Below are 53,890 nucleotides of genomic sequence, written 5' to 3' on the forward strand. Positions count from 1 at the left end.
CTGCACCGTCTGTCCCTCCCTGTCGGGGAAAAGGGCACCAAGGGGAAGCCGGGCGGGTACCGGTCGCAGGGCGAGTGGTTCCACAAGTCCCGCCGCCTGAACATCCTCCACGCCGGTCTCGCGGCCGTGGAGGATGACATCGCGACCGGGCCGGTGCACGTCGTGCGCGGCGGGAAGAAGCTCGCCCGCAACCGGCACAACCTCGCCGCCGCCGGGCTCACCGAGGCCGGATGGCGGGACCGTTGGGAGGCGGCTCGCTGGTTCCTGAGCGCGGACGGGGAGTCGGGGAAGCGGTTCGGGAACGAGACGATCCGCGTCACCCCCGACGGCGAGGTCAGCATCAAGCTGCCCAAGCCGCTGGAGCACCTGGCGAACGCGCCACGAGGCCGGTACGTCGCCCTCGGGCACCCGATCCGGCGACGGACGAAACCGCCCCGTCACCACAAGAGCGATGGTGACGGGCATCGGAACGTCCAGGCCGAACCGGGCACCCGGGGGCGTGAGGGACTCCGCCGGACACGGAACGGAACCGGCCCCCCGAGGGCGGCGACCGGCCGTGCGGTCACAGCGGGGAACCAGCGTGTCCAACACCGTTCGGGACACGCGACTGAGCACGGGCCCTGGCAACAGGACTCACCCCCGCTCAGTTTTTAGGAACGGTACGTAATGGCGAACTCGCACTGGGAACCCCATCCCGGTCTTGCTGAAGCACTGACGCTGGGATGCGAATTCGACCAGTGGTTGGGTCAGCGCACGCCGATCGTTTCCTATGCGCGCTCCAGCCGGAGATAGTGGTCCATCCTCTGCCCAAGGGGCGCCCTCGGAACGCACCCTTCGATCCCGCGTTCATCGAAGTGGTACTCCGGGGCGACGACTGATCCCGGCGGGCTGTCCTCCGAGATATTGCGAAGGACAGCCGACCAGATGGTGCGATCAGAAGTCCTCGTCGAAGTCGACCTTGCCCTCGACGGCCACCTGGTACGCCGATGGACGGCGCTCAAAGAAGTTCGTCAACTCCTGGACACCCTGCAACTCCATGAACGAGAAGGGGTTCGACGATCCATAGACCGGAGCGAGACCGAGCCGACGGAGGCGCTCGTCGGCCACGCACTCCAAGTACTGCCGCATGGAGTCGGTATTCATTCCAGGCAGGCCGTCACCGCAGAGGTCGCGGCCGAACTGGAGCTCAGCTGCGACCGCTTCCTCGAGCATCGCGGAGATGTCCTTCTCCAGCTCCTCGTCGAAGAGGTCGGGCTCCTCCTTGCGGACCGTGTCGACCACCTCGAAGGCGAAGCTCATGTGGCAAGTTTCGTCCCGGAAGACCCAATTCGTCCCCGTGGCGAGACCGTGCAGCAGACCGCGCGAGCGGAACCAGTACACGTACGCGAACGCGCCGTAGAAGAACAGCCCCTCGATGCACGCCGCAAAGCAGATCAGGTTCAGCAGGAAGCGGCGGCGGTCGGCCTTCGTCTCCAGCCGTTCGATCTTCTCGACCGAATCCATCCACGTGAAGCAGAACTGTGCTTTCTCGCGGATCGAGGGGATCTCCTCGACCGCGTCGAACGCCGCCGCACGGTCCTCCGGGTTCGGCAGATACGTGTCCAGCAGCGTCAGATAGAACTGGACGTGCACGGCCTCCTCGAAGAGCTGCCGCGACAGATACAGCCGCGCCTCGGGGGAGTTGATGTGCTTGTACAGGGTCAGTACGAGGTTGTTGGAGACGATCGAGTCACCGGTCGCGAAGAACGCGACGAGCCGGCCGATCATGTGCTGCTCGGCCGGTGTCAGCTTGGCGAGATCGGCGACGTCGGAGTGGAGGTCGACCTCCTCGACCGTCCAGGTGTTCTTGATCGCGTCGCGGTAGCGCTCGTAGAAGTCCGGGTAGCGCATGGGCCGCAGGGTCAGTTCGAAGCCCGGGTCGAGCAGATTCTTGTCGGTTGAACTCATCACTGGCAGGCCTCGCAGGACTCGGGGTTTTCGAGGGAGCAGGCGATCGCGTCCGCGTCGGGAGCCGAAGCCTGCTGTACGGGAAGGGCAGCGGCGACCGTGGCCTGGCCGGACGCAGCCCGGGCGATCCGGGTGGCCGGGCGAGAGCGCAGGTAGTACGTCGTCTTCAGCCCCTGCTTCCAGGCGTACGCGTACATCGAGGAAAGTTTGCCGATCGTCGGCGTCTCCAGGAACAGGTTCAGCGACTGACTCTGGTCCAGGAACGGCGTACGCGCTGCCGCCATGTCGATCAGACCGCGCTGGGGGATCTCCCACGCCGTGCGGTACAGCGCCCGTACGTCCTCCGGGATCCAGGCGAAGCCCTGCACCGACCCGCTCGCCTCGCGCAGTGCCTCGCGGGTCCGCGCGTCCCACACACCCAGCTGCTTCAGCTCGTTCACCAGATAGGCGTTGACCTGGAGAAACTCACCACTGAGGGTTTCGCGCTTGAAGAGGTTGGAGACCTGCGGCTCGATGCACTCGTACACCCCGGCGATCGAGGCGATCGTGGCGGTCGGCGCGATGGCGAGCAGCAGCGAGTTGCGCATGCCGGTCTTCGCGATCCGGGCGCGCAGCGCGTCCCAGCGCTCCGGCCAGCTCAGCTCGGTGTCGTAGTGGTCGGGGTGCAGCACACCGCGGGCGGCGCGCGTCTCGGACCAGGCGGGCAGCGGACCGGAGCGCTCGGCGAGGTCGCAGGACGCCTCGTACGCGGCGAGCATGATCCGCTCGGAAATCTTCGTGGAGAGCGCGCGGGCCTCGGGGGAGTCGAACGGCAGCCGCAGCCGGAAGAAGACGTCCTGGAGCCCCATCGCACCCAGACCCACCGGGCGCCAGCGCGCGTTGGACCGCCCGGCCTGCTCGGTCGGGTAGAAGTTGATGTCGACGACCCGGTCGAGGAACGTCACGGCGGTGCGTACGGTGGAGTCCAGCCGCTCCCAGTCGATGTCCCCGTCGGCCACGAACGAACCGAGGTTGACCGAACCGAGGTTGCAGACGGCGGTCTCGCCGTCGTCGGTGACTTCGAGGATCTCGGTGCACAGGTTCGACGAGTGGACGACGCGACCCGGCTCGGCCGTCTGATTGGCCGTCCGGTTGGAGGCGTCCTTGAACGTCATCCAGCCCTGACCGGTCTGCGCGAGCGTCCGCATCATCCGGCCGTACAGCTCACGCGCGGGCATCGACTTGCGGGCCAGGCCCTTGGCCTCGGCGGCCCGGTACGCGGCGTCGAACTCGTCGCCCCAGAGGTCCACCAGTTCCGGCACGTCGGCGGGGGAGAACAGCGACCAGTCGCCGTCCGCGTCGACCCGGCGCATGAACTCGTCCGGGATCCAGTGCGCCAGGTTGAGGTTGTGCGTACGCCGCTGGTCCTCGCCCGTGTTGTCGCGCAGCTCCAGGAATTCCTCGATGTCCGCGTGCCACGTCTCCAGGTACACGGCGGCGGCGCCCTTGCGGCGGCCGCCCTGATTCACTGCGGCGACGGAGGCGTCGAGTGTCTTCAGGAACGGCACGATGCCGTTGGAGTGCCCGTTGGTGCCGCGGATCAGCGAACCGCGGGCGCGGATCCGGGAGTACGACAGGCCGATGCCGCCCGCGTGCTTGGAGAGCCGCGCCACCTGGTGGTAGCGATCGTAGATCGAGTCGAGCTCGTCCCGCGGCGAGTCCAGCAGATAGCAGGAGGACATCTGCGGGTGCCGGGTGCCGGAGTTGAAGAGCGTGGGGGAGGAGGGGAGATAGTCGAGGCGGCTCATCAGGCCGTACAGCGAGGCGACCTCGTCCAGTGCGCGCACCGACTCGTCCTCGGCGAGACCGGCGGCGACGCGCAGCATGAAGTGCTGCGGCGTCTCGATGACCTGGCGGGCGAGCGGGTGGCGCAGCAGATAGCGGCTGTGGAGTGTCCGCAGCCCGAAGTAGCCGAACCGGTCGTCGGCGCCGTCGGCGAGGGACTGCTCGACCAGCGCGTCGAGCCGGGCCGCGTGGAGTGCCACGAACGCGGCCGTGCGGTCCGCGATCAGACCCTCGCGGTGGCCGACGGCGACCGAGGCGGAGAACGACAGCGCGCCCTGACCGGCCGCCTCGTCCGTGATGGTGCGGGTCAGGAGGCGGGCGGCGAGCCGGGAGTACGCGGGGTCCTCGGCGATCAGACCCGCGGCGGCCTCGGTGGCCAGCGCGCGCAACTCCGCCTCGTCCGACGCGGCGTTGCGGCCGCGCAGCGCGGCGGCGGCGACGCGGCCGGGGTCGGTGTCGGGCAGATCGGCAGTGAGGTCGGTCAGGGTCCGCAGCAGTGCGGTCCCGGGTCCGTCGTTCGTGGTTCCCGCGGACTCGGCGACTGAAGCCGGATCGGCTGGCGCGATGGTCACGTGGTGCTCTCCCTCGCTCGGCTCGGGGCCGGCGGGGGAGCGGGGCAGCCGCGTGGAGGCATGCCCGAAGAAGCAGGGCAGCACTGCGTGCGGCGTCCACCGGCCCATCCGCGAGGCCCGGACGTCTGGGCGTCCGGATCGGTCGAGCCGGACGCGCTGTCGGCAGGTCCTCGGACTTTCAGGGTGCACAAAAGGGCACCGAACACACCGTTGCGGGACAGTTCCGGATTCGCACCGGATTTCCCTGCGGCGACAGCGAGCACGAGCATACATGTGGGGGCCGCCCGATGAGGCGGCCCCCACATGTTGTGTCACATTGGTTCAGAGGCTCAGGCTGTAGGTGAGCAGCGAGAGTCCCTCGACGGGATCCCAGTCCCGTTCCGGCGTGCGTACGAAGCCGAGTCGATGGTAGATCCGGTGGGCGACGAGCATGGCCGGCTGGGTGGACAGGACGAGCCGCGCGACGCCCTCCGTGGCCCGTGCCCGGTCGATACAGGCCCGCACGAGTGCCTCGCCCGCCCCGTGGCCACGTGCCTCCCGTGCGACCGCGAGCATCCGGAACTCGGCCTCGTCGGGGCCGGCGATGTCGGCCCACGGGTTGCCGGGTGGTGCGTACGTGACTCCGCCGAGGAGCGTGCCGTCGGCACCGACGGCGACGAGCACGTCGGCCTCGGCGACGCGACGGGGCACGTCCCGGAGTGTTTCGAGATACGGGTTGTCGGCGCTGAAGTCGAGCAGGCCGTCGTCGAGGTAGGCGTGGGCGGTGATCTGCCCGAGGGCGGTGTGTTCCGCCGGGGCGATCGGGCGGATCGAAAGGTCCATGCCGGGAGTGTGCCGTACGGGTGGGGCGGGATGAGGTGGGGTGGTGCCGGACGGGCCCGGTGCAGCCCGTCCGGCGAGGGAACCAGGGCGTGTGTCGGAAGTCCCGCCTGCCCGGCGACGCCTGGCACGCACGCTCGCTGCGTTGTCGGGGTCGTCCACGTACGTCCGGTACGAGGACGACCCTCCGCCGTGCGATCGCACGCACCGGACGCCGCCGGGCCCGCCCTTCGGGCGGACGGCGGGACTTCCGCACACGCCCTAGTTGGCGGACGGGCTCGCGTCGGGTGACGGGCTCGACTCGGGCCTGGCCGAGGGGAGTTCCACCTGGACGCCCGGATCGCCGGCGTCCGCCGTGTAGTCCGCCGGGGACGTCTCGTCGACGCCCGCCGGGGCCTTTATCGCGTTCAGGACGAACGTCAGCACCACGGTCACCACGGCGTTCAGTACGAACGCCGTCAGACCGATGTAGCCGATCTCGCCGATCCCCGGGATCTCCTTCGAGGATCCGCCGAAGTGCGCCTGGGTCGGGCTTGCCACTCCGTACGCGGCGAGCGTCCCGTACACCATGCCGACCGCCCAGCCCGCGAGCAGCGCCCAGCGGTGGAACCACCGGGTGAACAGGCCGCCGACCAGCGCCGGGAACGTCTGCAGGATCCAGATCCCGCCGAGCAGCTGGAAGTTGATCGCGACCGTCTTGTCCATGGTGAGGACGAAGGCGAGCGCGCCGACCTTCACCAGCAGCGACACCAGCTTGGAGACCTTCGTCTCCTGGGCCGGGGTCGCGTCCGGCTTCAGGAAGTCCTTGTAGATGTTCCGGGTGAAGAGGTTCGCCGCGGCGATCGACATGATCGCGGCGGGCACCAGCGCGCCGATGCCGATCGCGGCGAACGCCACCCCGGCGAACCAGTCGGGGAACATGTTCTCGAACAGCTGCGGGATCGCCAACTGTGCGTTCTCCACCTTGACTCCGGCGGCGATCGCCATGAAGCCGAGCAACGCCAGCAGGCCCAGCATCAGCGAGTACAGCGGCAGGATCGTGGTGTTCCGCCGGATCACCTCGCGGCTGCGGCTGGAGAGCGTCGCCGTGATCGAGTGCGGGTACATGAAGAGCGCGAGCGCCGAACCCAATGCCAGGGTGGCGTACGTCCATTGGCGCGATACCCCGGGCGCGAGGCCTGCCACCGGTTTGCCGGCGGCCTTGTTGACGGCTGAGAACTTCTCGTTCGCCCCGGCGAAGATGTCGTCGAAGCCGCCCAGCTTGATCGGGATGTAGATGATCGCCACCGCGATGACCAGGTAGATCAGCCCGTCCTTGACGAACGCGATCAGCGCGGGGGCGCGCAGCCCGGAGGAGTACGTGTACGCGGCGAGCACCGCGAACGCGATCAGCAACGGCAGGTCCTTGACGAACCAGTTGGTGTTCTCGCCGCCGCCGACGCCCATCACGTCCAGCACCGCCTGGATGCCGACGAGCTGGAGCGCGATGTACGGCATCGTGGCGAGGATGCCGGTGACGGCGACCGCCAGCGACAGTCCCTTCGATCCGAAGCGGCCGCGGACGAAGTCCGAGGTGGTGACGTACCCGTGCTTGTGCGAGACCGACCACAGGCGCGGCAGGAAGGTGAAGATCAGCGGGTACACGAGGATGGTGTACGGGACCGCGAAGAAGCCGGCCGCGCCCGCTGCGTAGATCGCGGCGGGTACGGCGACGAAGGTGTACGCGGTGTAAAGGTCGCCGCCGAGCAGGAACCAGGTGACCCAGGTGCCGAACGACCTGCCACCCAGGCCCCATTCGTCGAGACTGGCCTCGTTCTCGGCCTTGCGCCAGCGCGCGGCCATGAAGCCGATGACCGTGACGGCCAGGAAGAAGAAGATGAAGACGCCGAGCGCGACGCCGTTCACGCCGTCCTTCATGCCGACGCACCCCCCTTGCGGGCGCGCTGGTCACGCTGCCAGAGCTTGTACGCGACCATCGTGAGCGCCGTGGAGATCAGCACCCAGACCATCTGGTACCAGTAGAAGAACGGAATACCGATGAAGGTGGGGTCCACCTTCGCGTACGAACCCACCCAGAGCATCGCCACGAACGGCGCGATGAGGCAGAGGGCGATGACCACCCTCATAGGTGTGACCGTCGGTGGTTTCGTATCTGTTTCTTCCGGCATGTGGCGACTCCGTTCCCTCGCTGACCACCTTTTGTCATGCGCAGGAAATCTAGGGGAGGGTTTCGGCCACCGTCACCCCCTGTCCGCATTGCGGTCCGGCAACGGAGTGACGGAGCCGGCGGAGGGATCCTGCCCGGTGGACCGACTCCTGATGCTCTGCCCGGGTCTGGACAGTTGTCCGGTCAGGAGCCGGTCCGCGGCTTCAGTCGGTCGGCCGCTTCAGACGCGCCACGAACTTGTAGCGGTCGCCGCGGTACACCGACCGCACCCACTCGACCGGTTCGCCGTGTCCGTCCAGGGAGTGACGGGACAGCATCAGCATCGGCAGGCCCACGTCCGTGCCGAGCAGACCGGCCTCGCGCGGGGTGGCGAGCGAGGTCTCGATCGTCTCCTCGGCCTCGGCCAGCCGTACGTCGTACACCTCGGCCAGCGCCGTGTAGAGCGAGGTGTACTTCACCAGCGAACGACGCAAGGCGGGGAAGCGTTTGGCCGAAAGGTGGGTGGTCTCGATGGCCATCGGTTCACCGCTGGCCAGGCGGAGCCGCTCGATCCGCAGCACCCGGCCGCCGGTCGTGATGTCCAGCAGTCCGGCGAGGGTGTCGTCGGCCGTGACATATCCGATGTCCAGTAGCTGAGATGTCGGCTCCAGCCCCTGGGCGCGCATGTCCTCGGTGTAGGAGGTGAGCTGCAGGGCCTGCGAGACCTTCGGCTTGGCCACGAACGTGCCCTTGCCCTGGATGCGCTCCAGCCGGCCCTCGACGACCAGTTCCTGGAGCGCCTGGCGCACGGTGGTGCGCGAGGTGTCGAACTCGGCGGCCAGGGTCCGCTCCGGTGGCACCGGGGTGCCGGGCGGCATGGTGTCCGTCATGTCGAGGAGGTGGCGCTTCAGCCGGTAGTACTTCGGGACGCGCGCGGTGCGCGTCCCCGCGCCCGCGCCCGTCTCGTTCTCCGCACTGCCCCCGTCGGCGCCCATGGCCCGCCTTCCCGACTGCTGCGTTGCTGCCGTCACCGGCTCCTCCGTCTGTCGCGGCTCATGGTGGCACGGTCCGGTCACGACTCGTCGCCCTCCCTCAGGTGTCGGTCCTGTAACGGACGCGAGTGCACTTCTTATACACCCTTGACACCCCTAAAGGTCTAGGCCAAGCTCCGAGTACTGGTCTAAACCATTAAAGACCAGGTCCCAGCCCCACGGGCAGTACCCGTCGCGTGTAATTGTGCGACGGACGGCGATCTCGGGTGGTGGGGGGATTCTCTTGCATCCCTGAGGAGGGTGTCGTGAAGCGCGGACTCATCGCGGCCATTGGTGTGGTGGCTCTCTTGGCCGGTGCCACTGCCTGTGGCTCGGACGACAAGACCGACAGCAGCAAGAAGACCGGCCCCGACAGCTACAAGGGCCAGACGCTGACCGTCTGGGCCATGGACGGCTCCACGCCTCCCGGCTGGACGAAGGACCTCACCGCCGCCTTCGAGAAGAAGACCGGCGCCACGCTGAAGTTCCAGACCCAGAAGTGGGACGGCATTCAGCAGAAGATCACGACGGCCCTCTCCGAGTCGACCCCGCCGGACGTCCTCGAGGTCGGCAACACCCAGACTCCGGCGTACGCGGCCACCGGTGGCCTCGCCGACCTGAGCGACCTCAAGCAGGAGATGGGCGGCGACTGGGTCGACGCGCTCAACAAGTCCTCGGTCTTCGACGGCAAGCAGTACGCCGCCCCGTGGTACTTCGCCAACCGCGTCGTCATCTACAACAAGAAGGTCTGGGCCGACGCCGGCATCAAGGACACCCCGAAGACGCGCGACGAGTTCTTCAAGGACCTCGACGCCATCAAGAAGAAGGGCAAGGCCGAGCCGATCTACATGCCCGGCCAGAACTGGTACTTCTTCGACGGCCTGACCATCGGTCAGGGCGCGGACCTTGTGAAGAAGGAAGGCGACACCTACGTCTCCAACCTCTCCGACCCCAAGGTCGCCGCGGCCATGGAGCTCTACAAGAAGTACCAGTCCTACTCCAAGGCCCCCAAGGACAAGGACGAGGCCACCCCGCAGCAGGCCGAGGTCTTCGCCAAGGGCAACGTCGGTGCCTTCGTCGGCATGGGCTGGGAGGCGGGCACGGCCATCGCGGCCAACAAGAAGATCGAGGGCGACATCGGCTACTTCACCATCCCGGGTGAGACCGCCGACAAGCCCGAGGGCGTCTTCCTCGGTGGCTCCAACTTCGCGGTCGCCGCGAGCAGCAAGAAGCAGGACCTCGCCAAGGAGTTCCTGAAGCTCGCCCTGTCCGACCAGTTCGAGGGCCAGCTGGCCAAGGAGAACGGCGTCATCCCGAACAAGGAGTCGCTCAACTCCAACCTGACCGGCAACGGCGCCGCCGAGGCCGCGGCCCCCGCCGCCGCCGCCGGTGGCACCACCCCGCTCATCCCCGAGTGGGCCGCTGTCGAGAACGCGCCGAACCCGATCAAGAGCTACATGACTGCGGTTCTGAACGGTAAGTCCCCGGCCGACGCCGCCAAGGCGGTCGAGGCGGAGATCAACAAGCGTCTCTCGCAGAAGAGCTGACCGCACACGCCGGGGGGCGGGCACCTGCTGCCCTCCGGCGCTCCCGCGTGACTCGACCGTACGGCCCAAGAAGAGATGGCGAGCATGTCAGTGCAGACCGAAAAAGTGGACTCGGTCCCGGCAGCCGGCGTCCGCAAGGATGATGCCCCTCGCGGTGGTCCCGCCGCATCGAGCACGCAGCGGGCCGGTGCATCCGCCCCCTACCTGCTCCTCCTGCCCGCACTGCTCGCCACAGCGGTGCTCCTGGGCTACCCGCTGGTCAAGAACGGCATGCTGTCGTTCCAGAACCTCAACCCGCGCCAGCTGATCCTGCACCTGACCGAGTGGAACGGCGTCGACAACTACGCCGAAGTCCTCGGCAGTTCAGATTTCTGGAAGGTCGTCGAGCGTTCGGTCTTCTTCACCGCCGCCAATGTCGTCCTGATCATGGTGCTCGGGACCCTGGCCGGCCTGCTGCTCGCCCGCCTCGGCAAGAAGATGCGGCTGCTCCTCATGCTGGGCCTGGTGCTCGCCTGGGCCATGCCGATCATCGCCGCGACCACGGTCTACCAGTGGCTGTTCGCCCAGCGCTTCGGTGTCGTCAACTATGTGCTCGACAGCCTCGGCTGGCACTCGATGGCCGACTACAACTGGACGAGCACCCAGTTCTCCACCTTCTCACTGGTCACCCTGGTGATCGTCTGGCAGTCCATCCCGTTCGTGGCGATCAACCTGTACGCCGCGTCGACGACGATCCCCAAGGAGCTGTACGAGGCCGCCTCGCTCGACGGCGCCGGAACCTGGAAGAGCTTCACCTCGGTGACGTTCCCGTTCCTCAAGCCGTTCCTGCTGGCCACCACGTTCCTCGAAGTCATCTGGGTCTTCAAGTCCTTCGCCCAGCTCTTCGCGATCAACGGCGGTGGCCCGGACCGGCTCACCGAGACCCTGCCCGTCTACGCCTTCGTCGAAGGTGTCGGCAACCAGCACTTCGGCATGGGCTCTGCCATCTCGTTCCTGACGGTCATCGTCCTGCTGGCGATGACCGGCTACTACCTGCGCACCGTACTCAAGCAAGAGGAGGACGAGCTGTGAGGCGCTCACTGTTCGGCCGGATCTGGCCCAACGCGACGGCGGTCGTCCTCTTCATAGGCTTCGCCTTCCCCGTCTACTGGATGTTCAGCACGGCCTTCAAGCCGACCGGCGACATCATCACCGACACCCCGGTGTGGTTCCCCACGGACATCACGTTGGAGCACTTCAAGAAGGCCGTCGCGGCGGACCACTTCTGGGCCCTGGTCCGCAACTCGTTGACCGTCACCGTGCTCTCCGTGGCCGCCTCGCTGGTGATCGCGCTGCTGGCGTCCTTCGCGATGGCGCGCATGCGCTTCAAGGGCCGCCGCGGCATCCTGCTGACGTTCATGATCGCGCAGATGGCGCCGTGGGAAGTCATGGTCATCGCGATCTACATGCTGGTCCGCGACGCGGACATGCTGAACAGCCTGGTCCCGCTGACGGTCTTCTACATGATGATGGTCCTGCCCTTCGCCATCCTCACGCTGCGCGGCTATGTCGCCGCGGTGCCCAAGGAACTGGAGGAGTCCGCCATGGTCGACGGCTGCACCCGCCCGCAGGCCTTCATGAAGGTGATCCTGCCGCTGCTCGGCCCCGGTCTGATGGCGACCTCGCTCTTCGGCTTCATCACCGCCTGGAACGAATTCCCGCTCGTCCTCATCCTCAACAAGGACATCGAGTCCCAGACCCTGCCGCTCTGGCTCTCGCAGTTCCAGACCGCGTTCGGTGACGACTGGGGGGCGACCATGGCTGCCTCCTCGCTCTTCGCGATCCCGATCCTGATCCTCTTCATCTACTTGCAGCGCAAGGCCGTCAGCGGTCTTACCGACGGCGCCGTGAAGGGATAACGCCGCGTCATGACCACGCTCACCTCCACTACGGACACCGTCACGCGCGACGCCCTCGCCGTCCTGCAGCCCGGCTTCGCCGGCACCACCGCGCCGGACTGGCTGCTGCGCCGAGTCGGCGAGGGACTCTGCTCCGTCGGGCTGTTCGGCCGCAACATCCAGACGCCGGAGCAGCTCTCCGCCCTCACGGCGCAGCTCCGGGCCGAGCGCGACGACGTACTCGTCGCGATCGACGAGGAGGGCGGTGATGTCACCCGGCTCGAGGTGCGTCATGGCTCGTCCTTCCCCGGCAACCTCGCCCTCGGCGCCGTCGACGACCTGGGGCTGACCCGTGCGGTCGCCCAGGAGCTCGGCCGCCGGCTCGCCGAGTGCGGCGTCAACCTCAACTGGGCGCCGTCCGCCGACGTCAACTCGAACCCGGGCAACCCGGTCATCGGCGTACGGTCCTTCGGAGCCGACCCGCGCCTCGTCGCCCGGCACACCGCCGCGTACGTCGAGGGACTGCAGGCCGCCGGGGTCGCCGCCTGCACCAAGCACTTCCCGGGGCACGGCGACACCGCGGTCGACTCGCACCACGCGCTGCCCCGCATCGATGTGGACCTCGACACCCTGCACGCCCGTGAGCTGGTGCCTTTCCGGGCGGCGATCGCAGCGGGTTCCAAATCGGTGATGAGCGCGCATATTCTGCTTCCCGCGCTCGACCCCGACCGCCCGGCGACGCTGAGCCCGCAGATCCTCACCGGTCTGCTGCGCGAGGAACTGGGTTATGACGGACTGATCGTCACCGACGGCATGGAGATGCAGGCCATCTCCTCGACGTACGGGATCGAGCGCGGTTCCGTCCTCGCGATCGCCGCGGGCGCCGACGCGATCTGCGTCGGCGGCGGGCTGGACGACGAGGACACCGTGCTGCGGCTGCGCGACGCGCTGGTCGCGGCGGTACGGACCGGCGAACTGCCCGAGGAGCGGCTGGCCGACGCGGCGGCACGGGTACGCGCCCTCGCGTCCTGGACGCAGCGGGGGGCTGTCCCGGAGCCGGACGCGGCAACGAAGGAGGGGACCGCGCCCGGCACCGGTATCGCTTCCGACATCGGCCTGATGGCCGCCCGTCGTGCGGTGCAGGTGACCGGCACGGCCGGACCGCTGACCGAGCCGGCGTACGTCGCCGCGTTCACCCCGGTCGCGAACATAGCGGTCGGCGACGAGACCCCGTGGGGCGTCGCGGCCGAACTGACGCGGATCCTGCCGGGCACCGGCACCGACACGTACAACAGCGAGACCGAGGCGCCCGTGACAGCGGTCCTGGACGCCGCGGGGGACCGCCGCATCGTCGCGGTCGTCCGCGACGCCCACCGCCATCCGTGGATGACGGACGCCGTCGACGCCCTGATCGCCGGGCGCCCCGACACGGTGGTCGTCGAAATGGGCGTCCCCCAGGAGTCGCCGAGAGGCGCCCTGTACGTAGCCACCCATGGCGCGGCCCGGGTCTGCGGCCAGGCGGCGGCAGAGGCCATCACGGGAACGCCCGGACCGTACGGAGCCGGAGACGGGAAGGGTCGCACGCAGTTCCGCGGTGATTCCGGCCCGGAGAATCAAGCCCGTCCGGCTTGAGGACGAGGCGCCCAGCCGTCGCGACGGCAACACGGAAGGGCCGGGGCACCGACACGGTGCCCCGGCCCTTCCGTGTGCCCGGCGACCTGGTGCCGCGACCGGCAAGGTTTGCCCCGTCGCGGCGACTGGCACGCGCGCTCGCGGCCTTGGCCAAAAGCCCAGTCAGCTTCGCTACAAGGGCGCCCGGCCACGTTGCGATCACACGCACCGGCCGCCGCTCCTTGACGGGCAACCTTGCCGGTCGCGGCGCTAGTGCCCCTCCCGGCAAGCTATGCCCCGTCGCGCCGCCCAGCACGCACGCTCGCCGCGTTGGCCAAAAGCCCTGGTAGCTCCTTCCCCAAGCTCTCAACTCCGTTCGAGCAGGGGAGACCCCATCCAAGGACTTCCGGCCGCCTTGCGATCGCACGCACCGGACGACGCTCCTTCCGGGCAAACATTGCCGGTCACGGCACTAGATCCCCTGCCACCGCGGCTTCGCCGCATACGTGGCCCGGAAGTAGTCCGCCAGCTTCAGCTTCGACGCCGCGGCCTCGTCCACGACCACCGTCGCATGCGGATGCAGCTGCAGGGCCGACGCCGGTACGAACGACGCCACCGGCCCCTCGACGGTCAGCGCCACCGCCTCGGCCTTGCCCTCGCCCGTCGCCAGCAGGACCGGGTGGCGGGACTCCAGGATCGTGCCGATGCCCTGGGTGATGACGTGGTGCGGCACCTGGCTGATGTCGTTGCCGAAGAAGCGCGCGTTGTCGACCCGGGTCTGCTCGGTCAGCGTCTTGATCCGGGTACGGGACGCCAGCGAGGAGCACGGCTCGTTGAAGCCGATGTGCCCGTCCGTGCCGATCCCGAGCAGCTGCAGGTCCACGCCGCCCGCCGCGGCGAGCGCCTGGTCGTACGCCTCGCAGGCGGCCTGGACGTCCTCGGCGGAACCGTCCGGGCCCATGAAGGAATCCTCGGACAGTCCGAGCGGTTCGACGACCTCGCGCAGCACCACCGAACGGTACGACTCGGGATGGCCGGCCGGCAGTCCGACGTACTCGTCGAGCTGGCAGATGCGCGCACGCGAAGCGTCCACCTCGCCGGAGCGCACCTTGGCCGCCAGCGCCTGGTAGATGGGCAGCGGGGTCGAGCCGGTGGCAACGCCGAGGAGGGCGTCGGGCTTGCGGCTCAGCAGGGCGCCGATGGCCCCCGCGATGAGTTCGCCGCCTGCCTTGGCGTCCGGGACGATGACAACTTCCACGCGGGGCCTGCCGATCTGAAGAGTCGCGACATGTGGTATAGACCAATATAAGGCCAATCTAGCAGAGCCTGGCAACCCGCCGGTGACGTCCGGGTATCCCTCGTGCACTGTCCGGCCGCCGCCCGCCGGCGGCGCTCCCGTGCCCCGTGGTCGACCGGGACGAACGGCGGCGAGGCCCTCCAGCCGGTCCTGGACCGGCTGTGCGGCGGCGGCGCGGACCTTTTTTATGGCCGGCCCGAAGGCCCGGGTGGAGGCGGCGTCCGCGGGCTTCGTGCTGCCGGCGGCCGGGGTCGCCGAGGAGGTCCAGCCGATTCTGGAGATCCTGCCGCTGCAGATGCTGGCGTACGCGGTGACGATCGCCCGCGGCCAGGACGCCGACGCGCCCCGTGCGCCGGCCAAGGTCACCGAGACCCGTTGGCCGTGCCGGTCTCCGGCGGCGGGCCCGCAGAAACACCCGCGGGCCGCGGCGCCAGGACGGGACCCTCAGCCCGTCCGGCACCGCAGCCCGGAGTTGCTCGGCCGGCGGTGTGCGGTGCCCCCGGCCGGGGGAGGTACCGGCGCAGTCAGGGCAGAGAGCGCGGGTACCTCGATCCACTCTCCTGTGCGGGAGAGTGGAAGCTCTGTCTTGAGCATTGTGGACTAGACCATTCTCGTCTGTCCATCCGTCGGAGCAAGCCAATTTCCGGCCCTTCTCCCCTTGCACGTACGGACAGCTCGTTCGGTTCGGAACCCGTGCGTATCCACAGGTACGCTCGCACACGTGCCCTCCATGAACGACCTCGTCCGCCAGCACACAGCCCTCAGCGACACCGACCTCGAGTGGCTGCATCTACTGGTCTCGGAGTGGCAGCTGCTCTCCGACCTGTCCTTCGCCGACCTCGTCCTGTGGGTGCCCACCCGCGACGGGACCCGCTATGTGTCCGTCGCCCAGATGCGGCCCAACACGGGACCCACCTCGTACCAGGACGACATGGTCGGCCATCTGGTGCCGCGCGGCCGCCGCCCGCTGCTGGACGCGGCGCTCGACGAGGGCCGGATCGTGCGCGAGGGCGACCCGGAGTGGCGCGAGGAGGTGCCGGTACGGGTCGAGTCGATCCCTGTGCGCCGTGAGGGGCGGGTCCTGGGCGTCATCGCCCGCAACACGAACCTCCTGACCGTCCGTACCCCGTCCCGGTTGGAGCTCACCTATCTGCAGTCGGCCTCCGACCTGGCCCAGATGATCGCCGCGGGGGCCTTCCCGTTCCCGGGCCAGCAGGTCGACATGGACGCCTCGCCCCGCGTCGGTGACGGCCTGATCAGGCTCGATGCCGACGGTGTCGTCCAGTACGCCAGCCCCAACGGCCTCTCCGCGTACCACCGCCTCGGTCTCGCCTCCGACCTCGTCGGACACCACCTCGGCCGGACCACCGCCGAACTCGCCCCCTCCCGCGGCCCGGTGGACGAGGCCCTGGTCAAACTGGCGAGCGGTTACGCGCCCCGCGAGTTCGAGGTCGAGTGCGCGGGCGGCGTGATTCAGCTCCGGGCGATCCCGCTCAAGCCCAAGGGGGTCCGGATCGGCTCCCTGGTCCTTCTCCGTGACGTCACCGAACTACGTCGCCGCGAGCGCGAGTTGATCACCAAGGACGCCACCATCCGGGAGATCCATCACCGGGTGAAGAACAACCTCCAGACAGTGGCTGCCCTGTTGCGTCTGCAGGCTCGCCGGATGGACTCCGAGCAGGGTCGCGAAGCTCTCAACGAGGCGGTGCGGCGCGTCGGTTCGATCGCCATCGTCCATGAGACGCTGTCCCAGAATCTGGACGAGCGGGTCGAGTTCGACGAGATCGCCGACCGGGTCATCGCGATGGTCGCCGAGATCTCCCCGGGCCGGGTCACCTGCCGGCGTACGGGACGCTTCGGCATCCTCGATGCGGAAGTGGCCACTCCGCTCGCCATGGTGCTCACCGAGGTGCTGCAGAACGCCCTGGAACACGCATTCACCGTCGGCCAGACCGGCACGGTCGAGGTCTCGGCGGTGCGCGGCGGCTCACCGGCCGGGGCGCGATTGCTGATCACCGTCCAGGACGACGGGTGCGGGCTGCCCGAGGGGTTCGACCCCCAGCGGGCCGGCAACCTGGGGCTGCAGATCGTACGGACGCTGGTGGAGGGCGAGTTGAGCGGATCGTTCGGCATGGTCCCGGCCCCCGAACACGGCACCCAGGTGGTCCTCGACATCCCGGTCCGCCCGGAGAAGTGATCGGCCACCGCCGGGGCGCATCCGCCGGACGGCATGAACGGGAACGCACAAAGCAGTGGGCCCGGACCGTTGATCACGGTCCGGGCCCACTGCTTCATGCATGCGCTTTTGGGGTGCTGCGCGCTGCGACTCGGGGGGCGGGTTCGTGCGTACGCTCTGTACGCGCCGCCTGACTGAGGCTCGTAGCGGTGGCGTCGAATCAGGCGCTGGCGTTACGCGCCCGGTTGCGAGCGGCACGGCGCTTCATTGCGCGGCGCTCGTCCTCGCTGAGGCCACCCCAGACGCCGGAGTCCTGGCCGGACTCGAGCGCCCACTGCAGGCACTGCTCCATGACGGGGCAGCGACGGCAGACGGCCTTGGCTTCCTCGATCTGCAGCAGCGCAGGACCGGTGTTGCCGATGGGGAAGAACAGCTCGGGGTCTTCCTCACGACAAACGGCGTTGTGACGCCAGTCCATGGCTGCTACCTCTCCTTGGTATTACATACACGTTGCTTGTGAATGTGAACGCTTTCACGAATCCCTCCACAGCTGATGGGCCGACGCCCAGATGAACTGGTTGTGGTCCTGTGCAAGTGAGGAGGGGTTCTGGCTCTCAGTGGAGGCCGTTGTTGTGGGCCGTCCCGATCGCCATGTAGAGATTCGCAAACCTCGGCGGCGGATACAACCCCTTCTGGAAACTTTTTTTTGATTCCTCGGTGTCGGCTAGGTCACAGCCGTACTTCCATGGGGTGGAGGCCAGTCCAAACGTTCGAGTTAAAGGACTTTAGCCCCTTCCGCTCACACAATCACACGCAGTGCACGGCGTACGCCTGTGAACGTCACACTCGTGCGCAGGCCCAGGTGGTCACCGTCCATCTGGAAGGGCAGCGGCGCCTTTGAATGCAAGGTGAAGTCTGTGAGGTCATGCAGTGAAACCGCGTGCTTGCCGTGCGGGCCCTTCTCGGGGCTCGAGGTGAGCAGCTGGGTGCCGTACCGGGCGACCGCCGGAGTGGAGAGACGCTTCAGCCCGAGGACATCCAGGGCGGTGTCGAACGATGCCTTCGGGGATGCGTACATCGGGCGATTCCCCAGGTAGGTCCAGGGGGCGGTGTTCGAAATTATGGAGAGCGCGAGCCCGGTGACCGGGGCCTGGCCGGGGACGTCCAGCGTGATCACCCCGTGCCGCCGGTGCGGCTCCTCCAGGAACTGCCGGACCACCTGGCGCACGTACAGCGCATGTGTGGACCGCTTCCCGCGTTCGCGTTTCTGTTCGACGCGCCCGACCACGCCCGCGTCGAACCCGAGACCGGCACAGAATGTGAACCAGCGTTCGGGGACGGACTCGTCCTCGGTGCCCGGCGTGCCGGCCGCGAGTCCCAGGCCGACCGTGCGTTCGGTCCGGTGGGCGAGCGCGTCCAGGATGGCGCCGGTCGCCTCCACCGCGTCGTTCGGCAGACCGAGGGCGCGCGCGAAGACATTGGTGGAACCGCCGGGGACCACGGCCAGCCTCGGCTGGTTGTCGAGGTCGGGGCCGCGGTGCAGCAGACCGTTCACGACCTCGTTGACCGTGCCGTCGCCGCCGAGGGCGACGACGAGATCGATGTCGTCCGAGTCCGCGGCCCGTCGTCCCAGGTCCCGGGCGTGCCCCCGGTACTCCGTGGTCACCGCCTCCAGCTTCATCTCGCTGGCGAGCGCGTGGATGAGCACGTCACGGGTACGCGCACTGGTGGTGGTAGCAGCAGGATTGACCACGAGGAGTGCGCGCATGACCGTCAGACTACCTACCGTGCAGTACCGGCCTGAAGCCCTGCCCCCTGCCCTTCACGTTCGGTGACGGCCCGGCTGCGAGGGGTTCGGACGGGGCGCCCCGGTCAGGACCCCGGCCTCGCTTTCACCGGGCCGGGATGTCAACCTGCAAGGGTGAGTACTCAGCAGAACTCGGCGCCTTCGTCGCCCATGGCCGAGCCGACGAAGCCGGCCAGGATCGCCCTCGTGGCCGGACTCAACGCCCTCGAAGGCGCGGCGCTCGCCCTCGGCGGGATCTACATGCTGGTCATGGGCTTGCTCGGTCGGCCCGACAGCCCGCAGCAGGCGGAGATGGGCGGGGTCACTCTGATCGCACTGGGTCTGATCCCGCTGATCGCGTCACGCGGACTGATGCGGCGGCGCAGCTGGAGCCGCGGCCCGGCGCTCATCACACAGATCATCGCGCTGCCGGTGGCCTGGACGCTGCTGCGGTCGCACGGCGCGCTGATCCCGGCCGGGATCGTCCTTGCCGCGGTCTCGCTGACGGCGCTCTTCCAGCTGGCCAGGCCGACGACCAGGGAAGCGCTCGGCATCCGGGGGCCGGGCGCGACGCCGGAGGCGTGACCAGGCGGGCCGGCGCGTCCGTACCTGGGCGCGGAAGCGCACGGTACGGCCGCCGAACCGCCCGCGGCCCGTCCGGCTACTCCTCGACGAGCAGCCGCTCGCGCAGCTGCGCCAGTGTGCGCGCCAGCAGACGCGAGACATGCATCTGCGAGATGCCGACCTCCTGTGCGATCTGCGACTGGGTCATGTTGCCGAAGAACCGGAGCAGCAGGATGCGCTTCTCCCGCGGTGGCAGGTCCTCCAGCAGCGGCTTCAGCGACTCCCGGTACTCGACGCCCTCCAGCGCCTCGTCCTCCGAGCCCAGTGTGTCCGCCACCGCGGGGGACTCGTCGTCCGTGTCCGGCACGTCCAGCGACAGCGTGCTGTACGCATTGGCCGATTCCAGGCCCTCCAGGACCTCTTCCTCGGAGATCCCCAGCCGCTCCGCCAGCTCATGCACCGTGGGCGACCGGCCGTGCTGCTGGGAGAGCTCGGCGGTGGCCGTGGTGAGCGAGAGGCGCAGCTCCTGCAGCCGACGCGGCACCCGGACCGCCCAGCCCTTGTCGCGGAAGTGGCGCTTGATCTCGCCGACGACGGTCGGCGTGGCGTACGTCGAGAACTCGACGCCGCGGTCCGGGTCGAACCGGTCCACCGACTTGATCAGGCCGATCGTGGCGACCTGGGTCAGATCGTCGAGCGGCTCGCCGCGGTTGCGGAACCGGCGGGCCAGATGCTCCACGAGCGGCAGATGCATCCGCACCAACCGGTTGCGCAGCTCGGCCTTCTCCGGCGAGCCGTCGGGGAGTTCCCGCAGCTCGTAGAAGAGCGCCCGCGCCCCGCTTCGGTCATGTGGATCGTGGTGCCCGTGCTCGCTCATCTGGCCTGCCCGCTCCGCCTGCGACTGCTCCACCGCGACCGTACGGACCACCGGCCCGTCCGCCCCGTCCACCGGATGGGGCAGGGCCTGCTGCTCCGGGATGCCTGCTGGTCGCACCACCCCTGGTCGGATCGTCTCGTCCCGCACAGGACCGTCCCCGTTCCCGTTGCTCACGCCGGCCCGGGTCCCGCGCCGCGCTGTTTGTACAGGCTGATGCTGACCGTACGGTCGTCGGCGACCGTGGAGTCGACCTTGCCGGCCAGTGCGGAGAGCACCGTCCAGGCGAAGGTGTCGCGCTCCGGGGCCCGGCCGTCCGTCGTCGGGGCGGCCACCGTCACCTCAAGGGAATCGTCGACGAGCCGGAACACGCAACTGAGGACGGAGCCCGGCACGGCCTGCTGAAGCAGGATCGCGCAGGCCTCGTCGACCGCGATGCGAAGATCCTCGATCTCGTCGAGAGTGAAGTCCAAGCGCGCTGCGAGACCGGCCGTGGCCGTACGCAGCACCGACAGGTAGGCACCCGCAGCGGGCAGTCGGACTTCCACGAAGTCCTGATTCCCGGGCTCGCCTGCGATCTGGGACACCCTCACCTCCAAGGTGGCACAAACTCATTCGAGGTTCCGGGAGGGTGCCCCGGAGCCATGCGGTACGTCTTCGGTTCTAGGTCCGGCGACGCTATCGCGATCCATGATGCCGTGTCGTCGGACCCCATCCCAGGACTGTCACTCATGGTAAACCCATGAGCACACACAGTGGCTAGGGGTCTGCGGCGGGCAATAACGAAGAACCGGCGCCGGTTTGACGTACCCAGACGTCAGACGATCGAACCGTCCTCGAAGCACCAGCGCCAGCTCTCGCCCACTTCGAAGCTCCGCATGACCGGATGGCCGGTCTCCTTGAAGTGTCCCGTCGCGTGCTGCAGGGGCGACGAGTCGCAGCAGCCGACATGGCCGCAGACCAGGCAGAGCCGCAGTTGTACGGGGTGGGTGCCCGCGGCACGACATTCGGGGCATGTGGCGCTGAGCGGGGCGGGCTCGGGGCGGGGCAGTTCGAGAACGTGCGGGCACTCACTCATGATTGTCAGGTTACGACGGATGTGAGGACCGTGAGATGGACGCATTGCCGCTGGTGGCACTGGTCGCGGCCAGTGCCGCGATCGCGGGCGCGGCGAGGCGCACCCCGGTACCGGCCCCGCTGCTGCTGGTCACCGCGGGGCTGCTCGCCTCCTACCTGCCCGGGGTGCCGACCTACACCCTGGACGCGCACATCGTGCTGCCCCTGCTGCTGCCGCCGTTGCTCTACACGGCCGCGGTCGACAGCTCGTACCTCGATCTTCGGGCCAATGTCCGGCCGATCGCCCTGCTCTCGGTCGGCTACGTCCTCTTCGCCACCTTCGCCGTCGGCTGGCTGGCCTACTGGCTGGTGCCCGGCCTGCCGCTGACGGCCGCGCTGGTGCTGGGCGCCGTCATCGCGCCGCCGGACGCCGTCACGGCGGCCGCCATCGCCCGCCGGGTCGGGCTGCCCAGCCGGGTCACGACGATCCTGCAGGGCGAGTCCCTGGTGAACGACGCGACGGCGATCACCGCCTACAAGGTGGTGCTGGCCGCCGCTGTCGGCGAGGGCGTCAGCTGGGGCGCAGGGATCGGCGAGTTCCTCCTCGCGGCGGTCGGCGGTGTCGGAGTCGGTCTGGTGCTGATGGTGCCGCTGCACTGGCTCCGCACGCACCTCAAGGAAGCCCTGCTGCAGAACACCCTGTCGCTGCTGATCCCCTTCGTGGCGTACGCGGCGGCGGAACGCGTGCATGCCTCCGGAGTGCTTGCCGTGGTCGTCGTGGCGCTCTATGTCGGACACCGCTCCTGGCAGGTCAACTTCGCGACCCGGCTCCAGGAGGCGGCCGTGTGGAAGATGGTCGCGTTCATCCTGGAGTCGGCGGTCTTCGCGCTGATCGGACTGCAGCTGCCCTTCGTGCTGAAGGGGCTCGGTACCTATGCCGTCGTGGACGCCCTCTGGTACGCGGTGGCCGTGTTCCTCGCCGTCGTCGTGGTCCGCTTCATCTGGGTCTACCCGGCCACATATCTGCCGCGGTGGCTGTCGAAGCGGATCAGGGAGCGCGAGCCCGGGACCAACTGGACCGCGCCCCTGATCGTCGGCTGGGCCGGGATGCGCGGCGTCGTCTCGCTCGCCATCGCCTTCTCCATCCCGGTGGTGACAACCGCCGGGGACGCCTTCCCGGCCCGCAACCTGGTGCTCTTCCTGACCTTCACGACGGTCATCGGCACGCTGGTCATCCAGGGACTCACCCTGCCGCTCCTGGTGCGGGTCCTGAAGCTCCCGGGGCGCGACCAACAGTCGCAGACCCTCGCCGAGGCGCAGGCGCAGAGCGAGGCGTCCGCCGCTGCCGAGGCGCGCCTGGAGGAACTTCTCCAGGACCCGCGCAACTGTCTGCCCGGACCGCTCGCCGACCGGCTCCGCACCGTCCTGGAGCGCCGCCGCAACGCCGTGTGGGAGAGGCTCGGCGCCTCCAATCCGTTGACCGGGGAGTCGGCGGACGACACCTACCGGCGGCTGGCCGGAGAAATGATCGAGGCCGAGCGCACCGTTTTCGTCCGGCTGCGGGACGAGCGTCGGATCGACGACGAGATGCTGCGGAACCTGCTGCGGCGGCTGGACCTGGAGGAGGCGGCGGCCTACCGGGAGGAGTCCGACGCCCCCCAGGGCTGACCCGTGACGACAGCGGCGACCGTGGTGCCCGGAGCGAACGCACCCTCCTGGGCGAGTGTCGTCAGTCCATGGAGCAATTTGGCGACATAGAGCCGCTCGACGGACAGCCCGTGGCGGTTCTCGAAGTCGTCGGCGAAGGCGTGCAGCTCCGGCGTCGTACGGGCGTAGCCGCCGAAGGCGAAGCGCTCGTCCAGAGACCATGCCCCGGCCGGGCCGCCGAACGCCTCCCGCTGCAGTTCCCGTACCGCGGCCCCCAGGAAGCCGCCGCGCAGCACCGGGATGCCGAGTGCCCGCTGACCGGGTGCGAGGCCCGCGGCGAGACCGGCGAGGGTGCCACCGGTGCCGCACGCCACCGCGACCACGTCGGCCCGGCCGTGCAGCTCCCGCCCCAGCGCTGTGCAGCCCTGTGCGGCCAGGGCGTTGCTGCCGCCCTCGGGGACGACGACGCAGTCCCCGTAGTCGCTCAGCAGCCCCGCCAGGACCGCTGGATCGGCCTTCGCGCGGTACGTCGCACGGTCCACGAAGCGCAGACGCATGCCGTCCGCCGCGCACTGCGCCAGCGACGGGTTGAGCGGGCGGCCGGCCAGCTCGTCGCCGCGCACGACGCCGATGGTCGGGAAGCCGAGCAGCCGGCCGGCGGCGGCGGTGGCGCGCAGATGGTTGGAGTACGCACCGCCGAAGGTCAGCACGGTGCGCCCGGCGGCGGCCGCCAGGTTGGGGGAGAGTTTGCGCCACTTGTTGCCCGGCAGATCGGGGTGGATCAGATCGTCGCGCTTGAGCAGCAGCCGTACGCCGTGCCGGGCGAAGCGCTCGTCCTCGGCCGGTTGCAGGGGCGAGGGGAGCGCCGGCCGCAGGCGGGAGAGGGCGGGCGGGTCACAGGGCATGCGCCCATTGTCGCCCGGTGCTCCGGTGACCTCGGGCGGGGCGTGCGGGCTACTTCAGCCGGTCGCGGATTCCGGGCGCGCACGGAGTCCATCGTGAAGCCCGCGCGGATCGACCTTGCCGGACTGCCACTCCTTGTTCCCGATGGCGGACCGGGAGGTTCCGTCGTGGTGGCGGCAGATCGCGGCGGCGGCCTTCTCGACGGCGTCCAGCTGGACATCGGGCCAGGGGTCCTCGCCGTCGCCGAGGTTCACGCACTTGAAGCCGTGGAAGCGCCTGTTCCCGTCGGTGTCGGCCTCGTTGGCGGACGGCAGGCGCTTCTCGGCGACGACGGCGCGCAGGACGTCGTCGCCGGGAAGCCCGGTGTGGTTGGTGCGGCCGTGGCCGACCAGATGGATCCGGCCGTCCTTGGCGATCACGCCGTGGCAGAGCGAGCCGGGCAGCTCCGGGTGGCCGTCACGGCCGATGCGGACGGTGGCCTCGGTGCCCCTGGTGGCGGTGTGATGGATCATCACGCCGTTGACGGGTCCCCAGGGGCCCTTGTGGTTGCGGTTGTGCGTACGCCAGTCGCCGACCTGGACGACGGTGAGCCCTTCGTTCGCCAGGGCTCCGAGGAAGGTGCTCGCGGACATGGGTGAGGACATGGCCGACTCCTTGACGCGCGTGGGGGAGCGAGTCCTGCAGCGCTTGTACCGGAGTGCCGGGCTCCGGGCCATTCCCGAGCCCTCTGTTCGACCGGCGTGCGAGCCGATCCGGTCAATTCCGCGAGCACCCGGAGCGGCTCAGCCCTCGGCGAGCCACAGGTCGGGGCCGAACACCTCGTAGTGGATGTCGGCCGCCGGGACGCCCTTGGCCAGCAGCTGGGTGCGTACGGCTCGCATGAAGGGCAGCGGACCGCAGAGGTACGCGTGCGTGCCGGGCAGGACCGGGACGCTGCCCAGGTCGACCAGACCGGTGCGGTCGACCGGGTGGCCGGGCTCCGGGTTCTCGTACCAGAAGTGGGCTGCGGCGTCCGGGAGCTTGGCGGTGAACTGTGCGTGGTCGGCGCGCAGGGCGTGGTCGGCGGGGGAGCGGTCGCCGTGCACCACCGTGACCGGGGCCCGGTGGCCGGTCGACGCGAGGTGCTCCAGCATCGACAGCATCGGGGTGCAGCCGATGCCCGCGGAGGCGAGCAGCAGCGGGGCGTCGACGGCGTCGAGGACCAGATCGCCGTACGGCGCGGAGACGCGCAGCCGGTCACCGGCCCGGGTGACGCTGTGCAGATACGCCGAGACCTCGCCGTCGGGCGAACCGCCGCCGTGCACCCGCTTGACGGTGATCGAGTGCAGCTGGGAACCGGGACCACCGGAAAGGCTGTACTGCCGTATCTGCCGGGCCCCGTCGGGCAGTTCCACCTGCACGGAGACGTACTGGCCGGGCCGGAAGGCGGGCGCGGGCGCGTCGTCGGCCGGGCGCAGCTGGAAGGTGGCGACCTCGTCGTTCTCCTCGATCCTCGCGACCACCTCCCACTCGCGCCAGACGTCGCCGGCGACGAGGCCCCGCTGGGCGTAGAGCCGGTCCTCGATGGCGATCAGGGCGTTGGCCATCAGCCAGTAGACCTCGTCCCAGGCGGCCGCGACCTCGGGCGTGACCGCGTCGCCGAGCACCTCGGCGATGGCGGCGAAGAGGTGGGTGTGCACCACCTCGTACTGTGCGGCGGTCACGCCGAGCGAGGCGTGCTTGTGGGCGATCCGGCTGAGCATCACGTCGGGACGGGTGTCCGGGTGCTCGACCAGCTGGGTCGCGAAGGCGGCGATGGACCCCGCGAGGGCCTGGCGCTGGGCGCCGGAGGCCTGGTTGCCGCGGTTGAAGAGGTCGCGCAGCAGCTCGGGGTGGGCGTCGAAGAGCTTCCGGTAGAAGAGATCGGCGATGTCCCCGATAGCTGCGCCGACGGCGGGGAGGGTGGCACGGACAGTGGCGGTCGACGACTCGGAGAGCATCGGTGGACTCCTCAGGATGTTAATTGGTATGTGAGATTCTTATTTTCGGCAGGGGTGAGGCCGGGCTGTGCCGGGCGGGGGATTCAGTCGGCGGGACGGCTGCTGCTGATGCCGATCAGCAGGGGGCCGGTGGGGGAGGTGACGAGTTCGGCGACGGTGATCGGGTCGAGCGAGGCGTAGAAGGCCTCCTCCGCCAGGCGCAGGGCGCCGCGCAGCCGGCAGGCCGAGCGCAGCGGGCATGGGGTGCTGCCCTCGCACTCGACGACATCGCCGGGCCCTTCGAGCTCGCGGACGAGTCCGCCGATCGATGCGGACCGGCCGGCTCCGGTGAGGGTGAGCCCGCCGCCGCGGCCGCGTCGCGCCTCGACCAGGCCGAGGTGCTGGAGCCGGGCGACCACCTTCGCGGTGTGGGTGTACGGCACCTGCATGGTCACCGCCACCTCCCGGGTGGTCGGCGGATCCTCGTTCTCCACGACGGCGAGGCGCATCAGTACACGCAGCGCCACGTCGGTGAATTTCGTCAGCCGCATGACCGCCACGCTAGATAACTTGCATCTGAGATGCAAGTTAACCGAGCTCGTGGACATCGCGGAGCGTCGTGCCCATCCCAAAGGCCGATTAGTCACACCCTTTTGTGTAATGGCGTACCGAGTCCCCATGCTGAAAGGCTTTTCACGCAGGTCAGCCGATGATCGAGAGGACGTCAGATGTCCGTTGGTGAAGAGGTTCAGGACGCGCAGGTACCGCCGCAGCAGAGTCTGGGCACGGCGGCCGCGCGGAACCTCGCGACGACCACCAAGTCCGCTCCGCAGATGCAGGAGATCACCTCGCGGTGGCTGCTGCGCATGCTCCCCTGGGTGCAGGTGCAGGGCGGCACATACCGGGTGAACCGCCGGCTGAGCTACTCGGTCGGGGACGGCCGGGTGACCTTCGTGCAGACCGGTGACCGGGTCACGGTGATCCCCGCGGAACTCGGCGAGCTGCCCGCCCTGCGGGACTTCGGCGACGAGGAGGTGCTCGCCGAGCTGGCCCGCCGGTGCGAACAGCGCGAGATCGCCGCGGGACAGGTGATCGCCGCCTCCGGGGAGTCGGCGGACCGGGTCTTCCTGCTGGCGCACGGCAAGGTCGAGAAGGTCGGCGCCGGCCCGTACGGCGACGAGGCCGTGCTCGGTGTGCACGCCGACGGGGCGTACTTCGGTGACCACTCGCTGATCGAGGGCGACGCCGTCTGGGAGTACACCGCACGTGCCGTCACCGCGTGCACGGTGCTCACGCTGAGGCGGGCGGACGTGCTCAACCTCGCCGAGCGGGCGGACTCGCTGCGCGCGCATCTCACCGGGCTGCTCAACATCCCCCACCAGCGCACCAACAAGTACGGGGAGGCGGAGATCGACCTTTCCGCGGGCCATGTCGGCGAGGCCGTCGTCCCGCACACGTTCGTGGACTACGAATCGGCTCCTCGTGAGTACGAGTTGAGCGTCGCCCAGACTGTGCTGAAGGTCCACAGCCGGGTCGCCGACCTCTACAACCAGCCGATGAACCAGACCGAGCAGCAGCTGCGGCTCACGGTCGAGGCGCTCCGCGAGCGCCAGGAGCACGAGCTGATCAACAACCGCGAGTTCGGACTGCTCAACAACTGCGACTACGGGCAGCGCCTCCAGCCGCACGACGGGGTGCCAAGCCCCGACGACATGGACGAACTGCTCTCGCGCCGCCGGGGATCGAAGCTCTTCCTCGCGCACCCGCGGGCCATCGCCGCCTTCGGCCGCGAGTGCAGCAAGCGCGGACTGGTGCCGGAGAGTGTGGAGATCGGCGGACACCATGTGCCCGCCTGGCGTGGGGTGCCGATCTTCCCGTCCAACAAGATCCCGGTCACCGACGCCCGCACCACGTCGATCATCTGCATGCGAACGGGCGAGGCCGAGCAGGGGGTCGTCGGACTGCAGCAGACCGGCATCCCGGACGAGATCGAGCCGAGCCTCTCGGTCCGGTTCATGGGCATCGACGAGCAGGCGATCATCTCGTATCTGGTGACGGCCTACTACTCGGCGGCCGTCCTGGTGCCGGACGCCCTGGGCGTCCTGGAGAACGTCGAGGTCAGCCGCTGGCGCTGACGGTCAGGGGACCCGTGCCGCCAGGGTCCGGGTCCCCGCCCGTGACGGCCTCGGCCGGGGTCGCGCATGACCGCGATGCCCCGTGGAAACCACCCACTCGCCGAATCCACCCACGCCCCGGCCCGGGTTGCTCCGGACCCGGGCGCTCACCGAATCCACCCACGCTCCCGGGCCGGCGCACCCCGGTCCGGGGGCGCCCCAGGGGAGCCTGTGACCATGATCAGTACGGACGCCGCCACCGAGGGTAACGAGGCCGCGGCGCTCCTGGAACGCACCCGGAATCTTGTGGACCCACAACTGCGGTCCGCAGTCGAATCGTTGCCCGGATCCATCCGACGCGTCGCGATGTACCACTTCGGCTGGGAGCACGCCGACGGCGCCACGGCCACCGGGCAGGCCGGCAAGGCGATCAGGCCCGCGCTCGTCCTCGCCGCGACCAGGGCGGTGGGCGGGGAACCCGAGCGGGCGGTGCGGGCAGCCGTGGCCGTGGAGCTGGTCCACAACTTCAGCCTCCTGCACGACGATGTCATCGACGAGGACCGGACCCGCAGGCACCGGCCCACGGCCTGGACGGTCTTCGGCATCCCGGCCGCCGTCATCGCGGGCGACGCCATGCTCGCCCTTGCCCACCGGCTGCTCGCCGAGGACGCCCGCCCGGCGTCGGCGCGCGCCTCGGCCCGCCTCGCCGGCTGTGTCATCGAGCTGTGTGCGGGCCAGCAGGCGGACTGCTCCTTCGAGGAACGCGACCCCGACGAGGTCTCACTGGACGAGTGCCTCGCCATGGCCACCGCCAAGACCGGCGCACTCCTCGGCTGCGCCTGCGCGCTCGGCGCGCTGTACGCGGGTGTGGAGGAGCGGGCGGTCCGCGCGATGGACGGCTTCGGCCGGGAGGCGGGCCTCGCCTTCCAGCTCATCGACGACCTGATCGGCATCTGGGGGGACCCGTTGCAGACCGGGAAGCCGGTCGGGGCGGATCTCGCGGCCCACAAGAAGTCCCTGCCGGTGGTCGCCGCCCTGACCTCCCACACCCCGGCCGCGGCCGAACTCGCCGGGCTCTACCGGGGTGCCCTGAACACGTCCGGCAAGGTGAGCCGCGCCGCCGCTGCCGTCGACCGGGCCGGCGGCCGGGACTGGGCACAGGCGTGCGCGGCGGACCGGATGGCCCGCGCCGTCCACCATCTGTCCCGGGCGGTGCCCGACCTGACCGCCGCGGGCGACCTGCTGGCCCTGGCGGAGTTCGTCACCCGCCGGACGCACTGACCGGAGAGAGGAGGCGGCGGGCGCCCACCGGGCCTGCACAGCTTCAACTCTAAGATTCCGTACGTAGGTTGAGGTCGCGAGTTCATTGACGAGTGAGGGCGGGAGCCGGGCATGGGCGTACGGATACGGCAGGCGGACACGGCGGACCGGGAGCAGGTCGTGCGGCTCCTGGACGAGTCGTTCCACGACGACCCGGTCAGCAGCTGGGTCTTCCCGGACGTGACGCACCGCCGGGCCGTCCATGGAAAGTTCCTCGGAGTCTTCGTCGATGTCGCGCTCGACGAAGGCCGTATCGATCTGCTGGAGGACGGCACAGCCGTGGCGCTCTGGCTGCCGGTGCCCGCCGGTGCACCCACGGAGGAGGACCCCACCCCTGCGCTGATGCGGGCGACAGCGGACCCCGACAACGAGCGGGCCGAGCTGGTCGGGAAGCTGACGGGTGCGATCCATCCGCACGACCGGGCCCATGAGTATCTGCTCTTGATAGCGGTGTCCCCGGAACGTCAGGGGGAGGGGATCGGAGCAGCCCTGATGGCCGATGTTCTGGAGCGCTGCGACCGCGACGGTGTTCCTGCCTATCTGGAGGCGAGCAGCGCGCGCAGCCGTCGGCTCTACGAACGGCTCGGGTTCACCTTCATGGGCACGACCGTGGATCTTCCGGACGGCCCGGCGATGTGGCCCATGTGGCGCGAACCGCAGGCGGGCTGAGTCCGACCGGCACGCAAGTGGAGGGCGGCAGGGGAACGCCGACGGGCACGGGCTACAGTCCGTGCCCATGACAGACGAGTCATGGGCAGGCTGGTACCGGGACCGCCAGGGTTCCGACGCCATCCTCCTCACCACCGACGGACAGCTACTCCGCATCCGGATCCGGGGCGTCGATTTCGAGGGCGAGAGCTTCGACGACCTCGGTCCGGTCTCGGGCATGCCGCCGGAGAGCGGCATGTTCGCCCTGGCGGACGGCGCGCTCACCGACTGCGTGCTGGAGTGGGACCTGCCCCTGCCGGTGATCTCGGACGGCGCGGTCCATCAGGCCACTCTCAGTTGTCTGCTGTCGCTGCGTCGCCCGGACGCCGATCTCCATCTGGAGCTGCACTTCGGCGGCGCCGTCTACGGTTCGCGCCGGGCCGAGTGCGACTTCGCCACCGCGCTCGCCACGATCCAGCGCATCCTGCCACCCGGGGTCCGTCTGCAGACCTGCATCGCCTGCGCGTTCTCGGACTACTTCCCGGCGCCCGGCCGGGGACTGTCCGGTGGCCTCGCCTGCTTCCGGGGCGCGAAGGACGCCTACCGGGGGGCGGCGGGCGAGGACGACGTCATCGGTCTGTGGGACCGGCGGACCGGATTCGTCCAGGAGATCTGGAGCTGCCGTGAGTTCGAGGCCCGCCCGGCGGAGGGCGCGGGCACCGGACACCGCGGGGCGTTCCCCCTCGAACACGCCTGACCACTGCCTCGACCGACGACGCGCTCGGCCCCGCACCGGTTGAACCTTCCCGGTGCGGGGCCGAGCGCTTTACTGCCGCCTCATTGTTCTACTAACATGCGAACAAGGAGGTTTTAATGAACCGTAAGAATGTCGGCCGCGCGAGTCTTGTCGCCCTGCCGTTCCTGCTCGCGCTCGTCGTCGACCTGGTCCTGCTGGCCGCGTTCCGGGACCGGCTGCCCGGACAGCTGGCCAGTCACTTCGAGGCCGGCGGGCAGGCGAACGGCCATGCGGGCCGGACGTCGTACGCCCTCGTCGACGTCGTCCTGCTCGTGGTGACCGGTGCCGTGTGGGCCGCCATGGTGGTGAAGGGCAACTTCTCCGGCCGGGCCTACCGCCTGCTGGTCGCCGGCGGATACGCCTTCGCCGGATTCTTCGGCTATCTGATGACCGCCGTGCTGGTCGTGAACCTGGACGCCGGCGAAGGCGCGCCGGACGTGTCGTTCCCGATGTGGCAGCCGGCCGCCGCCCTCGGTGTCGCCGCGCTCGCCGGCGGCCTCGGATTCGTGCTGGCCGCTCTCGGCCCCGTACCGCAGCAGCCGGGCCGCTCCGCGGAGGCCGTGGACGGAGAGCGCATCGTGCTCGCCGACGGGGAGGTCGCCGCATGGGCGCACAGCGCCGACAGTTGGTGGCTGCCGCTTGTCGCACTCGGACTCCTCGTCCTCGGAGTCGTCCTGTTCTTCGTCGGCAGCTGGTCCGCAGCTGTTCCGCTGCTGATCGTCGGCGTGCTGCCGGCGAGCTTCGCCCGGCCGTACGTGAGCGTGGACCGGCGGGGCATCACCGTCTCCGGGATGCTGCCCTGGCCCCGCATCCGGGTGCCGCTCGACCGGATCGAGTCGGCGACCAGCAGGGACATCAACGCCCTCGCGGAGTACGGCGGCTGGGGCTACCGCATCAGGCCCGGACGGACCGGGGTCGTGATCCGCTCCGGCGAGGGGATCGTGGCGAGGCTCGCGGATGGGCGGGACTTCGCGGTGACCGTCGACGACTCCGCGACCGGTGCCGCGCTCCTCAACACCCTGATCGACCGGCACAGGGCGGGGCACTGACCATGCTCTTCCGGGTCGATCCCACCTCCACCGTGCCACTCGGCGACCAGATCGCGGCCTGCGTCCGCCGGGCCGTCGCGGACGGTGCGGTGGTCCCGGGCGAGCGGCTTCCCGCCGCCCGGGTCCTTGCCGAGTCCCTCGGCGTCAACGTCCATACGGTGCTCCGCGGCTACCAGCAGCTCCGCGAGGAAGGGCTGATCGAACTGCGCCGGGGCCGGGGCGCGGTCGTCACCGGTGGCGCCTCGCCGCACCGCGCCCGGCTGATGGAGCACGTACGCGACGTGGTCGCGGACGCACGCGGGCTGGGAATGACGGAGGACGAACTGCTGGCCCTGATCCGTGCCGAACTCGACCACACATGAAGGCCGTTGAAGGGGCTGGGGTCAGCGTAGGCCGTCCCATCCCCAGCGCGGTGTCGGCCCGGGGTCGCCGAGGTCCTCACCGGCCGGGGACGCCGAGACATCGCGTGCGATCTTCGTACCCCGGTCGAAGTACTCCACGACGCGGCGGCGCAGCAGTTCGTCGTCCGGCAGCTCCCTGTCGACCGCCGCCGTCATCAGCTCCATCCAGCGCAGCCGCCGCGGCTCGGTGATCGACAGTCCGAGATGGGTGCGCAAGTGCCTGTGCCTGCCGAGCCTCGCGGTGGAGTCGGCGGGACCGTCGAAGATCTCGGCCAGCCACACGGCCCCGGCCCCGAAGCCGGACCCCGCCACGCCGGGCAGCTTCCTGCCCAACGGGGCCGCCGCCAAGACCGGGCTGCACCCGGCCGGTTCACTGGCCACGCCGATGGCCCGGAGGATGCGCCGGCGCGGTTAGTTTGGCCCCATGGCCGAACTCCTGCTGCACCTCACCGAAGGCCCTCTGTGGGAGGCGGCCCGCGGGATCGGGACGTACGAGACGTCCACCCGCGGCCGCACCCTGCACGAAGAGGGCTTCATCCATTGCTCGTTGCCCCACCAGCTTCCCGGCGTGGCCGAGACGCTGTACGGCGCCGAGACCCCGGCCGACCTGGTGGTGCTCGTCATCGACCCCGCGCGGCTCTCCGTGCCCGTGCGGTACGAGGCGCTTGTGCCCGGCGGCGAAGAGTTTCCGCACATCTACGGCCCCGTCCCGGTGGACGCCGTCGTGGAGGTACGTTCCTGGCCGCGCAAGGAAGGCAGCCCCGCATGAACACCACACCGCCCACCGATGCCCCGATCATCGCGGTCACCGGAGCGAGCGGCGCAGTCGGCGGCCGCGTCGCCCAGCGGCTCGTGCGCGCCGGCGTCCCCGTGCGGCTGCTGGGCCGTGACCCGTCCCGGCTGCCGGACCTGCCCGGCGCGGTCGCCGCTCCACCCGCCTCCTACGGTGACGGGGTGGCCATGCGCCGGGCGCTCGCCGGGGCGCACACCTTGTTCCTCGTCTCCGCGCACGAGAGCCCCGACCGGGTACGCGAACACACCACCGCCGTGGACGCGGCGGTCGCCGCCGGTGTCGAACGCGTCGTGTACGTGTCCTTCCTCGGCGCCGCACCTGACGCCACGTTCACCTTCGCCCGCGACCACTGGCACACCGAAGCGCACATCCGGGTCTCCGAGGTGCGCTCCACCTTCCTCCGCGACAGCTGGTACCTCGCCGGGATCCCGGCGATGACCGGGTCCGACGGGGTGCTGCGCGGCCCGGGCGGCGACGGCCGGGCCGCCGCGGTGGCGCACGAGGACATCGCGGACGCGGCGACGGCCGTCCTGCTGGCCGGCACCGAGAGCGCGGACACCCGCCACGACGGGGTGACGTACGACCTCACCGGACCGGAGGCATTCACCCTCGCCGAAGCAGCCGAGGAACTGAGCCGAGCCACCGGACGGACCATCACCTACCACCCGGAGACCCGGGAGGAGGCATACGCGTCACGGGCGCAGTACGGCGCGGCGGACTGGGAGGTGGCCGGCTGGGTGACGTCCTACGAGGCGATCGCGACCGGCGAGATGGCCACCGTCTCGGACGCCGTACCGCGTCTGACCGGCCGTCCGGCGCAGAACCTGGCCACGTACCTCCGGGAGCATCCGGACAGCTACCGGCACCTGCTCAGGACCGGCTGAACTTCCGGCAGTCCGGCCGGGACGCCGGCCGGACCGGACCGGACCGATCCGATGGGACGGAACGACGGCACATGCGCACAGAAACCGCCTGGGGCCCGTGGGAACCCGCCCCGCTCGCTGAAGTCGCCCGCCGCTTCTCCGCGCTGCACACCCCCTGGTGGATCGCGGGCGGATACGCGGTCGAACTGGCCGTCGGGCACGCCTTCCGGGACCATGCCGACATCGACGTCCTGCTGCTCCGCCGCGACCAGCTGACCGCCCAGCAGGTGCTCGCCGGCTGGGAGTGGTGGGCCGCCGACCCGCCCGGCACCCTGCGCCCGTGGCTGCCCGGCGAGACGCTGCCGCCCCACGTCCACGACATCTGGTGCCGTCCCGGCCCCGGTGAGCCCTGGCGCGTCCAGCTCATGTTCGACGAGGCGGACGACAACGGCCATTGGGTCTTCCGCCGCGACCCCCGCATCCGCCTTCCGCTCGACCGGCTGGGCCGGGTCTCGGGGGACGGCATCCCGTACCTGGTCCTGCAGGTGCAGCTGCTGTACAAGGCGAAGTCCCGGCGTCCCAAGGACGACCAGGACTTCGCGACGGCTCTGCCGGTCCTGAGCGCCGACCAACGCGCCTGGCTGACCGAGACCATCACCCTGGCGCACGGCGCCGACCACCCGTGGGCGGTGAGGCTGCGCAGTCAGTGGTGAGGAACCGCGGTGCAGCCCCCGCCCGGCGCGTACCGCGTCACCTCACGTACTCGCCCGCCCGCGCGGCGGCCGCCGCGGACCCGGCGGCGAGGTCGGCGGCTGCCGCGTCGAGGGGATCGCCCGTGACCAGCAACCGGTAGTAGAGCGGGGCCGAGACCGCGCGGATCACCTCGTCGGGGTCCGTGCCCGCGGGCAGCTCGCCGCGTTCCAGGGCCGCGGTGACGCAGCCCGCCCACTCCTTGATGCGGATCGCGTAGAAGCGGTGCAGGGACTCGGCCGTGCGCGGGTCGCAGGTCGCCGCGGCGATCACCGACCTGAAGAGCGGGCCCTGGCGCGGGTCGGTGAGGGTCTTCACCACGAGCTGCGCATTGGCCCTGAGGTCCTCGAGCAGTGAACCCGTGTCCGTGCGGGGAGAGGACTGCTCGGCCATGTCGTCGAGCAGATCGGCGATGAGACCGGTGGGGGTGGACCAGCGACGGTAGACGGTGGTCTTGCCGACCTCCGCACGGCGGGCGACATCGGCGAGGTCGAGGCCGTCGAAGCCGTGCTCGGCCAGGGCGTCGCCCGCCGCCCGCAGGACGGATTCCCGGACCCGGGCGGTGCGCCCACCGGGCCGGACGGTGCCGGGCTCCACACCCTCGGAAGTCATAACGGGTCTCCAGTTCCATTAGATGGGCTTCCCCTGCTACGGTGACTCCACCTTAACGGAACCATGGAACCGTTAAAACTCCTGCCTGAGGAAGACACCCATGTCCGCACCCAGCACAACCCCGTCATCGACGGCTGAAGCAGACGCCACCATCACCGCCTCCGCACAGCCCGGGATCCGCATGACCCGGCGGCAGAAGCTCGTCCTCACCCTTCTTCTCGGCGCACAGTTCATGATCGCCGTGGATTTCTCGATCCTGAACGTCGCACTGCCGGTCGTCGGCAAGGGGCTCGGCTTCTCCCTCGCCAACCTCCAGTGGATCGCGACCGCCTTCGCGCTCGCCGCCGCCGGCTTCACCCTCCTCCTCGGGCGTGTCGCCGACATCGTCGGGCGCAAGCGGATGTTCCTCGGCGGGATGGCCGTCCTCGGCGCCTCCTCCCTCCTCGGCGGACTCGCCACCTCGCCCGAAGTCCTGCTCTCCGCGCGTGTGCTGCAGGGTCTGGCCACCGCGGCCGTCACCCCGGCCGGGCTCGCCCTGCTGACGACGGCCTTCAAGGAGGGGCCGCTGCGGGAACGCGCCCTCGGTCTCAACGGCGCCCTGATGTCGGCCGGGTTCACCGCAGGGGCCATCCTCGGCGGACTCCTCACCGACCTGCTCTCCTGGCGCTGGGCATTCTTCATCAACGCACCCGTCGCCCTGCTCGTCCTCGTTCTCGCCCCGTCCGTCATCACCGACTCGCGCCCCACCGAGCGGCCCAGGCTCGACATCCCCGGCGCCGTGACCGTCACCGGCGGACTCCTCGCCCTCGTCCACGGACTCACCCAGGCCGGTGAGACCGGCTGGACCGCCCCCACCACCCTGGCGGCGCTCCTCGCGGGCGTCGCCCTTCTCGTCACCTTCTGGTTCGTCGAGAAGCGGGCCGCGACCCCCCTGGTGCCCGTACGGATCCTGAAGCGACGCAGCGTCATCTGGGGCAACGCCGCAGGGCTGATCGCCTTCGTCACCGAGACCTCCCTCGTCTTCCTCCTCACCCTCTACCTGCAAGAAGTCCTCGGCTACTCGCCCCTCGCCACCGGACTCGCCTTCGGGGTCCTGGGCCTGGGCACGGTCATCGGCGGCACCCTCGGCGGCCGCGCCGCAGGCCGATACGGGACCCGGGCCACCATCGTCACCGGCGGTATCGTCCAGGCCGCCGCCACGCTCGCCCTGGTCGCCCTCGGCACATCCGGCGCCTGGATCTGGCTGCTCCTCGCCGCCACCTTCATCGGCGGCATCGGCAACATGCTGATGATCGTCGGCTTCATGGTCACCGCCACCTCCGGTCTCCCCGACACCGAACAGGGCCTGGCCACCGGCCTCGCCACGATGACCCAGCAGGTCGGCATCACCATGGGCATCCCGGTCATGAGCGCCATCGCCGCCGCCCGGATGACCTCGCTCGGCGACACCGGCCCCACCGGCGTCCTGTCCGGAGTCACGGTCGCGATCCTGGTCAACTCCGCACTGGTTCTGACGGGTTCGCTGCTGGCCGGCATGTTCCTGGGAACCCGGGGGCGCGGGGGAGGCGCCGGCCGGTGACCGCCGGGCGGTCCCGCCGAACCGAGGAGCTGCCGGGCCGTCACCCGGCAGCTCCCTGTCCTTCCACAGCGCTGCGGAGGCCGAGGAAATCGGCTCGCGAGGGGCTTCCCGGCCGCTCGTCGATGCCCTGGCATCCAGCGGGAACCGCATCGTGGACCCGAAGATCCGCAACGCGATGAAGACGGACGGCTCGGAGATTCCGGCCGACGTCATCCCCGAGCTGTTCGAACCGTTCAGCGACACCGTGGGCGCTGCCCGCCTCGTGGGGGACTCACTGGAGGACTGTGATCCACAACAAGTTCCGTAAGAATCCGAGCGGGGGTGCCCTCACTGGCGCCCGGTCGTTCGCTTGGCAGGGATAGGGAAGATGTCCGAAGTTGAAGTAACGTCCGCAGGGCTGGCCGAGGTCAGTCCAGCGGGGCGGGCGGTCATCGCTTCGCTCGCTCTGCACAGGGTCTCGCTGTTCCCGATGGAGGGCGGATTCTCCGAGCTTTTTCCCGGTTCGGAGGCATTCTTCCAGCGGGTTGTGGCCGTCTCCAAGGCTCTGGCCTCGGGAGAGCCGGCCACGGACGAACTCGCGGAAGTTCTGGAGGTGTACAACGAGCTCGTCCAGCCCGATGGCGAGCACATCGAGGAACCGGACGGCCCGGGTGCCTGGGGAATGGACGTCCTGGACATCGCAGGTTTCGTCCTCGAAGCGTGGGACGATCCGGATTCCAGCGCCGAAACGGTCGCGGACGCCCTGGATGCGATGCACTCCTTCGCGGACGCCCTGGAGGAGATGATCCCCGTGGTGAGGGACGGCGACGATCCGGCGGACCTCCGCGAACTGGAGATCCAGCGCCAGGTCGACGATGTCGCCGATGTCCGTGCGGTCACTGCCCGGGGCGGCATCGACGCAGCGGCCGTCGACCGCCTCTACACGGCATCGCTGCCGCTCGCGTATGCCTATCGGGAGCGGATCGGCCTGCTTCCGTAGCGTGAGCGGTGAACTGAGGTGGGCCGTGGCGTCATTACGCTCCGGGATGTCCACACAGGACGAGTGGCGCATGACCACTCACTGCCCGCCGGGGCCTGGCCCGAGGGAAAGCCGGAAGACCGGAAAGTCCCGGCGTACGGTCCCCGTCGTCGAGGTCGTCATCGACGCGCTCCTCGCGCATCTCGCCGCACGGCCCTCCAAGGAGTGGCTGTTCACGATGGAGGAGGGCGAGCCCCTCAACTACCGCCGTTGGAAGACCGGATGGAACTGTGTCCGCAAGGTGCTCCAGGCGGCGGAGAACAGGGCGGCCGGGCGCGAGGGCCGCAAGCCCGTCGGGCTGCCGCAGTGACCCACGATCCGCGGCACTTCTACGCCTCCGCGCTCATCGCCGGCGGCGCGAGCGTCAAACAGGTCCAGCTCGTCCTCGGCCACGCGTCCGCCGTCATCACGCTGCGGCGGATCTACGCGCACCTGTGGCCGGGCGAAGAAGACCGCACCCGGTCCGTCATGGACGCCGTGCTCGGCGGCCTGTGGACCGGGTGCGGACAAGATGACCAGGCGACCAAGGAATCGCAGGTCAAACGGCATGATCCAAGATCAGGCCTTCTTGGTCTCCCAGAAGATCTTGTCGATCTCGGCGATGTAGTCCAGCGCCTTCTGGCCCGTCGCCGGGTCCGTGGAGGCCTTCGCGGCCGACAGCGCCTTGAGGGCGTCGTTGACCAGCTGGTGCAGCTCCGGGTACTTCTCGAAGTGCGGGGGCTTGAAGTAGTCGCTCCACAGCACCGAGATGTGGTGCTTCGCGAGCTCGGCGCGCTGCTCCTTGATGACCACCGCGCGGGCCCGGAAGTGCGGGTCCTCGTTGGCCTGGTACTTCTCCTGGACGGCCTTGACGGACTCCGCCTCGATGCGGGCCTGGGCCGGGTCGTACACGCCGCAGGGCAGGTCGCAGTGGGCGCTGACCTTCACCTTGGGGGCAAACAGGCGGGAAAGCATTGAGCTGTCCTTCCTCGTGATCGTCTTCTCAGGTGGGACATTACTCCGTGAGAGACGTCTTTTCGTGGGTGCCCCCATGGGCTTAGGCCAAAAGTCCGGGGTGAGTATGGGGCCAGTGGGCGAATGTACGGAACGGTGTACGGAACGGACCGGGGAGGTGCCGGATTTGCCGGAGGTACCGGAGTTGGCGCAGGAGCCCGTGCGGGGCATGGCGGGGCGGGTGCGGTTCCAGGTGGTGGAGGTGACGGGGCCGTCGATGGTGCCCACGCTCCATCACGGGGACTGGCTGCTCGTGCAGTACGGGGCGCCGGTGCGCCCCGGTGACGTGATCGTTCTGCGCCATCCCTTCCAGCAGGACCTGTTGGTCGTCAAGCGCGCCACCGAGCGCCGGGCGGGCGGCTGGTGGGTGCTGGCCGACAACACGTTCGCGGGCGGGGACAGCACGGACTACGGAACGGTCCCCGAAGAGCTGGTGCTGGCCCGGGTCCGGGCCCGCTTCCGGCCGCTGAGGAAGGATCAGCGTTCGGCCCGCGCGGTGCTGGGCTGGGCGGTCTCCGCACTGCGGCCGGTGTCGGCGGCGCGCTCCGTCTCCAGGCGCTTGCGGGCCCGGTAGGCGGCCACATTGGCGCGGGTGGCGCAGCGGTCCGAGCAGTAGCGGCGGGACCGGTTGGTCGAGGTGTCCAGGTACGCGTTGCGGCAGGGCGCGGCCTCACACAGCCCGAGCCGGTCCACCCCGTACGACGTGAGGTGGAAGGCGAGACCCATCGCCGCGATGGCGGCGTAGCCGGCCGTCGCGTTCGAGGGATGGTCGGCCAGGTGCATGTGCCAGTCCGGTTTTCCGTCCGCGTCACGGGTGTCGTGGCCGGAGATCTGCGGGCTGACCGGGAACTCCAGCAGCAGCGAGTTCAACAGGTCGACGGCGAGCGTCTCGTCGCCGGTGTCGGCCGCCTCGAAAACGGCGCGCAGCCGTGCCCGTACCGACCGGAAGCGGGTCACGTCCGCGTCGGTGGCGCGCCTTGCCGCCTGTCTGTTGGCGCCGAACAGATCGCGGACCGCCTCTACGGAGGTGAGGACGTCCTTGTTGCGGGCCGGCTCCTCCGTGTTGACCAGGCGCACCGCATAGTCCGAGTAATAGGCCAGTTCCACTTGTAGTCCTTATCGTATTGATGCCGTAATGGCCGTGACCCTATCGAGGGTATTACCTAGCGAGAGGTTTCTGTACTCGAAAGGGCGACTGTCCCGACTTGCACCCCTGGCGGGACACTGGGAAAGGCATCGTTGCCGAGTGTTGTCATCGCTTGATTTGTTAGGGGGGCGTAAGGCGTGCGGCCAGCGGAGAAGGTCATCCTCTATGCCAGGGTGAGTCACATCAAACAGGGGCCGTCCGCCATGGTGCTGGACACTCGCTCCACTGATCAGCAGCTCAAGTCCCTGAGAACAGTGTCCAACACCCAACGGTGGTTCGTCATAGCCGAGTTGAAGGATGCCGGCTGCTCAGCCAGCCGGTTCGCAGTCAAGGACCGTCAAGAGTTCATGATGCTCAAGCGCCTCGTCATAGAGGGGCAGGCGACTTTGATCGCCGCCTGGGAGGTGAGCCGATTCGAGCGAGTCACGAGTGACTGGCTCGAACTCATCGACGCCTGCGCCGAGGTCGGCGTGCGCCTCTGGTATTCCGGCAGGATCATCGATCCCCGCGACTCCGACGACCGCTGGACGGCCACTGTCGACGGGGTTGGGGCGGAGATGGAGGCCGGGCTCGTCTCCGACCGGGCGCAGCGGGGTATCAGCGGTGCGGCGGAAGAGGGCCGCCCCCATGGCCGACCGCCGTACGGGCTCAAGAAGGGGGCTCCGGACGGAGGTAACCGGCCTACCTGGATCATTGACGACACGGCTGTGACCGACGCAGGCGATACCCCTGTGATGATTGTCCGCGAGGTAATCACCCGCATGTCTCTGGGCGAGTCCATCAAGCGAATCAAGGACGACCTGGATGGGCGGAAGGTGCCTACGCCCGGCGGCCGGCAGAAGGCCACCGGCGAGTGGAGCAGGCAAACCATCCGTGACATGGCTTTCAACGTCGGGTACATCGGACGTGTCGAGCGGAAGATCAGCTACGAGCTTCCGCGCGGAGAAACACAGACAGTCACGGCGAGGGCTCGTTGGCCCCGTCTCATCGACGACGAGACGTTCTACGCGGCGCGCGCACGCCTGCTCTCTCGGCAGACGGGGCGCGTGGCGGCGGTCAAGTATGTGCTCGCTCGATTCGCCAGGTGTGGCGTGTGCGGTGAGCCTGTGAGGGGGGCGCGAAACGTACACAGGAAGCGCGGAGACTACGCGCAAGAGGTCTATGTCTGCCACAGCCACCACGTGTCCCGTTCGGTGTGGCAACTCGAAAAGTACGTCACCATGTTGTTGTTCCTCCGGCTGGCCCGGCCGGACCTTGCCGAACTCCTGGCTCGTGGTGGCACTGACATACGGGAGGCCATTGCCGAACGGGATCGGGCGGAGTCCAAGATTGAGGAGTGGCGGCGCGCGGCGGAGGACGGGCAGATCGGACCTGGGGAGTACAACCGCTTCACGAGGAAGTGGAGCGACCAGAGGGTGCAAGCAGAGCGTGTGATCGCGAATGCCACACCGTCGACCGAGTACGCGGTGCTGCTAGATCCGGAGCTCACCCGCACATGGCCTGAGCTCGGAATTGAACGCCGACGCGCCATCTTGAGGACCGTCTTCTCAAGCATTGTCATTGAGCCGCAGACGAAGAACCGGTTTGACCCACGCCATGTTTCGGTGCAGTGGCAGGGCTCGGACAAGCTGCTGCGCGGCGATGAGGTCGACACGAGTGCTTGTGTCTGGACGCCGGAACTCCGGGACATCTGCAACGTGCAGTGGACGAGGGAACAACGGGAGAAGGTCGGCTGGTTGGAGCCGCGCTATGCCTGGGCAGCGGGCTGGCTGGATATCGCGCTCATCACTGCCTGGGACGGCTTGCGATGAAGTAAGGGGTTGTGCTCGCCATCGCTTCGGATGCGGTGGTACTCGCTGCGAAACAGGTGCGGGGGATGAGGATGGGCGGTACGGACTCCGGTCCGTACCGCCCCGAGCTTTTTCCGCCCCTGCTGCAACCCGCCGCGCACCCCGGCGCACTGGAAGGGTGAGACGGTCCGCACCCGCGGACCCGGGAGGGGGCGCCGACGATGCGGAGCGATGACGATGCCGCGCTGCACGCCTTCGTCGAGGGCAGACGTACGGCACTGTTCCGCAGCGCCTATCTGCTCTGCGGCGACCGGCACGAGGCCGAGGACCTGGTCCAGTCGACCCTCGTGAAGGTCGTGCTCGGCGGGCGGCGGCACGGGCGGCTGGACAACATCGAGGCGTACGCGCGCAAGACGCTGGTCAACACCTTCATCGCCGCCCGCCGCCGGTTCTGGCGGCGCGAGCAGGCGTACGGCGAACTGCCCGACCGCGCGGGCCGGTCGCCCGACACGGACACCGGCCTTGCGGTACGGGCGGCACTCGCCCGGCTCACGGCCAAGCAGCGGACTGTCCTGGTGCTGCGGTACTGGGAGGACCTGAGCGTCGAGGCCACGGCCGACATGCTCGGGATGCGGGAGAACACGGTCAAGAGCCACGCGGCTCGGGGGTTGGCGGCGCTGCGCGCCGAGATGGCGGAGGAATACGTATGAGCGACGTCAGGGAGCTGCTGGGGCGGGCCGCCGAGCACGCGGGGCAGCCGGTCATCAGCACCGAAGGGGTGTACGCGAAGGCCGCCCGGGTACGGTGGCGGCGCCGGGCCACGGTCGCGGCGGCCGCGTTCGCCGTGGTCACGGCCGGAGCGGTCGCGGTCCCGGGACTGACGGCGCAGCCGAAGGAGGAGCAGGCCTCGGTGGCGGCGCCCGCCGAACCGGCCGGTAACAGCGGCCGGGCGAAGAAGCTCGTCGAGCTGCTGCCCAAGGGCGTGGGCTCGGTCGAGCAGGTCTCGCTCGCCGTGATCATCAAGCACGCGACCCCGCAGCAGGCCAAGGAGCACCCGGTGGGGCCGCTGGACGGGCAGTACGCCGTCCGCAGGGACGGAGGCGTCGGCTACCTCGTCATCGGTGCCATGAACGGCAAGCAGGTCGGCCAGAAGTTCGGCGGACTCGATCCCGCTGCGAACCTCTGCAAGCCGACCAACGGGGAGCGGCGCCCGGCCGACTGCGTACGCGAGGAACTGCCGGACGGCCGGGTGCTGACCATCTGGAGCGACTCGATGGACTACGGCGACGGTACGCCGAAGTGGGGCTTCGAACTCGTCGGCCGGCTCACCATGAAGGACGGCGGGATGCTGGCCGTCCGGGACAGCACCGGCTTCAGGGCCGACACCTCGCAGGGGCCGCTGCTCAAGAACACCCCGCTCACGCGCGCCCAGCTGCGCACGCTGATGCTGAGCCCGGAGCTGCTGCCGAAGAAGTAGCCCGGCGGGGGATACGGGGATACGGGAGAGGGCGGTACGGACCGGAGTCCGCACCGCCCTCGTGTCACTCCCGTACCGCTACAGCACCTTCGACAGGAACGACTTCGTCCGGTCGTGCTGCGGGTTCGTCAGTACGTCGCGCGGGTGGCCCGACTCGACCACCACCCCGTCGTCCATGAAGACCAGCGCATCGCCGACCTCCCGGGCGAATCCCATCTCGTGGGTCACGACGACCATCGTCATGCCGTCCTCCGCGAGCCCGCGCATGACGTCCAGGACGTCGCCCACCAGCTCCGGGTCGAGCGCCGAGGTCGGCTCGTCGAAGAGCATCAGCTTCGGCTCCATGGCCAGTGCGCGGGCGATCGCCACCCGCTGCTGCTGGCCGCCGGAGAGCTGCGACGGATAGTTCTTCGCCTTGTCGGCCAGGCCGACCCGGTCCAGCAACCGCTCCGCCCGGGCCCGGGCGACGGCCTTCGCCTCGCCCTTGACCTGAATCGGCGCCTCCATGACGTTCTCGATGGCCGTCATGTGCGGGAAGAGATTGAAGCGCTGGAAGACCATGCCGATGTCCCGGCGCTTCAGGGCGACCTCGCTGTCCTTGAGCTCGTAGAGCTTGTCGCCCTTCTGGCGGTAACCCACCAGCTCGCCGTCGACATAGAGCCGGCCGGCGTTGATCTGCTCCAGGTGGTTGATGCACCGCAGGAACGTCGACTTGCCGGAACCGGACGGGCCGATCAGACAGAAGACCTCACGCGGGGCGACCTCCAGGTCGATGCCCTTGAGGATGTGCGCGGCGCCGAAGGACTTGTGGACGCCCTCGGCTTTCACCATGGCGGTCATGCCATGCCTCCTTTCGGGCGGCCCAGGGACAGCAGGTTGACCCTGATCTTCTGCAGCGGGGTGGGCGGCAGGCTGCGGCTCGACCCGCGTGCGTAGTACCGCTCCAGGTAGAACTGGCCGACGCTCAGCACCGAGGTCATGATCAAGTACCAGGCCGCGGCCAGGAAGTACATTTCGACCGGGGCTCCGGACGACTGCCCGATGTCCTGGGCGTACTTGAACAGCTCGTAGAACTGCACGGCCGCCACCAGCGAGGTCGTCTTGAGCATGTTGATGACCTCGTTGCCCGTCGGCGGCACGATCACCCGCATCGCCTGCGGGATCACGACGCGCCACAGGGTCTTGCCGTGGCTCATGCCGAGCGCGTGCGACGCCTCCGTCTGGCCCTCGTCGACCGAGAGCAGACCCGCACGGCAGATCTCCGCCATGTAGGCGGCCTCGTTGAGGCCCAGGCCGAGCAGCGCCGTCAGCAGCGGCGTCATGAAGCTCGACCAGTAGTCCTTGTAGATCGGTCCGAGGTTGATGTACTCGAAGACCAGACCCAGGTTGAACCAGACGAACAGCTGGACCAGGACCGGGGTGCCGCGGAAGAACCAGATGTAGAACCAGGCGATAGACGAGGTCACCGGGTTCTTCGACAGCCGCATGACGGCCAGCAGAACGCCGCCGACGATGCCGATCACCATCGACAGGGCGGTCAGCAGCAGGGTCTTGCCGACGCCCGTGATGATGCGGTCGTCGAAGAAGTAATCGGGGACCGCCCCCCAGTTGATCTTGCCCTGGCTGAAGGCGTAGATGATCGCGACGAGTGCGGCGATGGCGATGACGGCCGAGACGTACCGGCCGTAGTGCCGGACCGGAATGGCCCTGATCGCCTCAGGTCCGGCCGACGGGGTGGGGGGTATGGGCGGCTGGTCGGCCGGGCCCCTCTTCTCGATGTCAGTCACAGGAAAAGCCTTTCAGCGCCGGAGCCGGTTCAGGATCCGCCGTTCAGCTTGGCCTCGGTGACCGCGCCCGCCTCGACGCCCCACTTGGCGATGATCTTCCCGTACTCGCCGCTCTTGATGATTGCGTCCAGGGCCGCCTGAATGGCCTTGGTCAGCTGATCGTTGCCCTTGGCGACGGCGATGCCGTACGGGGCGGCCTCGACCTGCTCGCCGACGATCTGGAAGTCCTTGCCGCCACCCGAGGTCTTCACCGCGTACGCGGCCACCGGGAAGTCGGAGGAGCCGGCGTCGGCGCCACCGCTGCGCAGCCGGGTCTGGGCCTCCAGGTCGTTGTCGAACGTCTCGATGGCGATCTTCTTGCCGCCCGTACACTTCTTCGACTCCGCCTTGGCGAGGTCGTGCGAGACGGTGCCGCGCTGGACGGCGATCTTCTTGCCGCAGAGGTCCGCCCAGGTCTTGATGCCCTGGTCGTCGCCCTTCCTGGTGTAGACCGAGACACCGGCGGTGAAGTAGTCGACGAAGTCGACGCCCTCGCCGACCTTCTTCTTCGTCTCGGAGTCGACGCCCTCCTGGCGGTCCTTCGTATCGGTCATCGCCGACATCGCCAGGTCGTAGCGCTTGGAGCGCAGGCCCGTGATCAGCGTGTCGAACGTGCCGTTCTCGAACTGGAACGTCACGCCGAGCTCCTTGCCGAGCGCGGCGCCGAGGTCGGGGTCGATGCCGACCGTCTTGCCGGACTTGTCCTTGAACTCGACCGGCGGGTACGCGATGTCCGAGCCGACGTTGATGACACCCTTGGCCTTGATGTCCTGCGGCAGGAGGTCGGCGGGGGAGGACGCCCCGGAGGAGCTCTTCGTCGATTCGGACGCCGCCGTTCCGCCCTTGGTCTGGTCGCCGCAGGCGGTCAGCAGCATGGTGCCGGCGACCGCGATGGCGCAGACCGCTGCAATCCGGGACTTTGCGGTCGTACGACGGGTGGTGCGTGCGGTCATGGTCGGGTTCCTCCGGCAGGTGAAGGTGGAATTGCCAGGCGGTATGGCACACATCGTCGGATGTCGCCGCCTCATGTGGTTACGGCATCTTGCCATTCGGACTAGCCCAAACAGGGGGCCAGGCATGTCAAAATCGGGTAACGGGCGATCCCCGAACCTCAACGGGCCGGTACATCAAGGCCGGACCTTCTATGGGGTTTTCTTCTTCCGGCCGGAGAATGTTCGGTGCGTCTCGACTGGTGGACCCATATTTGATTGATCAGCCGACTTGTCCAGATATTCGACTATGAGGCACGTCACCGCGTCGGTATGGACTCGTCCGGGATGCGGTCTGTCCGGTAAGAAAGACCTTTACACCCCTCATCCGGGGCTCAGGGCGCGTGTGCGGCGCGCCCGCGCGTATGTACCTCCCCCTGTCGGAGCGGGCCAACCGCCCAGTGCAGGGAACGTACGCGGTGCCCGCCCACCCCTCCTCAACCAGGAGTGGCCACCCTCAGACACAGAAGACTTAAGGGGTCAACACCATGGCAGCGGAGATCGTCAATCCTCGCAGCGACAGTACGACTGACAGCAGTACCGGCAGCGCCACCGATGAGCCGTTCGACGCGGCTTTCGCGCTCCACCGCGGCGGGAAGATGGCCGTGCAGGCCACCGTTCCGCTGCGTGACAAGGACGACCTGTCCCTCGCATACACACCGGGCGTTGCCAAGGTGTGCAGCGCCATCGCGGAGAATCCCGAACTGGTCCACGACTACACCTGGAAGTCGCAGGTCGTCGCCGTCGTGACGGACGGCACCGCGGTGCTCGGGCTGGGAGACATCGGACCGGAGGCGTCCTTGCCCGTGATGGAGGGCAAGGCGATCCTCTTCAAGCAGTTCGGCGGGGTCGACGCGGTTCCGATCGCGCTCGCGACGACCGATGCGGACGAGATCGTGGAGACGGTCGTCCGGCTCGCACCCTCCTTCGGAGGGGTGAATCTGGAGGACATCTCGGCGCCCCGCTGCTTCGAGATCGAGCGCAAGCTGCAGGAGCGGCTCGACATTCCGGTCTTCCACGACGACCAGCACGGTACGGCCGTGGTCACCCTGGCCGCGCTGCGCAACGCCGCGAAGCTGTCCGGGCGGACCCTCGGTGACCTGCGGGGCGTCATCTCCGGCGCGGGGGCGGCCGGTGTGGCCATCGCCAAGTTCCTCCTGGAGGCGGGGCTCGGTGACGTCGCCGTGGCCGACCGCAAGGGGATCGTCAGCCGGGACCGCGAGGACCTGACGGACGTCAAGCGTGAGCTCGCGGAGATCACCAACAAGGCCGGCATCTCCGGTCCTCTGGAGACCGCACTGGTCGGCGCGGACGTCTTCATCGGCGTCTCCGGCGGTACGGTTCCGGAGGCGGCGGTCGCGTCGATGGCGCCCGGTGCGTTCGTCTTCGCCATGGCCAACCCGAACCCGGAGGTCCACCCCGACATCGCGCACAAGTACGCGGCGGTCGTGGCGACGGGCCGCTCGGACTACCCGAACCAGATCAACAACGTGCTGGCCTTCCCCGGCATCTTCGCCGGTGCGCTGCAGGTGCGGGCGTCCCGGATCACCGAGGGCATGAAGATCGCCGCGGCGAACGCGCTGGCGGATGTCGTGGGGGACGAACTGGCGGCTGACTACGTGATCCCCTCGCCGTTCGACGAGCGGGTTGCTCCCGCGGTGACGGCCGCGGTCGCCGCGGCCGCGCGCGCGGAGGGCGTGGCGCGGCGCTGAGGTGGAACGGGGGCGGGGCGGGGTGCGGGACGCGTGCGGCGGTCCTTCTCCCCGCCCCGCCCCTTCCCGAACCGGGGCTCCGCCCCGGCCCCACGCCTCGAACGCCGACGAGGCCGAAAGATCCCCCCGCCCGGGTGCAACCACGCGGGCCACGTCACACCCCCGGCCGGTTCCGCCGTACCCGCCCCGCGCCTAGTGTCAGGGCCATGTTCGCCGCCTACGCAGCCCGCATCGACCGCGACCAGCCCCTCACCGGCCTTGAGCTGGGCGAGCGCCCCGCCCCCGAGGCGCGCCCCGGCTGGACCACTGTCAAGGTCCGGGCCGCCTCCCTCAACCATCACGACCTCTGGTCGCTCCGTGGCGTCGGCCTCGCCGAGGACAAGCTGCCGATGATCCTCGGCTGCGACGCGGCCGGGATCGACGAGGACGGCAGCGAGGTCGTCCTGCACTCCGTCATCGGCCAGACCGGGCACGGCGTCGGCCCGGACGAACCCCGGTCCATCCTCACCGAGCGCTACCAGGGCACCTTCGCCGAGCAGGTCACCGTCCCCAGCTGGAACGTGCTGCCCAAGCCGAAGGAGCTCACCTTCGAGCAGGCCGCCTGTCTGCCGACCGCCTGGCTCACCGCGTACCGGATGCTCTTCACCAATGCCGGCGTACGGCCCGGTGACTCCGTCCTCGTCCAGGGCGCGGGCGGTGGTGTCGCGACCGCCGCGATCGTCCTCGGCAAGGCTGCCGGGCTGCGGATCTACGCCACCAGCCGGGACGAGGCCAAGCGCAGGAGAGCCGTCGAGCTCGGTGCGATCGAGGCGTACGAGCCCGGCGCGCGGCTGCCACAGCGCGTCGATGCCGTCATCGAGACGGTCGGCGCGGCCACCTGGTCCCACTCGGTGAAGTCGCTGCGCCCTGGCGGCACCCTGGTCATCTCCGGCGCGACCAGTGGAGACCGGCCCTCGCACGCCGAGCTGACCCGGATCTTCTTCCTGGAGCTGAAGGTCGTCGGTTCGACGATGGGGTCCAAGGACGAGCTGGAGGACCTGCTGGCGTTCTGTGCCACGACCGGAGTGCGGCCCGTCATCGACGAGGTGCTGCCGCTGGACCGCGCCCGCGAGGGGTTCGAGCGGCTCGCCGCGGGCGACCAGTTCGGAAAGATCGTACTCACCACATCCTGAAGTGTGTTCCGCTGACGCCTGTGTGATGGTGCGTCGGTTTCGCGATCGAGATCTGCGTCCTGTGCAGGGTCGGAGCGCTCGTGGCGGCAGTTGTCACGTCGTCCGCGGCGGCGGCGGAGGCGAGAATGAAGTCCCGGCCCGCAGCACACGGACTGGGGGTCGCCCTGCCGCCGCCGGATCGAAGCCGAGCACGGGTTGTCACCGGGGCGGGCGCCGTGCGAATCATGTCAACCATGGTTGACGGGACTGGCGTGTCAATGTAAGTTGACATCATGACCGAAGCAACGGATCTCGCCGCACGCGCCGGCGACCGCGACCCGCGCGTCGGGTTGCGCGCCGTCGCCGCCCTGCGGCGGCTGCTGGAGCAGCTCGAAGCCGTACAAGTCGGAAGCGCCCGCGTCCAGGGCTGGTCGTGGCAGGAGATCGCGGCCGAACTGGGCGTCAGTCGACAGGCCGTGCACAAGAAGTACGGGAGGCGTTGATGTTCGAACGATTCACCGGCGGTGCCCGCGCCGTCGTGACCGGCGCCGTGGACCAGGCCAGGAAGACCGGTTCCGACTCCGTCACCGAGGATCACATGCTGCTCGCCCTGCTGGACCAGCAGGGCAACCGGGCCGCCTTCGCCGTCGCCGCCCTGGGGCTCATCGACCACCGCGCCTCGGTGGAGGCGGCGCTCACCGAGGCCCGTCGGCGGGGCGGGCTGACCAAGGCCGACGCGGACGCACTCGCCGGTATCGGCATCGATGTGACGGAGATCGTCGCCCGGATCGAGGACGCCCATGGCGAGGGTGTGCTGGCCGCGGACCGGAAGGACCGCCGAGGGCGGTCCGGGCGGCCTGCCTTCGCCCGGAGCGCAAAGATCATTCTGGAGAAGTCCCTGCGGGTCGCGGTGGGGCGCGGTGACCGGTTCATCGGCGAGGAACACATCCTGCTGGCGTTCACCGTCACACCCGGTGTGGTCGCCGATGTGCTGACGGAGCACGGGGCGACGCACGAGGCGGTCACGCGTGCGCTGTACGGGGCCGGGGGAGCCGAGGGGCAGGCGAAGGCGGGGTAGGGATGCGGCGGCGCGCCGGGGCGTGCCGTCCGGCACGCCCCGGCCCCGCTCACTCCTTGGCGTCGGTGTCCTTTCGCAGGAGCGCGCCGATGTGGGCCGCCGCCGTCGACAGATGGCGGCGGGCCTCCGTCAGCTGGTCCTCCGTGACGCCCCGGTCCCGGGCCGCGTCGCGGATGTCGTCCCGGAAGCGGTCGAGCAGCCGGTCCAGGTCGCGGGCCGGGTCGCCCGTCGTGCCCGCCTCCTTGCCCCAGTCGGGGTCGGCGGTCGCTTCGGGCTTGGTGTACGGGGGCCGGCCGGTCGTCCCGGTGTAGCCGGCCAGGCGGCCGGTGATCTCGGCCAGCCCCTCCCGTACGCCGGTGGGCCAGTCACCCCGGGCGAAGTGCTCCTGGACCTGCCGGGCCGCGTTCTGCATCTGCTCGCGCGCCTTCTCCTGGGCCTCCTTGGCCTGGCGGCGCGCCTGCTGGGCGTCCTCGCGGGCGCGGCGGGACTCGTCCTTCGCCCGGCGGGCCTGCTCCTTCCACTCCTGCTTGGCCTTGCGCAGCTCCTCCTTGGCGGTGTGCCAGGCCTCGCTGTCGCCGAAGTCCGTGAAGTCGCCGAAATCGCCGAACGGGGAGCCCCGGTCGCCCTTCGCGCCGGTCCCGGTGGCGGAGGTGTGCCGGGTCTCGCCGGCTGCCGCGCGCATCTCGCTGCGCAGCTTGCCCGCCGCACCGCGCACGTCGTCCCGCATCTCGGCGGCCAGCTCGGAGACCGATTCGCGGATCTCCAGCTCCAGATCGGCCAGTTCGCCGCCGCGGTCCGCCAGTTCGGCGCGGCCCGCCTCGGTGATCGAGTAGACCTTGCGGCCGCCCTCGGTGGCATGGGTGACGAGACCCTCGGCCTCCAGCTTGGCCAGGCGTGGATAGACGGTGCCCGCCGACGGTGCGTACAGGCCCTGGAAGCGTTCCTCCAGGATCCGGATCACCTCGTAGCCGTGACGGGGCGCCTCGTCCAGGAGTTTCAGCAGGTAGAGGCGGAGCCGCCCATGGGCGAATACGGGGGGCATGTCAGAGCACCTTTCCGGTCGGCTCGGCGTCGTACGGATCGTCCTCGGCCGGGGGGCGGCGCAGCAGGGCTATCGACCCCGAGACGGTCGTGGCCCTCAGCGTCCCGGTGCCCGCGCCGAGCGTCCCGGTGATCCGCTTCGCACCCCACTGGCCACCGACCCGCAGATCCTCGAAGCCGTTGGAGACGGCGCCGCTGGCCGTGTTCGCCTCGACCGTCGCGTCCGTCGGGTGCGGCAGCCGGATGGCGACCTCGCCGGAGACCGTGGTCAGCCGGATGTCCGTGGGTTTCCCGGTCGGGTCCAGGTCGAGCACCATGTTGCCGCTGACCGATTCGGCCCGTACCACCGCCCCGGCGCCCTCGACGACCGTCAGATCGCCGGAGACCGACTTGAAGCGGAGCTCCCCGGTGACCGACTGGGCCTCCACATTGCCGGAGACCGTGTCCGCGCGGACCGTGCCGGCGAGACCGACGAGCGTGGTGTCGCCGGTGATCCCACGTACGTCCGTGCGTCCCCGGATGCCGGAGACGAGCGCTCCGGCGCCGACCGTGCCGAGCTCCACCGCCGCCCCGGCCGGCACGGCGAGCGAGACGACCGCGCTGCGGTGCCGCCCCTTGCGGTCGAACCACTTCAGGAAGCCGTGCCAGGGCAGATCCTCGTAGGCGACCGTGAGGATGCCGTCCTTCTGCGTCACGCTCAGCGGCGGGCCCTCGATCGCGGAGACCTCCAGCCGCGCGGTCGGCTCCTCGGTACCGACGACGTTGACGGTGCCGTTGACGATGCGCACGCTGAGCGCCGTCACCGGGTCGTCGAAGGTGAGCTTCCGAGGCTCGGCGATGGCCCACGTCGACACAGGCATGGATCTGACCTCCCAGGAGCGCGCCGTGACGCAACATATCGCGTCCCTTGAAGAACACGATATATCGCGGATGGGGGAAGTCAAGGGAGGGGAGGTGGCCTGGAATGGTCAAATGGGGCCAAATATGGGCACATTGCCCTACGGTGTGGGGCATGAACGCGACATCACCCGTGGGTGCGCTGCTGCTCTGCCGGGCCGAGCCCGACTCCGTACGGCCGGTGGCCCATCTGCTGCGCGAGCGGATGCTGCTCGCACCCGCCGGTGACGGGTGGAGCGTCCTCGTGCCGGAGGGAAAGCCCTGGCAGGACGGGGAAGAAGGGGAGCAGCCGGTGGACAGTGTGGTGGGGGGCTGGGCCACCGCGCTCGCGGTCGGCTCCACCTGGCAGGTCCTCGCACTGTGGTGGGACGGCGACCGGGCCGGCTACACGCTCGCGTCGGGCTTCCGGCGGCCCGTCGGATACGTCTGGCTGGCGGACGGGACTCCGGCCGGTGAGGACGAGGCGATGCGCACGTTCGCCGCGCGGCTCGGCCTCGACCCCGTCCTGGACATCCAGCGGCTCGAAACGCTCACCCGCCCGGATCCCGGCGCGGACGCCCGCACCCGGCTGCGCGGTCTTCTCGCGGTCCTCACCCGCATCGGACTGACCCTCCCGGCCGGTCTCGATCCCGGCGAACCCGCCGATCGGCTGCACGCCTCGGCCGACAGCAGGCCCGGAACGGAACGGATCGCCTGGGCGGGCTGGCGCGACGCCGTGAGGATCGAACTCGACGCGGTCGAGAACAGCAGGCTCGGCCCGTGGCTGCGCGGCCCCAAGGCACGGGCGATCGCCACCGCCCAGCTCGCCGCGGGGGTCCCGCTCGTCGCCTGGGGGATCGGGCGCCGCGGCGGAGGGTGGGCGTTCGCGGGGACGCTGCTGATCGTGCACGGGGCACTCGGTCTTGCGTACGACCGGATCCGGGCCGACGGGCGCTGAATCCGGGCCGACGGGCGCCGGCGGGCGTGGCCCGGAGGCGTCGCCCTACTCCTCGTCGTCCTCGTCGTCCAGCCGGGCCAGCCAGGTGGCGAGGCGCTCGACGGGCACCTCGAAATCGGGATTGAGGTCGACGAACGTACGCAGCTGCTCGGCGAGCCACTCGAAAGTGACCTCCTCCTCGCCGCGCCGCTTCTCCAGCTCCTCGATGCCACGGTCGGTGAAGTACATGGCGCAAGTTTAGACCGCCCCCCAATTGCCGGTCGGTCTTCATGCCTGGTGACAGCCCCCAGAGGGCCGGGAGGGCGGGCGCAGGCACCCTCGGCGGAGGCGACGGAATCCGACCGCGGACGACCGAGAACCGGCACACCCGGCCCCGGCGTCCTGACGAATGTGCATCGCATCGATCGCGTACTGCCGTTAACCTGCGGGGAGTTCGGGGAACGGGGGGTGTCATGAGTGACAGTGGGGCCCGTATCACGCGCATTGAGATGCCGGACGGTACACCGGTCTGGGCACGCGTCTCCGGGGCCGAGGAACTTGAGCGGAGGCCTGCCGGGGACGGCCTGTCCTATACGGACACCGGCTTCTCCGACGTCGCCGACCAGGTGCAGGCCCGGGTGGAGAGCCTGCGGGGGGTGGTGACCAGCGTCGCGCGGTCGCTCGCCGAGCCGCTGCGGGCCGTGCGGCCGGACGAGGTCAGCGTCGAATTCGGCATCGAACTCACGGCCAAGGCGGGCAAGGTGGTCGGACTCCTCGCGGACGGGGAGGCGAAGGGCGCCATCAAGGTCACGCTCACCTGGAGCGGTGGCGGCCCGGCCGTCGATCCGCCGATCACGCCGCAGGTGCCCGCGCAGGCCGCCGCGCCACCCATCCCGGCCGCCCCGCCCGCACCCGCCGCCCCACCTGCACCACCGGCGTCGCCGGGACCGGCATCCGCGGGGTTCGTACAACCGGGGTCCGCGCAGCCCGACCCCGCGTCCCCGCCGTCGCACGCCCCCGCATCCGCGGCCGATGCGTCCGCCGGAGCATCCACCGGCGCACCGGCGCACCCCGACGGTGCCGCGACCGCCGGCGGCGGTGGGTCATGACGCAGGAGACCGCCGGGGGCGCAGAAGGGGGTCCGGGGCCGGAGGAGGCTGCGCTCATGGACCTCGTGCGGGACGCCACCGTACGCATCCATCGCCGGGGGGACGGGTATGCCACTGACGGACCCGGCCCGGGCTTCCTGGGGAGTGGCTTCTTCATCGCCCCGAGCTGGGTCCTCACGTGCGCAC

At 69.6% G+C, this 53,890-nt stretch carries 57 protein-coding genes, 2 pseudogenes and 1 riboswitch (2 of these 60 cut by a window edge); of the genes and pseudogenes, 33 read left to right on the forward strand and 26 right to left on the reverse strand.

Going from position 1 to position 53,890, the window contains the following annotated elements; translation table 11 throughout:
• Positions 1 to 396 (forward strand): annotated as a pseudogene (locus AB0I23_RS41570) (IS200/IS605 family accessory protein TnpB-related protein) (its annotated part extends 216 nt beyond the left edge of the window); the annotation flags it as partial.
• A 537-nt stretch (positions 397 to 933) separates the two neighbouring features.
• On the opposite strand, the gene AB0I23_RS00545 reads toward AB0I23_RS41570, so the two are convergent.
• From AB0I23_RS00545 to AB0I23_RS00570, 6 genes are all read right to left on the reverse strand, one after another.
• On the reverse strand, positions 934 to 1,947 hold the full coding sequence (locus tag AB0I23_RS00545) for a ribonucleotide-diphosphate reductase subunit beta (protein WP_359105390.1): 1,014 nt from the start codon (positions 1,945 to 1,947) through the stop codon (positions 934 to 936).
• Entirely contained in the window at positions 1,947 to 4,343 is a 2,397-nt protein-coding gene (locus AB0I23_RS00550; protein WP_359105393.1) for a ribonucleoside-diphosphate reductase subunit alpha, read from the reverse strand. Before AB0I23_RS00550 ends, AB0I23_RS00545 begins: the two co-directional genes overlap by 1 nt.
• 156 nt (positions 4,344 to 4,499) lie before the next feature.
• Positions 4,500 to 4,599, reverse strand: a riboswitch (adenosylcobalamin-variant (AdoCbl-variant) riboswitch).
• A gap of 65 nt (positions 4,600 to 4,664) precedes the next feature.
• Positions 4,665 to 5,165, reverse strand: coding sequence for a GNAT family N-acetyltransferase (locus AB0I23_RS00555; protein WP_359105396.1), 501 nt, complete (start codon positions 5,163 to 5,165; stop codon positions 4,665 to 4,667).
• Positions 5,166 to 5,423: 258 nt separating this feature from the next.
• Positions 5,424 to 7,079, reverse strand: coding sequence for a monocarboxylate uptake permease MctP (mctP, locus tag AB0I23_RS00560; RefSeq protein ID WP_359105399.1), 1,656 nt, complete (start codon positions 7,077 to 7,079; stop codon positions 5,424 to 5,426).
• Positions 7,076 to 7,330, reverse strand: a complete 255-nt coding sequence (locus AB0I23_RS00565; RefSeq protein WP_436846851.1) for a DUF3311 domain-containing protein — start codon at positions 7,328 to 7,330, stop codon at positions 7,076 to 7,078. The genes mctP and AB0I23_RS00565 overlap by 4 nt, the downstream gene beginning before the upstream one ends.
• A gap of 202 nt (positions 7,331 to 7,532) precedes the next feature.
• Positions 7,533 to 8,303, reverse strand: a complete 771-nt coding sequence (locus AB0I23_RS00570; RefSeq protein WP_359106216.1) for a GntR family transcriptional regulator — start codon at positions 8,301 to 8,303, stop codon at positions 7,533 to 7,535.
• A gap of 302 nt (positions 8,304 to 8,605) precedes the next feature.
• Here AB0I23_RS00570 and AB0I23_RS00575 point away from each other — a divergent pair, with 302 nt between their 5' ends.
• From AB0I23_RS00575 to AB0I23_RS00590, 4 genes are all read left to right on the forward strand, one after another.
• On the forward strand, positions 8,606 to 9,886 hold the full coding sequence (locus AB0I23_RS00575; RefSeq protein WP_359105403.1) for an extracellular solute-binding protein: 1,281 nt from the start codon (positions 8,606 to 8,608) through the stop codon (positions 9,884 to 9,886).
• Positions 9,887 to 9,970: 84 nt separating this feature from the next.
• Positions 9,971 to 10,957, forward strand: coding sequence for a carbohydrate ABC transporter permease (locus AB0I23_RS00580; RefSeq protein ID WP_359105406.1), 987 nt, complete (start codon positions 9,971 to 9,973; stop codon positions 10,955 to 10,957).
• Positions 10,954 to 11,784, forward strand: a complete 831-nt coding sequence (locus AB0I23_RS00585) for a carbohydrate ABC transporter permease (RefSeq protein WP_359105409.1) — start codon at positions 10,954 to 10,956, stop codon at positions 11,782 to 11,784. Before AB0I23_RS00580 ends, AB0I23_RS00585 begins: the two co-directional genes overlap by 4 nt.
• 9 nt (positions 11,785 to 11,793) lie before the next feature.
• Positions 11,794 to 13,395 (forward strand): glycoside hydrolase family 3 protein, encoded by a 1,602-nt coding sequence (locus AB0I23_RS00590; RefSeq protein WP_359105412.1) that lies wholly within the window; start codon positions 11,794 to 11,796, stop codon positions 13,393 to 13,395.
• Positions 13,396 to 13,846: 451 nt separating this feature from the next.
• Here AB0I23_RS00590 and nagB read toward each other — a convergent pair whose 3' ends face one another.
• Positions 13,847 to 14,632: a glucosamine-6-phosphate deaminase gene (gene nagB / locus AB0I23_RS00595; RefSeq protein ID WP_359105415.1), complete on the reverse strand. Its 786-nt coding sequence runs from the start codon at positions 14,630 to 14,632 to the stop codon at positions 13,847 to 13,849.
• A 153-nt stretch (positions 14,633 to 14,785) separates the two neighbouring features.
• On the opposite strand from nagB, the pseudogene AB0I23_RS00600 reads away from it, so the two are divergent.
• Positions 14,786 to 15,047: pseudogene (locus AB0I23_RS00600) on the forward strand (SIS domain-containing protein); the annotation flags it as partial.
• Positions 15,048 to 15,401: 354 nt separating this feature from the next.
• A complete protein-coding gene (locus AB0I23_RS00605) occupies positions 15,402 to 16,868 on the forward strand; it encodes a sensor histidine kinase (protein ID WP_359106218.1) in 1,467 nt (488 codons plus the stop codon).
• Between the two features lie 199 nt (positions 16,869 to 17,067).
• On the opposite strand, the gene AB0I23_RS00610 is transcribed toward AB0I23_RS00605, so the two are convergent.
• Together AB0I23_RS00610 and AB0I23_RS00615 are read right to left on the reverse strand one after the other, a co-directional pair.
• A complete protein-coding gene (locus tag AB0I23_RS00610; protein ID WP_003953983.1) occupies positions 17,068 to 17,325 on the reverse strand; it encodes a WhiB family transcriptional regulator in 258 nt (85 codons plus the stop codon).
• A gap of 321 nt (positions 17,326 to 17,646) precedes the next feature.
• Entirely contained in the window at positions 17,647 to 18,615 is a 969-nt protein-coding gene (locus AB0I23_RS00615; protein WP_359105417.1) for a diacylglycerol/lipid kinase family protein, read from the reverse strand.
• 225 nt (positions 18,616 to 18,840) lie between these two features.
• Between AB0I23_RS00615 and AB0I23_RS00620 the strand changes: the two genes are divergently transcribed.
• Positions 18,841 to 19,218 (forward strand): hypothetical protein, encoded by a 378-nt coding sequence (locus AB0I23_RS00620; RefSeq protein ID WP_359106220.1) that lies wholly within the window; start codon positions 18,841 to 18,843, stop codon positions 19,216 to 19,218.
• A 76-nt stretch (positions 19,219 to 19,294) separates the two neighbouring features.
• Here the strand turns inward: AB0I23_RS00620 and AB0I23_RS00625 are convergent, their stop codons facing one another.
• The 3 genes from AB0I23_RS00625 to AB0I23_RS00635 form a co-directional block, all read right to left on the reverse strand.
• Complete coding sequence (locus AB0I23_RS00625) at positions 19,295 to 20,248, reverse strand: RNA polymerase sigma factor SigF (RefSeq protein WP_436846852.1); 954 nt, start codon at positions 20,246 to 20,248, stop codon at positions 19,295 to 19,297.
• Entirely contained in the window at positions 20,245 to 20,658 is a 414-nt protein-coding gene (locus AB0I23_RS00630) for an anti-sigma regulatory factor (RefSeq protein ID WP_030915678.1), read from the reverse strand. The genes AB0I23_RS00625 and AB0I23_RS00630 overlap by 4 nt, the downstream gene beginning before the upstream one ends.
• A 230-nt stretch (positions 20,659 to 20,888) precedes the next feature.
• Positions 20,889 to 21,149, reverse strand: a complete 261-nt coding sequence (locus AB0I23_RS00635) for a UBP-type zinc finger domain-containing protein (protein WP_359105420.1) — start codon at positions 21,147 to 21,149, stop codon at positions 20,889 to 20,891.
• Between the two features lie 35 nt (positions 21,150 to 21,184).
• Between AB0I23_RS00635 and AB0I23_RS00640 the strand changes: the two genes are divergently transcribed.
• Positions 21,185 to 22,795 carry a Na+/H+ antiporter gene (locus AB0I23_RS00640; RefSeq protein ID WP_359105423.1) on the forward strand — a complete coding sequence of 537 codons (1,611 nt, stop codon included), beginning with the start codon at positions 21,185 to 21,187 and terminating at the stop codon, positions 22,793 to 22,795.
• Here the strand turns inward: AB0I23_RS00640 and AB0I23_RS00645 are convergent.
• The 4 genes from AB0I23_RS00645 to AB0I23_RS00660 all read right to left on the reverse strand — a co-directional run bounded on the left by AB0I23_RS00645 (position 22,762) and on the right by AB0I23_RS00660 (position 26,186).
• Positions 22,762 to 23,679, reverse strand: coding sequence for a 1-aminocyclopropane-1-carboxylate deaminase/D-cysteine desulfhydrase (locus tag AB0I23_RS00645; protein ID WP_359105426.1), 918 nt, complete (start codon positions 23,677 to 23,679; stop codon positions 22,762 to 22,764). The genes AB0I23_RS00640 and AB0I23_RS00645 overlap by 34 nt on opposite strands.
• Before the next feature lie 54 nt (positions 23,680 to 23,733).
• The gene (locus tag AB0I23_RS00650) at positions 23,734 to 24,321 is read right to left on the reverse strand and encodes a peptidoglycan recognition protein family protein (protein ID WP_359105429.1); all 588 of its coding nucleotides are present in this window, start codon (positions 24,319 to 24,321) and stop codon (positions 23,734 to 23,736) included.
• A 138-nt stretch (positions 24,322 to 24,459) separates the two neighbouring features.
• Complete coding sequence (locus tag AB0I23_RS00655; protein ID WP_359105432.1) at positions 24,460 to 25,656, reverse strand: globin domain-containing protein; 1,197 nt, start codon at positions 25,654 to 25,656, stop codon at positions 24,460 to 24,462.
• A gap of 83 nt (positions 25,657 to 25,739) precedes the next feature.
• On the reverse strand, positions 25,740 to 26,186 hold the full coding sequence (locus AB0I23_RS00660) for an RrF2 family transcriptional regulator (RefSeq protein ID WP_359105435.1): 447 nt from the start codon (positions 26,184 to 26,186) through the stop codon (positions 25,740 to 25,742).
• Between the two features lie 177 nt (positions 26,187 to 26,363).
• Between AB0I23_RS00660 and AB0I23_RS00665 the strand changes: the two genes are divergently transcribed.
• The 6 genes from AB0I23_RS00665 to AB0I23_RS00690 all read left to right on the forward strand — a co-directional run bounded on the left by AB0I23_RS00665 (position 26,364) and on the right by AB0I23_RS00690 (position 31,924).
• Positions 26,364 to 27,770: a family 2B encapsulin nanocompartment shell protein gene (locus AB0I23_RS00665; RefSeq protein ID WP_359105438.1), complete on the forward strand. Its 1,407-nt coding sequence runs from the start codon at positions 26,364 to 26,366 to the stop codon at positions 27,768 to 27,770.
• 216 nt (positions 27,771 to 27,986) lie between these two features.
• Positions 27,987 to 29,030, forward strand: a complete 1,044-nt coding sequence (locus AB0I23_RS00670; RefSeq protein WP_359105441.1) for a family 2 encapsulin nanocompartment cargo protein polyprenyl transferase — start codon at positions 27,987 to 27,989, stop codon at positions 29,028 to 29,030.
• Positions 29,031 to 29,141: 111 nt separating this feature from the next.
• Positions 29,142 to 29,738 (forward strand): GNAT family N-acetyltransferase, encoded by a 597-nt coding sequence (locus tag AB0I23_RS00675; RefSeq protein WP_359105444.1) that lies wholly within the window; start codon positions 29,142 to 29,144, stop codon positions 29,736 to 29,738.
• Between the two features lie 67 nt (positions 29,739 to 29,805).
• Entirely contained in the window at positions 29,806 to 30,474 is a 669-nt protein-coding gene (locus AB0I23_RS00680; RefSeq protein ID WP_359105447.1) for a DUF6304 family protein, read from the forward strand.
• 116 nt (positions 30,475 to 30,590) lie between these two features.
• On the forward strand, positions 30,591 to 31,562 hold the full coding sequence (locus AB0I23_RS00685; RefSeq protein ID WP_359105449.1) for a DUF1648 domain-containing protein: 972 nt from the start codon (positions 30,591 to 30,593) through the stop codon (positions 31,560 to 31,562).
• Positions 31,563 to 31,564: 2 nt separating this feature from the next.
• Positions 31,565 to 31,924: a GntR family transcriptional regulator gene (locus AB0I23_RS00690; protein WP_359105452.1), complete on the forward strand. Its 360-nt coding sequence runs from the start codon at positions 31,565 to 31,567 to the stop codon at positions 31,922 to 31,924.
• A gap of 21 nt (positions 31,925 to 31,945) precedes the next feature.
• On the opposite strand, the gene AB0I23_RS00695 is transcribed toward AB0I23_RS00690, so the two are convergent.
• A complete protein-coding gene (locus tag AB0I23_RS00695; protein ID WP_359105454.1) occupies positions 31,946 to 32,275 on the reverse strand; it encodes a hypothetical protein in 330 nt (109 codons plus the stop codon).
• 112 nt (positions 32,276 to 32,387) lie between these two features.
• Here AB0I23_RS00695 and AB0I23_RS00700 point away from each other — a divergent pair, with 112 nt between their 5' ends.
• The 3 genes from AB0I23_RS00700 to AB0I23_RS00710 all read left to right on the forward strand — a co-directional run bounded on the left by AB0I23_RS00700 (position 32,388) and on the right by AB0I23_RS00710 (position 34,332).
• Positions 32,388 to 32,732: a DUF952 domain-containing protein gene (locus AB0I23_RS00700; RefSeq protein WP_359105457.1), complete on the forward strand. Its 345-nt coding sequence runs from the start codon at positions 32,388 to 32,390 to the stop codon at positions 32,730 to 32,732.
• A complete protein-coding gene (locus tag AB0I23_RS00705) occupies positions 32,729 to 33,640 on the forward strand; it encodes an NAD(P)H-binding protein (RefSeq protein ID WP_359105460.1) in 912 nt (303 codons plus the stop codon). Before AB0I23_RS00700 ends, AB0I23_RS00705 begins: the two co-directional genes overlap by 4 nt.
• A 71-nt stretch (positions 33,641 to 33,711) precedes the next feature.
• Positions 33,712 to 34,332 carry a nucleotidyltransferase domain-containing protein gene (locus AB0I23_RS00710; RefSeq protein ID WP_359105462.1) on the forward strand — a complete coding sequence of 207 codons (621 nt, stop codon included), beginning with the start codon at positions 33,712 to 33,714 and terminating at the stop codon, positions 34,330 to 34,332.
• Between the two features lie 37 nt (positions 34,333 to 34,369).
• Here AB0I23_RS00710 and AB0I23_RS00715 read toward each other — a convergent pair whose 3' ends face one another.
• Positions 34,370 to 34,981 carry a TetR/AcrR family transcriptional regulator gene (locus tag AB0I23_RS00715; RefSeq protein ID WP_359105465.1) on the reverse strand — a complete coding sequence of 204 codons (612 nt, stop codon included), beginning with the start codon at positions 34,979 to 34,981 and terminating at the stop codon, positions 34,370 to 34,372.
• 100 nt (positions 34,982 to 35,081) lie between these two features.
• Here AB0I23_RS00715 and AB0I23_RS00720 point away from each other — a divergent pair, with 100 nt between their 5' ends.
• The 4 genes from AB0I23_RS00720 (at position 35,082) to AB0I23_RS41575 (ending at position 37,888) form a co-directional block, all read left to right on the forward strand.
• Positions 35,082 to 36,560 (forward strand): MFS transporter, encoded by a 1,479-nt coding sequence (locus AB0I23_RS00720; RefSeq protein WP_359105468.1) that lies wholly within the window; start codon positions 35,082 to 35,084, stop codon positions 36,558 to 36,560.
• 151 nt (positions 36,561 to 36,711) lie between these two features.
• The gene (locus AB0I23_RS00725) at positions 36,712 to 36,867 is read left to right on the forward strand and encodes a hypothetical protein (RefSeq protein ID WP_359105471.1); all 156 of its coding nucleotides are present in this window, start codon (positions 36,712 to 36,714) and stop codon (positions 36,865 to 36,867) included.
• Between the two features lie 60 nt (positions 36,868 to 36,927).
• The gene (locus tag AB0I23_RS00730) at positions 36,928 to 37,539 is read left to right on the forward strand and encodes a hypothetical protein (RefSeq protein WP_359105474.1); all 612 of its coding nucleotides are present in this window, start codon (positions 36,928 to 36,930) and stop codon (positions 37,537 to 37,539) included.
• A 70-nt stretch (positions 37,540 to 37,609) separates the two neighbouring features.
• Positions 37,610 to 37,888, forward strand: a complete 279-nt coding sequence (locus tag AB0I23_RS41575) for a hypothetical protein (RefSeq protein ID WP_436846853.1) — start codon at positions 37,610 to 37,612, stop codon at positions 37,886 to 37,888.
• Between the two features lie 248 nt (positions 37,889 to 38,136).
• Here the strand turns inward: AB0I23_RS41575 and sodN are convergent, their stop codons facing one another.
• Positions 38,137 to 38,532 carry a superoxide dismutase, Ni gene (gene sodN, locus AB0I23_RS00740; RefSeq protein ID WP_266981604.1) on the reverse strand — a complete coding sequence of 132 codons (396 nt, stop codon included), beginning with the start codon at positions 38,530 to 38,532 and terminating at the stop codon, positions 38,137 to 38,139.
• A 208-nt stretch (positions 38,533 to 38,740) separates the two neighbouring features.
• Here sodN and sodX point away from each other — a divergent pair, with 208 nt between their 5' ends.
• Positions 38,741 to 39,145: a nickel-type superoxide dismutase maturation protease gene (gene sodX, locus AB0I23_RS00745; RefSeq protein WP_359106222.1), complete on the forward strand. Its 405-nt coding sequence runs from the start codon at positions 38,741 to 38,743 to the stop codon at positions 39,143 to 39,145.
• Here sodX and AB0I23_RS00750 read toward each other — a convergent pair.
• Positions 39,049 to 39,678 carry a CGNR zinc finger domain-containing protein gene (locus tag AB0I23_RS00750; RefSeq protein ID WP_359105477.1) on the reverse strand — a complete coding sequence of 210 codons (630 nt, stop codon included), beginning with the start codon at positions 39,676 to 39,678 and terminating at the stop codon, positions 39,049 to 39,051. The genes sodX and AB0I23_RS00750 overlap by 97 nt on opposite strands.
• Before the next feature lie 177 nt (positions 39,679 to 39,855).
• Here AB0I23_RS00750 and AB0I23_RS00755 point away from each other — a divergent pair, with 177 nt between their 5' ends.
• The 3 genes from AB0I23_RS00755 (at position 39,856) to AB0I23_RS00765 (ending at position 42,985) form a co-directional block, all read left to right on the forward strand.
• Positions 39,856 to 41,529 (forward strand): recombinase family protein, encoded by a 1,674-nt coding sequence (locus tag AB0I23_RS00755; protein ID WP_359105479.1) that lies wholly within the window; start codon positions 39,856 to 39,858, stop codon positions 41,527 to 41,529.
• A gap of 200 nt (positions 41,530 to 41,729) precedes the next feature.
• Positions 41,730 to 42,218 carry a SigE family RNA polymerase sigma factor gene (locus AB0I23_RS00760; protein WP_359105482.1) on the forward strand — a complete coding sequence of 163 codons (489 nt, stop codon included), beginning with the start codon at positions 41,730 to 41,732 and terminating at the stop codon, positions 42,216 to 42,218.
• Complete coding sequence (locus AB0I23_RS00765; protein WP_359105485.1) at positions 42,215 to 42,985, forward strand: hypothetical protein; 771 nt, start codon at positions 42,215 to 42,217, stop codon at positions 42,983 to 42,985. The genes AB0I23_RS00760 and AB0I23_RS00765 overlap by 4 nt, the downstream gene beginning before the upstream one ends.
• Positions 42,986 to 43,063: 78 nt before the next feature.
• Here the strand turns inward: AB0I23_RS00765 and AB0I23_RS00770 are convergent, their stop codons facing one another.
• From AB0I23_RS00770 to AB0I23_RS00780, 3 genes are read right to left on the reverse strand one after another with little or no spacing between them, the layout of a single operon-like run.
• Positions 43,064 to 43,825, reverse strand: coding sequence for an amino acid ABC transporter ATP-binding protein (locus tag AB0I23_RS00770; RefSeq protein ID WP_359105487.1), 762 nt, complete (start codon positions 43,823 to 43,825; stop codon positions 43,064 to 43,066).
• Positions 43,822 to 44,772, reverse strand: a complete 951-nt coding sequence (locus AB0I23_RS00775; protein WP_359105490.1) for an amino acid ABC transporter permease — start codon at positions 44,770 to 44,772, stop codon at positions 43,822 to 43,824. The genes AB0I23_RS00770 and AB0I23_RS00775 overlap by 4 nt, the downstream gene beginning before the upstream one ends.
• 29 nt (positions 44,773 to 44,801) lie before the next feature.
• Complete coding sequence (locus tag AB0I23_RS00780; protein ID WP_359105492.1) at positions 44,802 to 45,764, reverse strand: ABC transporter substrate-binding protein; 963 nt, start codon at positions 45,762 to 45,764, stop codon at positions 44,802 to 44,804.
• 524 nt (positions 45,765 to 46,288) lie between these two features.
• Between AB0I23_RS00780 and AB0I23_RS00785 the strand changes: the two genes are divergently transcribed.
• The 4 genes from AB0I23_RS00785 (at position 46,289) to AB0I23_RS00800 (ending at position 49,741) form a co-directional block, all read left to right on the forward strand.
• The gene (locus AB0I23_RS00785; protein ID WP_037689135.1) at positions 46,289 to 47,512 is read left to right on the forward strand and encodes an NAD(P)-dependent malic enzyme; all 1,224 of its coding nucleotides are present in this window, start codon (positions 46,289 to 46,291) and stop codon (positions 47,510 to 47,512) included.
• Between the two features lie 206 nt (positions 47,513 to 47,718).
• Positions 47,719 to 48,684: a zinc-binding dehydrogenase gene (locus tag AB0I23_RS00790; protein WP_359105494.1), complete on the forward strand. Its 966-nt coding sequence runs from the start codon at positions 47,719 to 47,721 to the stop codon at positions 48,682 to 48,684.
• Between the two features lie 272 nt (positions 48,685 to 48,956).
• Positions 48,957 to 49,166: a helix-turn-helix domain-containing protein gene (locus tag AB0I23_RS00795; RefSeq protein ID WP_032763160.1), complete on the forward strand. Its 210-nt coding sequence runs from the start codon at positions 48,957 to 48,959 to the stop codon at positions 49,164 to 49,166.
• Positions 49,166 to 49,741 (forward strand): Clp protease N-terminal domain-containing protein, encoded by a 576-nt coding sequence (locus AB0I23_RS00800; protein ID WP_359105497.1) that lies wholly within the window; start codon positions 49,166 to 49,168, stop codon positions 49,739 to 49,741. Before AB0I23_RS00795 ends, AB0I23_RS00800 begins: the two co-directional genes overlap by 1 nt.
• A 49-nt stretch (positions 49,742 to 49,790) precedes the next feature.
• Here the strand turns inward: AB0I23_RS00800 and AB0I23_RS00805 are convergent, their stop codons facing one another.
• Entirely contained in the window at positions 49,791 to 50,783 is a 993-nt protein-coding gene (locus AB0I23_RS00805) for a PadR family transcriptional regulator (protein WP_359105499.1), read from the reverse strand.
• A 1-nt stretch (position 50,784) separates the two neighbouring features.
• Positions 50,785 to 51,642 (reverse strand): DUF4097 family beta strand repeat-containing protein, encoded by an 858-nt coding sequence (locus AB0I23_RS00810; protein WP_359105501.1) that lies wholly within the window; start codon positions 51,640 to 51,642, stop codon positions 50,785 to 50,787.
• A gap of 152 nt (positions 51,643 to 51,794) precedes the next feature.
• Between AB0I23_RS00810 and AB0I23_RS00815 the strand changes: the two genes are divergently transcribed.
• The gene (locus AB0I23_RS00815) at positions 51,795 to 52,616 is read left to right on the forward strand and encodes a hypothetical protein (protein WP_359105504.1); all 822 of its coding nucleotides are present in this window, start codon (positions 51,795 to 51,797) and stop codon (positions 52,614 to 52,616) included.
• A gap of 45 nt (positions 52,617 to 52,661) precedes the next feature.
• Here the strand turns inward: AB0I23_RS00815 and AB0I23_RS00820 are convergent, their stop codons facing one another.
• Positions 52,662 to 52,844 carry a DUF6104 family protein gene (locus tag AB0I23_RS00820; RefSeq protein ID WP_005312030.1) on the reverse strand — a complete coding sequence of 61 codons (183 nt, stop codon included), beginning with the start codon at positions 52,842 to 52,844 and terminating at the stop codon, positions 52,662 to 52,664.
• 224 nt (positions 52,845 to 53,068) lie between these two features.
• Between AB0I23_RS00820 and AB0I23_RS00825 the strand changes: the two genes are divergently transcribed.
• Both AB0I23_RS00825 and AB0I23_RS00830 read left to right on the forward strand, forming a co-directional pair.
• Entirely contained in the window at positions 53,069 to 53,704 is a 636-nt protein-coding gene (locus AB0I23_RS00825; protein WP_359105507.1) for a CU044_2847 family protein, read from the forward strand.
• Between the two features lie 56 nt (positions 53,705 to 53,760).
• Positions 53,761 to 53,890 carry the 5' end (the start) of a trypsin-like peptidase domain-containing protein gene (locus tag AB0I23_RS00830; protein ID WP_359105509.1) on the forward strand. It continues 1,895 nt past the right edge of the window, so only the first 130 of its 2,025 coding nucleotides appear in the window; it begins with the start codon at positions 53,761 to 53,763; its stop codon lies beyond the right edge, outside the window.

Origin of the sequence: Streptomyces atratus (genome assembly GCF_040655115.1) — a bacterium.
GTDB lineage: Bacteria > Actinomycetota > Actinomycetes > Streptomycetales > Streptomycetaceae > Streptomyces > Streptomyces atratus_D.

Excerpts from the sequence above, each read along its gene's own strand:
- AB0I23_RS00545 (WP_359105390.1), bottom strand. The coding sequence starts at position 1,947 with ATGAGTTCAACCGACAAGAATCTGCTCGACCCGGGCTTCGAACTGACC.
- AB0I23_RS00555 (WP_359105396.1), bottom strand. The coding sequence starts at position 5,165 with ATGGACCTTTCGATCCGCCCGATCGCCCCGGCGGAACACACCGCCCTC.
- mctP (WP_359105399.1), bottom strand. The coding sequence starts at position 7,079 with ATGAAGGACGGCGTGAACGGCGTCGCGCTCGGCGTCTTCATCTTCTTC.
- AB0I23_RS00565 (WP_436846851.1), bottom strand. The coding sequence starts at position 7,330 with ATGCCGGAAGAAACAGATACGAAACCACCGACGGTCACACCTATGAGG.
- AB0I23_RS00570 (WP_359106216.1), bottom strand. The coding sequence starts at position 8,303 with ATGGGCGCCGACGGGGGCAGTGCGGAGAACGAGACGGGCGCGGGCGCG.
- AB0I23_RS00580 (WP_359105406.1), top strand. The coding sequence starts at position 9,971 with ATGTCAGTGCAGACCGAAAAAGTGGACTCGGTCCCGGCAGCCGGCGTC.
- AB0I23_RS00590 (WP_359105412.1), top strand. The coding sequence starts at position 11,794 with ATGACCACGCTCACCTCCACTACGGACACCGTCACGCGCGACGCCCTC.
- AB0I23_RS00605 (WP_359106218.1), top strand. The coding sequence starts at position 15,402 with ATGAACGACCTCGTCCGCCAGCACACAGCCCTCAGCGACACCGACCTC.
- AB0I23_RS00610 (WP_003953983.1), bottom strand. The coding sequence starts at position 17,325 with ATGGACTGGCGTCACAACGCCGTTTGTCGTGAGGAAGACCCCGAGCTG.
- AB0I23_RS00615 (WP_359105417.1), bottom strand. The coding sequence starts at position 18,615 with ATGCGCGCACTCCTCGTGGTCAATCCTGCTGCTACCACCACCAGTGCG.
- AB0I23_RS00635 (WP_359105420.1), bottom strand. The coding sequence starts at position 21,149 with ATGAGTGAGTGCCCGCACGTTCTCGAACTGCCCCGCCCCGAGCCCGCC.
- AB0I23_RS00640 (WP_359105423.1), top strand. The coding sequence starts at position 21,185 with ATGGACGCATTGCCGCTGGTGGCACTGGTCGCGGCCAGTGCCGCGATC.
- AB0I23_RS00645 (WP_359105426.1), bottom strand. The coding sequence starts at position 23,679 with ATGCCCTGTGACCCGCCCGCCCTCTCCCGCCTGCGGCCGGCGCTCCCC.
- AB0I23_RS00650 (WP_359105429.1), bottom strand. The coding sequence starts at position 24,321 with ATGTCCTCACCCATGTCCGCGAGCACCTTCCTCGGAGCCCTGGCGAAC.
- AB0I23_RS00655 (WP_359105432.1), bottom strand. The coding sequence starts at position 25,656 with ATGCTCTCCGAGTCGTCGACCGCCACTGTCCGTGCCACCCTCCCCGCC.
- AB0I23_RS00660 (WP_359105435.1), bottom strand. The coding sequence starts at position 26,186 with ATGCGGCTGACGAAATTCACCGACGTGGCGCTGCGTGTACTGATGCGC.
- AB0I23_RS00665 (WP_359105438.1), top strand. The coding sequence starts at position 26,364 with ATGTCCGTTGGTGAAGAGGTTCAGGACGCGCAGGTACCGCCGCAGCAG.
- AB0I23_RS00670 (WP_359105441.1), top strand. The coding sequence starts at position 27,987 with ATGATCAGTACGGACGCCGCCACCGAGGGTAACGAGGCCGCGGCGCTC.
- AB0I23_RS00675 (WP_359105444.1), top strand. The coding sequence starts at position 29,142 with ATGGGCGTACGGATACGGCAGGCGGACACGGCGGACCGGGAGCAGGTC.
- AB0I23_RS00680 (WP_359105447.1), top strand. The coding sequence starts at position 29,806 with ATGACAGACGAGTCATGGGCAGGCTGGTACCGGGACCGCCAGGGTTCC.
- AB0I23_RS00685 (WP_359105449.1), top strand. The coding sequence starts at position 30,591 with ATGAACCGTAAGAATGTCGGCCGCGCGAGTCTTGTCGCCCTGCCGTTC.
- AB0I23_RS00690 (WP_359105452.1), top strand. The coding sequence starts at position 31,565 with ATGCTCTTCCGGGTCGATCCCACCTCCACCGTGCCACTCGGCGACCAG.
- AB0I23_RS00700 (WP_359105457.1), top strand. The coding sequence starts at position 32,388 with ATGGCCGAACTCCTGCTGCACCTCACCGAAGGCCCTCTGTGGGAGGCG.
- AB0I23_RS00705 (WP_359105460.1), top strand. The coding sequence starts at position 32,729 with ATGAACACCACACCGCCCACCGATGCCCCGATCATCGCGGTCACCGGA.
- AB0I23_RS00710 (WP_359105462.1), top strand. The coding sequence starts at position 33,712 with ATGCGCACAGAAACCGCCTGGGGCCCGTGGGAACCCGCCCCGCTCGCT.
- AB0I23_RS00715 (WP_359105465.1), bottom strand. The coding sequence starts at position 34,981 with ATGACTTCCGAGGGTGTGGAGCCCGGCACCGTCCGGCCCGGTGGGCGC.
- AB0I23_RS00720 (WP_359105468.1), top strand. The coding sequence starts at position 35,082 with ATGTCCGCACCCAGCACAACCCCGTCATCGACGGCTGAAGCAGACGCC.
- AB0I23_RS00730 (WP_359105474.1), top strand. The coding sequence starts at position 36,928 with ATGTCCGAAGTTGAAGTAACGTCCGCAGGGCTGGCCGAGGTCAGTCCA.
- AB0I23_RS41575 (WP_436846853.1), top strand. The coding sequence starts at position 37,610 with ATGACCACTCACTGCCCGCCGGGGCCTGGCCCGAGGGAAAGCCGGAAG.
- sodN (WP_266981604.1), bottom strand. The coding sequence starts at position 38,532 with ATGCTTTCCCGCCTGTTTGCCCCCAAGGTGAAGGTCAGCGCCCACTGC.
- sodX (WP_359106222.1), top strand. The coding sequence starts at position 38,741 with ATGGCGGGGCGGGTGCGGTTCCAGGTGGTGGAGGTGACGGGGCCGTCG.
- AB0I23_RS00760 (WP_359105482.1), top strand. The coding sequence starts at position 41,730 with ATGCGGAGCGATGACGATGCCGCGCTGCACGCCTTCGTCGAGGGCAGA.
- AB0I23_RS00765 (WP_359105485.1), top strand. The coding sequence starts at position 42,215 with ATGAGCGACGTCAGGGAGCTGCTGGGGCGGGCCGCCGAGCACGCGGGG.
- AB0I23_RS00770 (WP_359105487.1), bottom strand. The coding sequence starts at position 43,825 with ATGACCGCCATGGTGAAAGCCGAGGGCGTCCACAAGTCCTTCGGCGCC.
- AB0I23_RS00780 (WP_359105492.1), bottom strand. The coding sequence starts at position 45,764 with ATGACCGCACGCACCACCCGTCGTACGACCGCAAAGTCCCGGATTGCA.
- AB0I23_RS00785 (WP_037689135.1), top strand. The coding sequence starts at position 46,289 with ATGGCAGCGGAGATCGTCAATCCTCGCAGCGACAGTACGACTGACAGC.
- AB0I23_RS00790 (WP_359105494.1), top strand. The coding sequence starts at position 47,719 with ATGTTCGCCGCCTACGCAGCCCGCATCGACCGCGACCAGCCCCTCACC.
- AB0I23_RS00795 (WP_032763160.1), top strand. The coding sequence starts at position 48,957 with ATGACCGAAGCAACGGATCTCGCCGCACGCGCCGGCGACCGCGACCCG.
- AB0I23_RS00800 (WP_359105497.1), top strand. The coding sequence starts at position 49,166 with ATGTTCGAACGATTCACCGGCGGTGCCCGCGCCGTCGTGACCGGCGCC.
- AB0I23_RS00805 (WP_359105499.1), bottom strand. The coding sequence starts at position 50,783 with ATGCCCCCCGTATTCGCCCATGGGCGGCTCCGCCTCTACCTGCTGAAA.
- AB0I23_RS00810 (WP_359105501.1), bottom strand. The coding sequence starts at position 51,642 with ATGCCTGTGTCGACGTGGGCCATCGCCGAGCCTCGGAAGCTCACCTTC.
- AB0I23_RS00815 (WP_359105504.1), top strand. The coding sequence starts at position 51,795 with ATGAACGCGACATCACCCGTGGGTGCGCTGCTGCTCTGCCGGGCCGAG.
- AB0I23_RS00820 (WP_005312030.1), bottom strand. The coding sequence starts at position 52,844 with ATGTACTTCACCGACCGTGGCATCGAGGAGCTGGAGAAGCGGCGCGGC.
- AB0I23_RS00825 (WP_359105507.1), top strand. The coding sequence starts at position 53,069 with ATGAGTGACAGTGGGGCCCGTATCACGCGCATTGAGATGCCGGACGGT.